Source organism: Burkholderia sp. AU45251 (assembly GCF_030482905.1).
GTDB classification, from domain to species: Bacteria; Pseudomonadota; Gammaproteobacteria; order Burkholderiales; family Burkholderiaceae; genus Burkholderia; species Burkholderia aenigmatica.
On the sequence record NZ_JAUJQH010000010.1, the window covers coordinates 112,863 to 169,062 of the forward strand.

The following is a 56,200-nucleotide window of genomic DNA, read 5'->3' on the forward strand; positions in this document are numbered from 1 at the left end:
GCTGCCGACGCTGATGCCGGCTCCGGCGTGATTACGCAGCAGCGCGGCAGCGTGGCGTTCATCGCGTGCGGCGACGCGCGGCCGTCATTCATCGGCCTCTTTCGCGATCTTCGGGTAGACGCGCACGAGCACGATGCGCGGCCCGTTCATCTTCTTCACGACGACGTCGAAGCGGTCGAACGACACGCGCTGCCCTTCGGTCGGCAGGTCGCTGAGCGCCTGGATCACGAGGCCGCCGACGGATTCCGCGCGGCCTTCGTCGATGTCGATGCCGAGCGCCTGCTCGAGCGACACGACGGGCAGGCTGCCCTTGCCCATCAGCGTGCCGTCGTCGAGGCGGCTCCAGTCGGCGTCGCCCTGGCGGAACTCGTCGTGGATCTGGCCGACCAGCGCGCCGAGCAGATTGTCGAGCGTCAGGAAGCCGATCGGCTTCTCGCCCTTGTTGCCGACCAGCGCAAAGTGCGGTGCGCCCTTGCGGAAGCGGCGGAACAGGTCAAGCGCCGGCGTGTCGGGCTTCACGTACTGCACGGGGCGCACGTAGTCGGACAGGTCTTCGAGTGCTGCGCCGGCATGACGCGCGAGCAGCAGGTCCTTCAGGTGGATCAGTCCGCTCACCTGTTCGCGCGATACATCCTCGAACAGCGGATAGCGGCTGAAACGGTGCCGCGCGACGATCTCCATGTTGTCGGGCAGCGGCAGGTCGCGGCGCAGGCCGATCATTTCATGGGCCGGCCGCATCAGGTCCGACACGGTCATCGACGAAAAATCGAGCGAATGCGCGAGCGTGTTCCACTCGTCGTTGCTGTACGTGCCGCGCGCCGGCTGGGCCGGATTGCCGGCCGTGCTGCGGCGGCTGCGCAGGATCAGCTTCAGTTCGTCGGTCGAGTAGTGCGCATCGCTGCCGTGGTCGGTGGACAGCCCCGCGAGCCGCAGCACCGCGTTGGCGCTGTTGTTGAGCACCCAGATCGCCGGATACATCGCCCAGTAGAACGCGTACAGCGGCAGCGCGACCCACAGGCCGACCTTTTCCGACTGGCGGATCGCCATCGATTTCGGCGCGAGCTCGCCGACGACGATGTGCAGGAACGAGATCAGCGAGAACGCGAACACGAGCGAGACCAGGTGCACGACGCGTTCGGACTGCACGCCGATCAGGTCGAGCAGCGGGCCGAGCAGTTGCGCGAAGGCCGGTTCGCCGACCCAGCCGAGGCCGAGCGACGCAAGCGTGATGCCGAGCTGGCACGCGGAAAGGTACGCGTCGAGCCGGCCGTGCACGATGCCGAGGATGCGGCCGCGCAGGCCGTGCTTGCGGGCCAGTGTCTTGACGCGCGTGGCGCGCAGTTTGACGAGGCCGAATTCGGCCGCGACGAAGAACCCGTTCAGGGCCACCAGGAACAACGCGCCGATGAGCGCGAAGATCTGTAACAAAGAAACACTCCGGTTATGACAGGCCCATCAGTATAGAGCCAGAAAGGAATTTGTAATGTACTGGGCGGCCGATTGCTTACACCGGCGCCTCACCGGGGACGGAGAACGTGATGGTGGCGGTCGCGCCATCGGCGAACGCGTCGTGCGAGAACGTGCCGCCGTGTGCGAGCGCGACCCGCTGGCAGAGCGCGAGCGTCCAGGCGATCCGCTTGGCGTCGCGCTCGCGCAGCATTTCGCGGCGAGCGAACGATTCGAACGCGTGCGGCTGCGCGGGATCGGCGAGCGCGCCGGCGTTCACGGTGCAGGTGGCGCGCGCGGTGAACTGCACGGCGTCGCGGGCGCACGCAAACGTCACGCGGCCGCCGGCGGCGCTGACTTCGACCGCGGCCGTCAGCATCGTCCAGAGCGCCTGCGCGATGCGTTCGCGGTCGGCGGTCAACGACGGTTCGCCGTCCGGCAGCGTCGCGTCGAGCGCGACCTGCCGTGCGTCGGCGAGCGCGACACGCACGAGCGCGATCGTGTCGTCGAGCAACGGGCGCAACGCGAACGGTTGCGGCCTGAGTGCGAGCGTGCGCGTTTCCGCGCGCGGCGCGTCGAGCACGTCGTCGATCAGCGCAACTTGCTGGTCGATGCCCGTGCGGATGCCTGCGAGCGCGCGCTGCAGGTTCGGATCGGCGTTGGCGAGCTGGCGCTCGAGCACGTACGCCCAGCTGTGCATGGCGTTCAGCGGGCTGCGCAGGTCGTGCGACGCGGTGGAGAGTGCCTGGTCGCGCAGGAACAGCGCCGCCTGGGTGGCGTAATGCGCTGCGCGTTCGCGCAGCAGGTCGGCGGCGGGATCGACGGAAGTGGACGTCACGGAGCTGGCCTGTCGGAAGCGGTTGGCGTGGAAGTCACGCGAACCGCCATTATAGGGACGGTGCGTGTCACGCCGGCAGCGCGTCCTCGTCCTTTTTCCGGGCGTCGCCGTTCGGCAGCAACTGGCACGCGAGCAAGCCGGCCAGCATCAGCGCGCAGCCGACGAGCGCGCGCAGCGTCAGCGTTTCGCCGAGCGCGGCCCAGCCGGCGATCGCCGCGAACACGCCCTCCATGCTGAAGATCACGGCCGCGTGCGCGGGCGCCGCGTGGCGTTGCGCGACGACCTGCAGCGTATAGCCGACGCCGACCGACAGCAGCCCGCCGTACAGCAGCGTCGGCAGCGCGCCGCGCAGCATCGCGCCGCTGACCGGCTCGACGGCGAGGCCGACCGCGAGGCACGCCACGCCGCACACGAGGAACTGCAGGAACGCGAGCACGAGCGGATTGTGGCGCTTCGCGAAATGGCCGACGGCCATCACGTGTGCGGCGATGATCACGGCGCCGGCGAGCTGGAACCAGTCGCCGTACAGCACCGAGAAGTGCTCGTCGATGCTGAGGAAATACAGGCCGATCGCCGCGAGCAGCGCGCCGAACCACGTGCCCGCGCCGATCCGGTGGCGTGCGAACACGCCCATCAGCGGCACGAGCACGACGTACAGCGAACTGATGAAGCCTGCGTTGGCGATGCGCGTGTACTGCAGGCCGATCTGCTGCAGCGAGATCGATACCGCGAGCAGCCCGCCGAGCGTGAGGCCCGGCAAGAGCAGCGCCGGCTCGCGGCGGATTGCCGCGAGCTGCGCGCGTGACGCCGCGTTCAGCATCAGCAGCGGCACCAGCACCAGCGCGCCGAGCAGGAAACGCAGCCCCGTGAACAGGAACGGCCCGATCACGTCGAGGCTCAGGCGTTGCGCGACAAAAGCCGAACCCCAGATCGCGGCGGCGGCGAGCATCAGCAGGTTGGCGCGGAGGTGCATGCGGGCTTCGGGCTTCATTGGAATTCTTCTGGAGATTGCGGGCGGCGAAACCAGCTAGTTTACGCCGAGATTGCAAGGCTGTCGGCAAACCTGCGCAATGCGGCGGCGGCGCGCGCATCGCGCACGCGTGAATACAGCACGACCTGCGACAGCGGCAGCGGCGGCAGCCCGAATTTCGCGCCGACGTCGACCAAGGTGCGTGGCGCGACCCGCCGCGCCAGCGGGCAGACGGCGAGGCCCGCGGCGGCGGCGGCCGTGACCGCCGCCACGCCGCCGCCCGTGAAGCGCTCGCGCCACGGCCGCCCCGCATGGTCGAGTGCGCGCAGCGCGGCGGCCCGCACGCCGCACGGGCCGGCCAGCACCGCGAGCGGCAGCGGTTCTCCCGCGCGCGGCACCCAGTCCGACGCGGCGAGCCAGGCCAGCGGTTCGGAAAACAGCAGCGTGCCGTCTTCGCGCGGCGGGTCTTCACCCGGCTCGTGCCGCACGATCACCGCATCGAACCGGCGTTCGTCGTATTGCGCGAGCAGGTTCGTCGACGTGCCGAGATGCATTTCCAGCGACAACCCCGGATCCTGCCGATGCAGGCTCGTGAGCACGGCCGGCAGGTCGGGCACCGCGACATGCTCGCTGACGCCGAGCGACAGCCGGTGCGTGCCGGCCGAGATTGCACCGAGCGCGTGGTCGTGCGCGTCGAGCAGCGCGCGGGCGGCCGGCAGGAAATTCTCGCCGTCGGCGGCCAGCTTGACGACGCGCGGCGTGCGCGCGAGCAGCGGCTTGCCGAGGTGCGCTTCCAGCCGCTTCAGCTTCAGGCTGACGGCCGACTGCGTGGTGCCGAGCGCATCGGCGGCGCGCGTGAAACTGGCGAGATCGGCGACCAGCACGAACGCGCGGACGGCATCGAGGTCGAGGACTTTCATTTCAGATGTAAATAGATGAAATATTCATCGATGACTGTTCATTATAGTTCGGCGAGCCTAACCTGACGCTGCGTTTCCGTTCTTCAACGTCAACTTCACCGACAGGAGCAGGACCATGCCATTCACCCGTATCGCAGTGCGCGAAGGCAAGCCGGCCGCCTACCGCGCGGCGCTCGTCGACGGCGTGCATCGCGCGCTGATGCACACGTTCAACGTGCCCGAGGACGACATCTTCATGGTCGTTACCGAGCATGCGGCCGAGAACTTCGTGTTCGGTCGCCACTACCTCGATATCGAACGCAGCGACGATCTCGTGATGGTCCAGATCACCGCGAACAACACGCGCACGCTCGAGCAGAAGCGGGCGCTGTACCGGGCGATCGCGGACAACCTCGCGCAGCAGCCCGGCGTGCGGCAGCAGGACGTATTCATCAGTCTTGTCGAGGTACTGAAGGAGGACTGGTCGTTCGGCAACGGCCTCGCGCAATACGCCGTTTGATCTGCGACAGCGCGACAGGGCCAGATCGCCGCCTGCGAGTTTTGGCGACGTGTACTATGGAAGCAGCTTCACGAGTGACGCCGGCGCGATCGATGCGCCGGCGATTCTTCATGTGCAGGAGCTTCCATGTCGCGTGTGCTGGAAATCGTGTTGTCGCTGTCGCTGGAAGGGTGGCCGGTCGAGGCTGGAAGTCGCGCTCGCGGCGCGCAGCGTGATTTCGGCGCCGAACTCGTGCGCGCGTGGCGGATCTGCCCTCAGGTCAGGATGCGCCGCGGCCATGAGCGCGTGACGATCGAGCCGTGCCAGATCGAGGAGGCCGAGCTGAGTCCCGGCGCGAGCTGGTGGACGTGGGTCGAGTCGAATGCGCATGGCAGGCGGGTCGTCGCGTCGCGCACGAAGGCGTTTGCGCCCGGTGTCACGGAGCGTGAACTGTTCGACGCGGAGCACGCGGGCATCGCCGTCTCGATGCCGTTACCCGTGCCCGAGGCGGCCGTCGCGGCCGAGGCCGGCGCAGTGGCGGGCGAAGTCGACGGCGCCGCGCCGGAGACGACCGGGCGCGCGGAGGAGGCCGGTACCCAGCCGGAATCGTCGGCGCTGCGCCTCGTCAGCGAACGGCGGCGCGGGCGGTGGGCCGACGACAGCGGTGTCGTGGTCGAGATGACGCTCGACGACGTCACGCTGCATCGCGGTAGCGAGCCGCCGCGCCGCTTCGTCGAGCTGCGTCTCACGGCGCCCGACTGGGAAACCCTGCCCGCGCGCACGGCCGCGCTGCATGCGCTGTTTGCCGCGGCGCGCGAACTGAGCGGCGCATGGCCCGCATTCGTGCAACTGACGAGCGTGATCGATCGCGCATGTGCGGCCGAGCCGGCCGCCGGCGGGCCCGTCAAGGCGCGGCTCGTCGATCTGACCGGCGTGCGCACGCAGCGCGCCGCGCTGTTCGCGCTGTCCGGCGACATCACCGCGCAATGGCTCGGCAACGAAGGCGGTGTGCTCGAGCATGACGATCCGGAATTCGTACACCAGATGCGTGTCGCGCTACGCCGCCTGCGCACGCTGATGCGCTTCTTCCCGCTCTTTGCCGACCGCCAGTGGCGCGACACGCTCGGCGTCGACCTGCGCTGGCTTGCGGCGCTGCTCGGCACGGTGCGCGACTGGGACGTGTTCGCGACCGAAAGCCTGCCCGCGCTGATCGCGGCCGACGGCGGCGACGGCGAGTGGAACGGCACGCTCGACGCGGCGCGTGCGCAGTGCGCGGCCGCGCGGGTCGAGTTGCGGCAGGCGCTGCATTCGGCCCGCTACGCGAGGCTGACGCTCGGCTGGCTCGAATGGCTGAGCTCGCTGGCGCTGCCGCCGGCCGAAGCCGGCGACGCACCTTCGCTGCGGCGCCACGCGACGAAGCGTGTGCGGCGGCTGTTCGGTCATCTGTACGCGTCGCCGTCGCTCACGTCGCTCGACACGGCCGCCCGTCATCAGGTGCGGATCGATGCGAAACGGCTGCGCTATGCGCTCGAATTCTTCGCGTCGCTGGCGTCGCGCCGCACCCGCACCGAGACGGTCAAGACGCTCACGCGCGTGCAGAGCGTGCTCGGCGAAGCGAACGACACGATGGTCGCGCTGCATCATCTCGAAAAACTCGCGGCGCCGCCGTACCAGCTCGGATTCGTGCGCGGCTACGGCGCGGCGCTCGAGCAGCGCGCGGCGCGCGATGCCGAGACGCTGCTGGCCAGCCTGCGGCCGCCGAAGCTCGACGGCAAGCCCGGTTGAGCGGCACGCGCTGACTATAATGGCCGCCCGATTCCCGCACCCATCCCGATGACCGACGCACCGCATTCTTCCCCGTCCGCCGAACCGCTCGAACTGGGCGGCGAGCTGTGGCTGCGCGCCGGCGAGCAGACGCTCGGCGGCGCCACGCGCATCGCGCTGCTTGCGGCGATCGGCGATACCGGTTCGATCACGCGCGCGGCGAAGGCCGTCGGCCTCAGCTACAAGGCTGCGTGGGATGCCGTCGACACGATGAACAATCTCGCCGGCGAACCGCTCGTCGCGCGTTCGACGGGCGGCAAGGGCGGCGGCGGTACGACGCTGACGCCGCGCGCGACATCGCTGATCGCCGCGTTTCGCACGATCGAGCGCGAGCACCGCCGTTTCATCGAGGCCGCGAGCGCGGCCGTGGCCGGGTTCGACGTCGACTGGGCGCTGATCGGCCGGATCGGGATGAAGACCAGCGCGCGCAACCAGTTGTTCGGCAAGGTCGCATCGATCGTGCGGGGCACCGTCAACGACGAGGTCACGCTCACGCTGCCCGGCGGACAGCCGATCGTTGCGGTGCTGACGCACGAGAGCGCCGACGCGCTCGGCCTGCAGATTGGCGCGGACGCCTGCGCGCTGGTGAAGGCGTCGTGGGTCGTGCTCGCGGTCGACGAGGGCGAGCCCGAACTCAAGGTGTCCGCGCGGAACCAGTTGCGCGGCCGCGTGGAAACCGTCGCGACGGGCGCGGTGAACAGCGAGGTGACGCTCGCGCTCGACGGCGGCGGGACGCTGACGGCCGTCGTGACCAACGACAGCGTCGATGCGCTGCAGCTCGACGCGGGCCGGCCGGCGATCGCGCTGTTCAAGGCGTCGAGCGTGATTCTCGCGGTGACGGGCTGACGCAGCAGGCCGGGCGGCGCGCTTCGACGATCGTGTGACGGGCGGGGCGAAGCCGGCATCGCACAGCGCCTGCACGGCACCGGCTTCGTTTCCGCTTTCAGCATATGCCGCTACGCGCGGCTTCTCTCAGGCTCAAACCTGCCTACCACGACCACAGCCTCGCGCGCTCACGCGACGCGCGTCGGCCACTCGGCGTGCGGCGGAGCCGCCTGCACGCGTCCTTCGCTCAATTGCACGACCTGGTCGCCGAACGCGGCGACGTCGTCGGGATCGTGCGAGATCAGCACCATCGGGATATCGAGCCGCGCCTGCAGCTCGGCGAGCTCGTGACGCATGCGCTGGCGCATCGCGCCGTCGAGCGCCGCGAACGGTTCGTCGAGCAGCAGGATCCGCGGCTGCGCGACCAGTGCGCGCGCCAGCGCGACGCGCTGTTTCTGCCCGCCCGACAGTTGCGACGGATACTGCCCCGCGAGCGTTTCGAGATCGAACGCCTGCAGCCAGTACGCGACTTCCGGCGGCATCGTTTTCGCGCGCGGGTTGCGCAGTCCCGACGTGAGCCCGAACGCGATGTTCTGGCGCACGTTCAGATGCGGGAACAGCGCGTAGTCCTGGAACAGGTACGCGACACGGCGTTCGCGGGTCGGCACGTCGATACGGCGCGCGGCGTCGAACAGCGGTTCGCCGTTCAGCACGATCGTGCCTTCGTCGGGGGACAGCAGGCCAGCGATCGCCTGCAGCGTCATGCTTTTGCCCGCGCCGGACGGCCCGAACAGCACGACACGCTGTGTCGTCGCCGTGAACGACATGTCGAGCGTAAAGCGGCGCTCGGCGTTCGCGTAGGTCTTGCGGATGTCGACGACGAGGCTCATGCGGGCCTCCGCCGAAGCCATTCGGCTGCCGAGCGAAGCTGGCGGTACGGACGAGACACGTATTTCATGTCAGTTGACTCCGCCGCGCACGCGACGGCACGAGCCAGCCGGTCGCGAGCAGCACGAGCACGCAGGTGATCGACGTCACCAGCACGAGAAAGTTGGCCGTGCTGTCGTCACCGGCCTGCACGGCCGCGTAGATCGCGACTGACAGCGTCTGCGTGCGGCCGGGCAGGTTGCCCGCGATCATCAGCGTCGCGCCGAACTCGCCAAGCGCGCGTGCGAACGCGAGCAGCGCGCCCGCGAGAATGCCGCGCGTGGCGAGCGGCAGCGTCACGCGGAAGAACACCGCCGCTTCGCCGAGCCCGAGCGTGCGTGCCGCGCGTTCGAGGTGCGGATCGACGCCTTCGAACGCGGCGCGCGCCGATTTCAGGATCAGCGGAAACGCGACGACCATCGACGCGATCACCGCGCCTTGCCACGTGAAGACGAGCTCGATGCCGAGCTGGTCGAGCCACGCGCCGAACACGCCGCGCCGGCCGAGCAGCACGAGCAGGTAATAGCCGAGTACCGTCGGCGGCAGCACGAGCGGCAGCGTCAGCACGGAATCGACGACGTCGCGCAGCGGCGAGCGCCAGCGCGCGAGCATGAACGCGGCCGCGACGCCGAGCACGATGTCGAGCGCGGTCGCCCAGCCGGCAACCTTCAACGACAGCAGCAGCGGTACCCAGGCGTCTTGCATCGCGCTACGCTCACTTGCCCGCGGGCTTGAAGCCGAACGTCGACAGCACGGCCTGGCCCTGCGGCGACGCGACGAAGTCGATGAACGACTGCGCCTGCACGGCGTGGCGGCTGTCCTTGACCACGGCGATCGAATAGGTGATGACCGTCTTCGTCGGCACCGTCAGCGCAACCTTCACGCGGCCCGGCATGATCGCGGCGTCGGTACCGAACACGAAGCCTGCGTCGACTTCGCCGCGCGCGACATAGTCGAGGCTCTGGCGCACGTTGGCGGCCAGCACGCCCTTCGCGCTGACGGCATCCCACACGCCGGCCGCACGCAGTGCGCCTTCCGTGTAGCGGCCGACCGGCACCGACGCCGGGTCGCCGTACGCGATGCGCTTCACGCCGGGTGCCGTCAGGTCGTTCAGCGACGTCGGCGCGGCGGCCTTGCTGTCCGCCGGCACGATCAGCACGAGCGAGTTCGCCGCGAAATCGCGACGCGTGCCGGGCACGATCACCTTTTCGTCGACGGCCCGATCCATCGCCTTCTGGTCGGCCGACGCGAACACGTCGGCCGGCGCGCCCTTCGCGATCTGCTGCATCAGCACGTCCGACGCGCCGAAGTTGAACAGCACCTTGGTATCCGGGTGCTGCTTCTCGTACGCATCGCCGACGGCCTTGAACGCGTTCGTCAGGCTGGCGGCGGCCGACACGACGAGTTCGTCGGCGGCGGAAGCGGGCGCGCTGAACGCGATACCGGCAGCGGCAAGCGTGGCGATCGGCAGCAGTCGAAGCAGGGTGCGGCGAAGCGGACGGACGGTTGAGCGCATGGCGAGTTCGTTTGTATGGGTGGAAACCGTAATCGTAATATAGGGTGGGTTATAACGCTCGACATACCGCACATGCGACGGTGCGCATGTAATGGTCAGACGTGAAAAGGGGCGAGCGTGACAGCCGGGCGGCCGGTCACGTACGGAGCGTTTGCGGCGACGATTGGGTGCGCTGCAGCGACGACGGCTGCGATGCCGGGCGGTAGTTCGGGTTGGCCTTCCAGCGCGCGCGGACGAACGGGCGCTCGTGGCCCGACAACTGCAGCGCCACCTTGGTGACCCAGCGATGCGACGGCACCGTGATGCCGTGCAGCGCCACGGTGACGAGCGCGAGGCTCGCGACGACCGCGGGCACCGACCAGCGGTGCGGCACTGCGCGCCACGAACCGGCGATGAACGCGAGCGCGGCGATCGCGCCGACGATGCAGCCGGTGATCGATTCGGACGGCGAATGCGCGTCAAGCGCGACGCGCGACACGCCGACCGCGACGCCGGCCGCGAGCCCGAGCGCGATGCCGGCGATCCGCAGCGGCGTGCGCGTGCGGATCAGCGCCAGGAAAATCGCGACCGGATAGACCGACGTCGACAGCATCGCATGGCCGCTGAACCCCGTGAAATCCCACTTGCGGATGCCGATCCCCCAGCCGAGGAACGCGATCTTCGTGAGCGCGACCACGCCGATCGCGGCCGCGAGCACGCCGAGCCACGCGGCCGCGCGCTGCCACGAGTAGCCGAGCGCGAGCCAGACGGCGATCGTGATCGCGAGCGGCAAGGTCAGGCCGGCGCCGCCGAACGCGGTGATCATGATCCACAGGTGAGACGACAGGTCGAACATCGGGAAGGGGACGAACGAAGGCGGGGAAGATGCTTAAATCAACGCGCGAGCCGGAAAGAACGACTACAACGGATACAAGCGGCGAAACCCCAGTATAGCGCCGCGTGCGCATGAGCCCCGTTTTTTGCGCGGCCGGGAACTATCCGCGTGCAGGAAAAATCCCAGAAACAATGTTATGGTGCATTGCACAAAGACGAACGATGCATCCGCTGTGGTGCCCCTATTTTTCCTGACTGCGAGCCCGATCGATGACCAAAAGTCTGACCAAGGTGTGGCTGGGCGGCATGAAACGCATGCTGTCTCCGGCCGCCAAGCGCGCGGCGCGCGATGCGCAGCGCATCACACGCGACGCACTCGAAGCGGCGGCCACTGCCGCCGTATCCGATCTGTCCCCGCCGCGTGAATCGCGCGTGCGGCCGCGCGCGGCCGCATGGGCGGCCGGCGAGTGGACGCGCGGCGAACATCCGATGGCGCCCGCGCTCGGGCGCCTCGTCCAGAATCTCGCGTACGGCCTCTACGTGCCGCCCGGCCGCCGGCGTGGCGCGATGCCGCTCGTCGTGATGCTGCACGGCTGCCAGCAGTCCGTCGACGAATTCGTGCAGGGCACGCGGATGAACCTGCTGGCCGACAAGCACGGCTTCGCGGTGCTGTATCCGGAGCAGTCGCTGCGCGCGCACGCGCACGGCTGCTGGCACTGGTATGAAGACACCGACCGCGCGGGGCGCGGCGAGGCGAACGCGGTCGCCTCGCTTGTCGACGCGCTCGTCGACGAACACGGTTTCGACGCGTCGCGCGTCTATGTCGCGGGGCTGTCGGCCGGCGCGGGCCTTGCGGCGCTGCTTGCACTGCATCATCCGGAGCGTTTTGCGGCGGTGGCGCTGCATTCGGGCCCGGCGCTCGGCGAGGCGAGTTCGGGCATCACGGCGATGGACGTGATGCGGCGCGGCGTGCGGCAGAACCCGGCCGCGGCCGTCGATGCGCTGGTCGATGCCGCCGCGTATCCGGGCATGCCCGCGCTGATCGTCCAGGGCGACGGCGACCATGTCGTCGCACCGAAGAATGCCGATCAACTCACGGTGCAGTTCATGCGCCTGAACGGGCTCGCCGATGCCCGCGGTGCACTGCGCGGCGGCGAGCGGGTCGAGACGCGCGAAGCGGGTGCGCAGATCACCGATGTCTGCCGCGACGGCGAGCCGGTCGTGCGGCTCTGCCATGTGAAAGGGCTCGATCACGCGTGGGCCGGCGGCGATGAAGCCGTGCCGTTTCATGCAGCGGTCGGTCCCGATGCGAGTGCAATGATCTGGGCCTTTTTCGAAGCGAATCGCCGCACTGTGGCGACCGAACGACGCATCGGTTGATCGACGCTGGTCAATGACTAGGGTTTTCCCTATAATTCGGGAAAACCCTAGTCAAAGAACCTTTGGATTGCGAGATCAACCATGTACCTGCTGAGCCACCTCTTCCTGATGCTGACCAAGAACGCTGAAACGGCCTCGAAAGAGCGCGCCGAGGCGTATCTGGCTGATGCGACCGACATCTACGATCTCGAATTCCGTATGCGCAAGATCGACCGCGAAGCGGCGATGAACCGCCCGTATTCGTTCGGTTCGCGCTAAGCAGCGCAGGGCGGGCAATCAGGTCCGCCGCTCCGGCGAGTCACGCAGCAGAAAAGGGCGCGTGCGGCTAATGCCGCTCGCGCCCTTTTTGTATTCCTGGTCTCGTATTGCGTCAGACGACCGTCAGGCGAACCGGCACGTTGTTACGCGTCGCGTTCGAATACGGGCACACGTGGTGCGCCTTTTCGACCAGCGCCTGCGCGTCGGCCTTGTCGAAACCCGGCAGCGACACGCGCAGTTCGACGTCGAGCCCGAAGCCGCCCGCGTCGTTCGGGCCGATGCCTACTTCCGCCGTGACCTGCGTGTCGGCCGGCAGTGCCTTCTTGTCCTGGCCGGCGACGAATTTCATCGCGCTCAGGAAACAGGCCGAGTAACCTGCGGCAAACAGTTGCTCCGGATTCGTGCCTTCCGCGCCCGTGCCGCCGAGTTCGCGCGGCGCGGCCAGCTTCACTTCCAGCTTGTTGTCAGCGGATACCGCGCGGCCGTCGCGGCCACCCGTGCTCGTGGCGCTGGTCTTGTACAGAATGTTCATCGTGCAGCTCCTGTCTGGAAAAGGGAGGAAAAGCGGCCCGGTCGAACGGGATGTCGCCGGCCACGAGGAAAATATAGAACACAAATCATTAGTGTGCAAATTAAATTTTGAAGAAAAAGCCCGGCGGTACCGGGCCGGTTCGCGGGGGCTTCGCCTGTCAGCGTTCGTTGGCGGCCGACAGCGCGTCGCGCAACTGCTGGAGATCGGCGCGCAGCCTGATCAGGAACTCGGGGGATTGCTGCATCGCGCAAAAGAGATCGTCGGGTACCGAGCGCGCGCGATCCTTCAGCGCACGGCCTTCCGGCGTCACCCGCACGTTCACGACGCGTTCGTCGGCCGCGCTGCGCACGCGCTCGACGTAGCCGAGCGCTTCCAGCCGCTTCAGCAGCGGCGTGACCGTGGCCGGATCGAGGTCCAGTCGCGCGGCGATGTCCTTCACGGCGATGTCGTCGCGCTCCCACAGTACGAGCATCGCGAGATATTGGGGATAGGTCAGCGACAGCTTGTCGAGCAGCGGCTTGTACGCCTTCGTCATCGCGTGCGAAGTCGAGTAGAGCGCGAAGCAGAGTTGCGCGTCGAGCGTCTGGGGCAGCGGGGGCAGGCGGTCCATGATTCGGGAGGCGCGGCGAACGCGCGAACAATTTGTACGCAAATTATTTTGCGCGCAAAAGATCGGGATGAACAGGGGGCAGCCGGCGAGGGGCGGTGGCCGACAGAGGCGGGGGAAGGGGGGGCGCGCCGGGAGACAACCCGGCGCGGAGAACGGCAGGCCGGCGACGCGCGCCGGCCGGAAAGACTTCAGCGGCCCGACGTGGTCGTCGTCGCGCCCGGCTCCTGTACGCCGAAGCAGCCGCGATAGGTCGCGTAGAACGAGCAGTACAGCATCGTGACGATGATGATCGTCACCGGCATCATGATCGTCAGCGCATAGGCGCCGGCGCCGAGCGCCTGCAGCAGCAGCGACAGCGCGAGCGACGTGCCGAGCGCGACGCCGAACCACAGCACGCCGTACACGACGAATGCGCCGCGATTGCGCCAGCAGCTGACGACGCTGAAGAACAGCGCCTTGGCGGGCGGGACGTCATGCCACGCGACCAGCACCGGCGCAAACCAGAACAGCATCGCGACCGGCAGGTACAGCAGCGTCGCGAAGAACAGCGCGCCGAGCGTGCCTTGCGCGGCGAGCGCCTCCGGCGTCGTGCTGGCTTCGTCCGCCGCGCCCATCATCACGTGGAACAGCGCGCCGCCGTCCACGAACGACGAAGCGGCGAACACGAGCACCATCGACGCGACGTAGATCACGCCGAGCACGAGCAGCCGCTGGGTCGCGACGGTGCCGTACGAGCGGAAGCCGTCGACGAGGATCGTCGGCATCACGGGCTTGCCGGCCACCGTGTCGCGGCACGCGGCCATGAAGCCGACCGCGACGCCGGGAATGAACACCAGCGGCAGCGCGGAGCCGATCACGGGCACCATCGATATCAGCGTGATCGCCAGCAGGTACGTGAAGAACAGCGTGATGAACGCGAGCGGGTTCCGGCGGAACAGCCAGACGCCTTGACGGAACCAGACATAGCCCGTTTTGGCGGGCACTTCGATCAGTTGCATGCGGTTTGGATCTCGGGAAGCGCGGGCGTATGCGCGATACGCTCGCGCAGGATGCGTTCGAAATGGCCGGGGTCGTGCGGCTTGAGCATCTCGGCCGCGCGCGGCAGGTGGAAGTCGTACAGGCGCGACACCCAGAAGCGGTACGCGCCCGCGCGCAGCATGTCGCTCCAGTGGCGGCGCTCCTCGGCCGTGAACGGTCGCACCGTCTGGTACGCGCGCAGCAGCGCGTCGGCGCGCGCGACGTCGAGCACGCCGGTCGCGAGGTCGACGCACCAGTCGTTGACCGTGACCGCGACGTCGAACAGCCACTTGTCACAGCCCGCGAAATAGAAGTCGAAGAAGCCGCCGAGCCGCACGTCGTGGCCGGTGCCGGGCGCCGCGTGCGCGAACAGCACGTTGTCGCGGAACAGGTCGCAGTGGCACGGCCCGGCCGGCAGCGCCGCGTAGTCGTCCGACGCGAAGAAGCTGGCCTGGTGCGCGAGTTCGCCTTCCAGCAGTGCGCGCTGCTCATCCGTGATGAACGGCACGATCGCCGGCACGTTCTCCTGCCACCACGGCAGGCTGCGCAGGTTCGGCTGGTGGCGCGGATAGTCGCGGCCGGCGAGGTGCAGGCGCGCGAGCATCTGCCCGACTTCGATGCAGTGTTCGACCCCCGGCGCGAGTTCGGCCGAGCCGTCGAGCTTCGTGACGATCGCGGCAGGCTTGCCGTGCAGCATGCCGAACAGCGCGCCGTCGTCGCGCGGGATCGGATCCGGCACCGGCACGCCGTGGCCGGCCAGATGGCGCATCAGGTCGAGGTAGAACGGCAGTTGTTCCGCCGTCAGCTTTTCGAAGATCGTGAGGACGTACTCGCCGCGCGTCGTCGTCAGGAAGAAATTGCTGTTTTCGATACCGGACGGAATGCCGCGGAACGCAAGCACGTCGCCCAGTTCGTAGTGGCGCATCCATTGCGCGAGATCGGAGTCGGAAACAGCAGTGAAAACGGCCATGCGGGATGCGTCAGGTCAGGGTGTCGGCACGCGGGCGGCGTACGTCGCGACAACAGGTGAAGGGGACGTGGCGCGCGGCGTTCGGTGCGGCGCGCCACGGAATCAGTAGCGCAGGTTCAGCGACGGCAGGCGCGTGATCGGGATGCCCGCGTCGTGCGGCTTCGGCGACGTGTCGGGCGTCGAGCTCATCTGGTAGCGCGTGCCGAAGTTCGACTTCACGTCGATCTCGACCGGTTTGCCGCGATCGCGGTACTCGGTGACTTCGGTGCCGTTCTTGCTCTTTTCGTGGAAGCTCGGCGTGCGGCGGATGTCGGCGAAGTCGACTTTCGACGTGACTTCGGCGCCCGGACGGTTGATTTTGCGGAGATCGGGCAGGCCGGCGGCCTCGTTGGCCTCGGCCCGTGCCTGCGCGTCGGCGTCGGGCGTGCCGCCGGCGGCGTAAGCGGCGCTGGCGGCGGCAAACGCGGCGGCAGCGACGACGAGAATGAGCGGCTTCATGATGAGTCTCCAGTGAACCCATCGATTTTAGCAAATACTGCGCCGCATCCGGCCCTCGCGTGCGTAGGGGCAGCCATAAGGGCGACCGGGTTCCGTGGTAATGTCGTCGGATCAGACGAGGTAATCAAAATGAAGAACGATTTGAGCCGCCGGCACCGAGTGCTGACGCCCGAGAGCCCGTCGGTCGAGGCTTTCGACGATCCGATCGCCGCCGTCGCGCGGCTGTCCGCCATTTACGACACGAACACCGGCTTCCTGCGCGACGCCTTCGCGCGCTATCGCCTCCACGAACCGATTACCGAGCACGTGCGCGCGTGCTACCCGTTCGTGCGGATCCGCACCGACGTCAACACGCATGTCGATTCGCGCCGCTCGTACGGTTTCGTCGCGGGCCCCGGCGTGTTCGAGACGACGGTCACGCGCCCCGATCTCTTCGCGAACTACTATCGCGAGCAACTGCGCCTGCTCGCGAAGAACCACCATGTGAAGATCGAGATCGGCGTGTCGTCGCAGCCGATTCCGATTCATTTTGCGTTTCCGGAAGGCATCCATCTCGAGGGCGAGCTCGACCGCGACCGCCTGCTCGCGATGCGCGACATCTTCGATACGCCCGACCTGTCGTATCTCGACGACCGCATCGTCAACGGCACGTTCGAGCCGGCGCCGGGCGAGCCGCATCCGCTTGCGCTGTTCACCGCCGCGCGCGTCGACTTCTCGCTGCACCGGCTGCGCCACTACACGGCGACGTCGCCCACGCATTTCCAGAACTACGTGCTCTACACGAACTACCAGTTCTACATCGACGAGTTTGTGAAGCTGGGCCGCACGGTGATGACGGAGAGCGACGATCCCGAGGTGCGTGCGTACCGGAGCCAGTACAGCTCGTTCGTCGAGCCGGGCGATGTCGTCACGTACAACGCGAACCTCGGCAGCGAGCCGGCCGAGGGCGCCGCGCCGCCGCGCCTGCCGCAGATGCCCGCGTATCACCTGAAGCGCGCGGACGGCAGCGGGATCACGATGGTTAACATCGGCGTCGGCCCGTCGAATGCGAAGACGATCACCGATCACATCGCGGTGCTGCGTCCGCATGCGTGGGTGATGCTCGGTCACTGCGCGGGGCTGCGCAACACGCAGCGTCTGGGCGACTACGTGCTCGCACATGGCTACGTGCGCGAGGATCACGTGCTCGACGCCGACCTGCCGCTGTGGGTGCCGATTCCGGCGTTGGCCGAAGTGCAGCTCGCGCTCGAACGCGGGGTGGCCGACGTCACGCAGCTTGATGGCGTCGAACTGAAGCGCGTGATGCGTACGGGTACGGTCGCGAGCGTCGACAACCGCAACTGGGAGCTGCGCGATCATCGCGAACCGGTGCAGCGCTTGTCGCAGAGCCGCGCGATCGCGCTCGACATGGAAAGCGCGACGATCGCCGCGAACGGTTTCCGCTTCCGCGTGCCGTACGGCACGCTGCTGTGTGTGTCGGACAAGCCGCTGCACGGCGAACTCAAGTTGCCGGGCATGGCCGACACGTTCTATCGCGGGCAGGTCGACCAGCATCTGCAGATCGGCGTGAAGGCGATGGAGATCCTGCGGACGAACGGGCTCGACAAGCTGCATAGTCGGAAGCTGCGCAGCTTCGCGGAAGTGGCGTTCCAGTAACAAGCCCTTGCGGTATAAGGTTCCCCGGACGATCCGGGGAGCCTTCGTGTCTAACATGAGTGCTGGTGTCTAACTTGCGCGCGTCAATGGAACTGGTTGGACGCGTTCTACTTCGCGTGATTTCGTGTAGTGCGCCGTCATGCTTTCGGTCGTGTGGCCGGCCAGTGATTGCGCTGCCGCGGCGCCCCGTTGCCGTTTCAGATCGGTCAGCGCCTTCGCACGTAGATCGTGGAAGTGCATGCCGATCAGGTATAGCGGATTCGGGGTGATTCCCCTTTCCCTGCAGTCCTTCTCGTAGGCCGTTCGTGCTCGCTCACAGGCGCGTTTCCACGCTGAGTACGCGCCGATATAGGTGAAGCGGCCACCGGCGTGCGTGCAGATCACTGGTCCGATGGCGGTGATCTTGCCGCCGCGCGCTCGATCCAATGTTTCTTTCAGGTCGGGTGTCATCTCGATCAACAGGCGCACGCCACTGCTGTTGACGGTCTTGCTCGGGTGAAACGAAATACCGTCATCGGACACGTTCTGCCAGTTGAGTGCGAGAAGGTCGCCGATACGCTGAGCGGTCTGGTACGCCAGATCGATCAGGCAGAGGATCGACCGTGCCGACGATGTCTTGTAGTCGGCATTGGCAAGGACAGCCGCCCGCACTGCCTCCAGCTCGTCATCCGTGATGTAGCGATCCCGCTTCTTTTCCCTGGCCGCGCCGATCTCTCGTGCGGGATTACGGTCGCAAAAGCCACGCCGAACAGCATGTGTGAAGAATAGCGACAGCAGTGCCTTGTGTTTGTTGCTGCTGCTTGGCTTCGGGTCGTAGCTGCTCGCCATCTGCTCGAGCATCGTGCGATCGATCGTGCGGCCGTCCGTCGTCGTGCCTTCCGTCGCGATACAGAAAAATTTCGTCTTCTTTGCGTCCTGTGCCATGTGCGAATCCGCTGAGAGGGGGCTGTGTTCAGGGATTCCAGTGTCGGTAGTTCGAACCGTCGTCGCAACGGAATATGGTTGTGTACGCAACGTATGCAGACGGAATAGGTTTGGCCCGCGCGCGCGCGTCGGTAGCCTTGTTGTATGTCTGCAATTCCCATCAATTCATCCGATGTCGACCCGCGCCGGCGGGCACGTGACCTGTACTGGCAGGGGTATCGCATCGCGCGTATCGCCGAGCTGCTCGGCGTGAAGCCGGCCACGCTCTATAGCTGGAAAAAGCGCGACGGATGGGATGACACCGAGCCTGTCGATCGCGTGAACATGACGATCGAAGCGCAGTTGATCAAACTGGTCACGAAGGAGGCGAAGGAGGGACGCGACTTCAAGGAGATCGACCTGCTGACGCGTCAGCTCGACCGGTTGCGCTCGCGCCCGGCGAACGACGCGAAGGTGAGTGAATCCGGGAGTGCGGGTGGCGCGCGCCGATCGCGCAGCTCGGACGAGCGCAACGCATTCAGCGAAGAGCAGGTTGAGAAGCTGAACGATGCGTTTCTCGAATCGATCTTCGACTATCAGCGCACCTGGTATCGCGCGGGCTTCAAAGAGCGGATCCGCAACATCCTCAAGAGCCGGCAGATCGGCGCGACCTGGTACTTCGCACGCGAGGCGCTGCTCGACGCGCTGAACACGGGGCGCAACCAGATCTTCCTGTCGGCCAGCAAGGCGCAGGCACACGTGTTCCGCCAGTACATCGTCCAGTTCGCGAAGGATGCGGTCGGCGTCGAGCTGCGCGGTGATCCGATGGTGCTGCCGAACGGCGCGACGCTGTACTTCCTGGGCACGAACGCGCGCACCGCGCAGAGCTATCACGGCAACCTGTATTTCGACGAATATTTCTGGGTGCCGCGCTTCCAGGACTTACGGAAGGTCGCGTCGGGCATGGCGATCCATTCGCAGTGGCGCCAGACGTATTTCTCGACGCCGTCGAGCCTCGCGCACGACGCGTATCCGTTTTGGTCCGGGAAACTCTTCAACCGCGGCCGGCCGAAGGATCAGCAGGTGTCGATCGACATCGCGAACGCGGCGCTCGCGGCGGGCCGTGCGTGCGGCGATGGTCAGTGGCGGCAGATCGTGACCGTCGAGGACGCTGTGCGCGGCGGCTGCAACCTGTTCGACCTCGAGCGGCTGAAGCTCGAATACAGCGCCGACGAATACGCGAACCTGCTGCTGTGCCAGTTCATCGACGATTCGCTGTCGGTGTTTCCGCTGTCGACGCTGCAGTCGTGCATGGTCGACACCTGGGAGGTGTGGGACGACTTCAAGCCGCTGTACCTGCGCCCGTTCGGCGACGAAGAGGTATGGATCGGCTACGACCCGTCGCACACGGGGGATAGCGCCGGCTGCGTGGTCCTGGCGCCGCCGAAGTATCCGGGCGGGAAATTCCGCGTGCTCGAGCGGTTCCAGTGGCACGCCCTGGACTTCGAGGCGCAGGCCGCGCAGATCGAAGCGCTGACCCAGCGCTACCGCGTCACCTACATCGGCATCGATACGACCGGGATCGGGCAGGGCGTCTATCAGCTCGTCACGAAATTTTTCCCGGCCGCGACGCCATTCCACTATTCGGTCGAGATCAAGACCGCGCTCGTGATGAAGGCGCAGAACGTGATCCGCAAGGGCCGGCTCGAGTTCGACTCGGGCTGGAAGGATCTCGCCGCGTCATTCATGGCGATCAAGAAAACCATCACTCCCAGCGGCCTGCAGGTCACGTACAAGGCGAGCCGCTCCGAAGAGGCGAGCCACGGTGACCTGGCCTGGACCTGCATGCACGCGCTCGCGAACGAACCGCTCGAGGGGGCGACGAGTGCCAATACCGGATTCATGGAGCTTTTCTGATGTCACGCAATTATCGACGCGGTGCCGGGCGCCGTAAGCACGGCCGCGCCGAGCAGGCTGCCGACTCGACGCCGGCGCCGGGGCCGCGCGCGGAGGTTTTCTCGTTCGGTGATCCGGTCGAGGTGATGGATCGGCGCGAGCTGCTCGAGTATGTTGAATGCATGCGGATGGGGAACTGGTACGAGCCGCCGCTGCCGCTCGATGGGCTCGCCCGCTCGTTCCGGGCTGCGCCGCATCACAGTTCCGCCATCTACGTGAAGCGCAATATCCTGGTGCAGTCGTACGTTGAACATCCGCTGCTGTCGCGCGCCGACTTCAGCCGGTTCGTGCTCGAGTACCTGGTCTTCGCGAACAGCTACCTCGAACTGCGCACGAACCGGCTCGGCACACCGCTGGCGCTGAAGTCATCGCTTGCGAAATACACACGGGTGGGCGTGGAACCGGATCAATACTGGTTCGTGACGAACGTACGCGAGCCGCACGCATTCCCGAAGGGCGCGGTCTATCACCTGTTCGAGCCCGACCTGAACCAAGAGATCTACGGGCTTCCCGAGTACCTGTCGGCGCTGAACTCGACCTGGCTGAACGAGAGCGCCACGCTGTTCCGCCGGCGCTACTACAAGAACGGGAGCCACGCCGGCTTCATCCTGTACATGACGGACGCGGCCGAGCGTCCGGAGGACGTCGACAACCTGCGCTCGGCCCTGAAGAACGCGAAGGGGCCGGGCAACTTCTGGAACCTGTTCATGTACGCGCCGAAGGGGAAGAAGGACGGCATCCAGCTCTTGCCGATCGGCGAGGTCGCGGCAAAGGACGAGTTCTGGAACATCAAGAAGGTGACGGTCGAGGATCAGCTCGCAGCGCACCGCGTGCCGCCGCAACTGATGGGGATCATCCCGTCGAATGCGGGCGGGTTCGGTGACGTCGAGAAGGCGGCCGGGGTGTTCAATGGGCTGGAGATCGATCCACTGAAGGCTCGGCTCCGGGAGGTAAACGACTGGCTCGGGATCGAGGTCGTGCGGTTCAGGGACTTCGCGCTGCCGAAGGGCTGACGCCCGAGCACACACCTGGCAAAGCAAAGCCGCCGGGCACTTCGGTGCCGGCGGCTTTTTTGCGTCTGGCGCCCCTGCACGGGCTCTGCGGAATAGAGCGCCTCAGAGCGGCTGCTGCGCCAACGGTCCCCGCATCGGGCCGAGCCAGCGGCAGGGCCGTAGCGGGCCGCCTGACGCGCCAGCGAGGCATTCCTGGGGCCGGACACGGCCCGGAGATTTGCCGATTTCGACCCGGCGCGCGCAGTTGTGACCCCGCCCCACCTGCCCGCAAAAACGAACGGTTTTTATGCACTCATGCGCCCGACGCTCGGGGCCATCTGGCGCGGGCCGCGCCGCGATCGGCGGCCCGACTCCTGTATGCACTTTTATGCGCCTTGGTTATGCGGCTTCGCCTCTGCCCTGGTCTGTTTCGTGTTTGTTACATGGGACAGAACTGCCCGATTGACTGACTTACACCAATACAATCGAGGGCAGGATTGTGATCTTATGTCGGTTGGCTGGATGTATCGGCCCGCTTGAACATCACACGATCATGAAAGCTTTGTAACAGTGCTGCCGGTTGGCGAGGTGCAACCAGAAACCATGAAAATCAAAAAATTTAGCTTTTCGGATCCTTATGAATCCGGGTGGAATCTTTCGCCGGTTGAGTTCAACGATCGAATGAACTTACTTGTAGGTGCGACTGGGTCAGGAAAAACTCGGCTGCTCAACATGTTGATGAATATCGGGAGTGCTGTCGTCCAGGGGAATCGATCGTTGACCGGAAAATGGGCAATGGAGTTCGAAACGGAAGGGCATCTCTTCCTATGGAAGTATGACGGTCATGCCAAGAAAAACGGCGAACCAATCCATATGTTTGAGTCGCTTTCAGAGATTGATAAAAACGATGGCGTTTCGACGATCTTTGAGAGAAATTCCGACGGATTCTTCTTCGAAGGGGCGCGCTTACCTAAGCTTGGGGCGAAAAATCTCGGGATTAATCTTTTAAAGGAGGAGGATGCGATAAAACCTGCTTATTCCGGATTTAGGCTTCTTATGCGAAGAAGTTTCAGTGGCAGGGAGTTGGATGATGCTTCTGCAATTTCGGCTTATCCGTATGCTCTGGCCAACAAGCTGAGCGAACAGAGGCGCAAGTCTCTGGGTGATGTTCATTTTTCGGCTTTGTCGTTGAATGGAAAACTGTACATTCTGAAAAAATTTTTCCCTCGTATATTTGAATCAATAGTTGCTCGATATCGTTCTGTATTCCCGGATGTTATAAATATTAATATTGGTGCGGCAGGAAGGCATTTGGGGGTGGCTATTGATGCTCCGCTAGTTTTAATTCAAGAGCGTAATGTGCAGTCGCCCACTCAGATTGGAGATATTTCGTCTGGGATGTTAAAGGTTTTGCTGATGCTCGCCGATATCGCCACTCTCCCTCGCGGATCGGTTTATCTGGTAGATGAGTACGAGAATTCGTTGGGTGTTAATGCCATTGATTTTTTTCCGGAAGTAATAATTGATAGTGATCATATTCAATTTATGCTGACGTCGCATCATCCGTTTTTGATAAATAGAATACCGGTGGATGATTGGCTTGTGTTCAGTCGAAAAGGATCTGATATACGCGTCACTTTCGGCGATGTTTTGAGCGAAAGATATGGGTCATCAAAGCAGCAGCGATTTGTTCAACTGCTGAATGATCCGCTTTATACGGGGAAGGGGGATTGATGAATTTCTATATTATTGTTGAGGGGGATGTTGAGAAGGAAGTGTACTCGAAGTGGATTCCATCGATTAGGCCGGGGTTAACATTGGTCGATCACCCTTCGAAATTGACGACAGACAATTTCGTGATTGTCAGCGGTGGCGGTTATCCTTTCTACATGCAAATTATCGAGTCTGCAATCGAGGACTTGAGGGGGGGTGATGGAATCAGGTTGGTGGTGAGTGTCGATTCGGAGGAAATGAAGCGCAATGAAAAATACGTCGAAATAGAAGGTCATATCCAGTCTATTTTGGATTTTGCGCTCGATTATCGGATCGTCGTTCAACATTGTTGTTTCGAAACGTGGGCATTGGGAAACAAGCGAGCCGGACCGCGACGGCCTGAAGATCCTGAATTAAAGATTCTGAAGCAGTTTTTTGATGTAATGACGAAGGACCCGGAGGATATGCCTGCACTCGAGGGATTGAATCGGGCGCAGTCTGCGTTGCGCTATTTGCGGAAAATGCTAAGTGATCGGGGGCATCGGGTGTCGTATTCGAAAAGTAATCCGACGGTGGTGGCTAGGGTTGACTACTTTGATGAGCTTAAGAAACGTCATATGGCTACGCAACATATCGATAGCATCAGTGCCTTTCTAGGAGCATTCGCCTGATACGTTTAGCGTGGTCCGAGTTACAGCGCGAAAGCATGCTGAGGTGCGAGGGTGGATGAAATGCTTGTCTAACTTGCGCTGGAAGATCGTCGGAGAGCTGTGCAGAATGCGGCTTGCAACTTCACCAAAATGTTAGAGGAAATCGTGCAACACTTTGATTTTCTGAATTTATGTATCCGCAAGCTGCGCAGCTTCGCGGAAGTGGCGTTCCAGTAAGTGCTATCACCGGCGGGCCCTGCGGGACGCCGTCGGGGTTTGCATCTTCCGTTTTCTCGCATTGGCCGGCGTGACGGTGCATGCGATTTCGAGGACTGGCAGCGTGCGGTCGCGTACCTGTCATGAGCGACGCGGCTTCGAAACTCCGGCTCTACCGGATTGCCGGCGCCGTGATCACCATTGCACCGGTTCGACCGTTCGGTCGAATGGGGCTTCGAGCAACGCGGTCTCGCAATCGTCGAGTCTCAGGTCGAGTGCCGCGAGCGCGTCGGTCAGGTGATGCGGCTTCGACAACCCGACGATCGGCGCGGTGATGCCTGGCCGTCTCAGCGCCCATGCCAGTGCGATCCGGGCAGGCGCCACCCCGCGCGCCTGCGCCACCTGCCTGACCGCATCGACGGTCGCCGCGACCGCGTCGCGCCCGTCGTACCAGGACACCATTTGCTGGTCGGTTGCGGCCCGCGTCGTCGCCGCATCGCGCGAGCCGGCCAGTAGCCCGCGGCCGAGCGGGGACCACGGCGTGTAGGCCATCCCTTCTTCGATGCAAAGCGGCAGCATGTCGCGCTCGTCGTCGCGGCAGATCAGGCTGTACTGGCTCTGCATCGAGACGAATCGGGCGAGTCCGTGATGCCGTTGAAACGCGAGCATCTTCATGAATTGCCATGCATGCATCGACGACGCGCCGAGGTAGCGGACCTTGCCGCTCCTCACGAGGGTATCGAGCGCATCGAGCGTTTCTTCGATCGGCGTGTCCGGATCGAACCGGTGGATCACGTAGAGATCGATGTAATCCGTCCCGAGGCGCTGCAGCGATGCATCGATGCTGGTGAGCAGATGCTTGCGCGACAGCCCGCGCGCATTCGGCCCGTCGCCGGTTGGAAAGAACGCCTTGGTTGCAATCACCACGTCGTCGCGCGTCGCGAAATCGCGCAGCGCACGTCCGAGAATGCGCTCGCTCTCGCCGCCCGAGTAGATGTCGGCGGTGTCGAAGAAATTCACCCCCGCATCGAGTGCCGTGCGGATGAAAGGGCGGGCCGCGTCCTCGGTCGCGACCCACGGGCGCCATGACGGATCGCCGTAGGTCATGCAGCCCAGGCACAGCTTCGATACCTTCAGCCCGGACCTTCCCAGTCTCACGTATTCCATCGGTTCTTCCTCCGTTCCGGCACCGGTCAGCGCATGCCGCCGATCGTGTAGCCGCCGTCGACCAGGAGCGATTCGCCCGTCACGAAGCGCGCTTCGTCGCTGCAAAGCCAGACGGCCGCGTCTGCCACGTCTTCGGGCGTGCCGATTCGCCGTGCGGGCGTGAATGCGGCGAACGGGCGGAACATGTCGTCGTCGCCGAAACGGCGCGCCATCGGCGTATCGATGATGCCGGGGTTCACGTTGTTGATCCGGATGCCGTGCGGGCCGCCTTCGAGCGCGACCGCGCGCACCAGCGCATCGAGCGCGCCCTTGCTGGCCGAATAGGTCGACGAGCCGGCAAGCGCGCCTTTCGCGAGCCACGACGACGTATTGACGATCGCACCGCCGCCGTGCGCGAGCATTGCTTCCATTTCGTACTTGATCGACAGCCACGTACCCTTGAGATTGGTGGCGATCACCTTGTCGAAGTCGGCTTCGGTCTGTTCCACGATCGGCGCGAACGTGCCTTCCGTACCCGCATTGTTGAATGCCGCATGCAAGGCGCCGTAGCGTCCGATCGTTGCGTCGACGAGCGCGCGCACGCCATCGGCGGAGGCGATGTCGATGGCTATCGCGAAGGCTTCGCCGCCGCGCTCGGTAATCGCGCGCACGGTTTCGTCGAGCGGCGCCGCGCGCCGCCCGGCCACGACGACTTGGGCGCCTTCACGCGCGAATGCGAGCGCGGCCGCCTGGCCGATGCCGGTGCCGCCGCCGGTGACGAGCGCGACGCGTCCGTCGAGCCGGGGTCGAGTCGTGGCGGAGGAGGGTGACGAGCTTCGTGAATCGGGCATGACGGGAGTGGCTCCATATAAAGGGACGCGAGCTGGCCGACGGGCCGGCGCATGGTCGACGTGCTTAGTCCTGGCGGTCGGGCACCGTCAGGGGCGTGCCGGGCGTGCCGGCGTAGAACACGATAAGTTCGGCGCGCTCGTCGCCCGTTTCGCCGCGATGGGCGCCGTCGACCATTTCCGGCACCACGTCGCCGGGGCCGAGCGCCAGCCGCTTGCCGTCGCTGCGGCGCACGGCGGTCAAGTGGCCCGACAGCACGTAGCCGATGTTGATCGACGGATGCGTATGCCACGGCAATACCGCGTGCGGTGGAATCGTGTAGCGTACGACCGTGATCTCCGGTTGTCCTGACGGATAGGCGCGATACCGCGAGCCGTCCCATGCATGCGTGGTTTGCAGCAGCACCGTCTCGGCCACGCGGTTGCCCGCGTCTGTTTCCTGTGCGGTCACGCGCGGCGAACCAGCGACGATCAATGCGGCCGCGACGACGGTTCGCGAGACGGCTGAAAATGAATGGGTGTTCATGGTGGCGGGCCGTTTGGCCCCGGGGGATCGAAGACATCACCATTGTGCGAAGCAGGGTGCCGTGCGAATAGCACCCGACCGGTTGAAACCGATTCAACCGGTTGGACAGGCGTTGCGATGCCATGGACGATTGCCCGGGCGTTCCGGGCTTGACGGGAGCTGCGAATGGATCGGTTGAAGGCGCTGACGGTATTCGTCCGTATCGCGGCCGCGGGCGGAATCAGTGCGGGTGCCCGCGAGCTGGGCATGACGCCGCAAGCGGCCAGCAAGCAGGTCGCTGCGCTCGAAGCGCTGCTGAACGTGCGGCTGCTTCAGCGCTCGACGCGCGGAATCGTGCTGACGCTCGAGGGCGAACGCCTGCTTGCACAGTGTCGCGGTGCTGTCGGGGAATTGGAGAGCGCGCTGCGCATGCTCGACGACGATCAGGCGCACGCGACCGGCACGATCCGTGTTGCGGCGCCGTATTCGCTGGCCCGGCGCTTTGTCGCGCCGCTGCTCGGCGAATTCTGCGACCGTCAGCCGGGCGTCACGGCCGAGCTGATCGTCAGCGATGACATGGCCGACATCGTCGAACAGCGGATCGACATCGCCGTGCGGACCGGCAATCTGCCCGATAGCGGGCTCGTTGCACGGCGCATCGCCGATCTGCAATTGATCGTCTGCGCGGCGCCCGCGTATCTGCGTCGCCACGGCGAGCCGCGGACGATCGATGCGCTGCGCGATCATCGTTGCACCGCGTTCCTGTATCCACGCACGGGCAAGCCGTTTCCGTGGGAATTCCTGGTCGACGGCCGTGTCGATGCACGACAGATCGACCCGTTCATCGCGACCAACGACATCGATGCGGAACTCGACACGGTGCTGAGCGGTGCCGCGATCGGCCAGTTCTTCGGCTATTCGGTCAGCGCGCACATTCGCGAGGGGCGTCTCGTGCCATTGCTGACCCGGCACATGACCTGCCGTTACGGCCTGCACCTGTGCATGCCGCAGCGCATGCACCTGCCGCGGAGGAGCCGCTTGCTGATGGATTTCCTCGCTGACCGGCTTGGCGCGCATCCGGATCTGGCACCGCTTTCGTTTGCGGACGCGCCGGCATGACGCGCGCCTGATCGCGGACGCGCCTCCGGCGGCTGCGCGTCGTTGCGCCGCGTTCGCGCTTTTTCAGGCGTCCCGGCAGGCAATGACAGCCGTCATGGCCACGATCGGCGCGTTCGTCGGGCCGTGCGACGTCACCACGTACAACGCGAACCCCGGCGGCCGGCCGGGCAAGGGCGCCGCGCGGTTGTACGCGCCGCAGATGCCCGCATTGCCTGACGCCGGGTTCGGGCGCCGGGAGGCGGCACGCGCTCGCCGAGCATCAGTCCGCGGGCTCGGCGCTGCGAGCGTGCGACAGGTCTTGATGCGTCTCGCGCATCGCGGCGAGCGCGGCTTCGAGCATCGCGATTGCATCCGTGCGCCGCTTGTTCGCCAGCCGCTGTTCCCCGAGTGCCCGCAGCGGCGCGCCGCCGAAGTAGGCCATGATGTCCGGCAGGCGGCGTACGACGCCGCGGCTGCCCCAGCAGCCGTCGTCGATTTCGGACGGAAACACCCACACGCGTGCCGCAATGGCGTCGACCGGCACGCCTTCCGCGCGAGCCACAGCGGCAGTCACGTCTGCAATCAACGCGGCACGCGCGGCGTCCGTGTACTGTCCTTCCGGCACGGTCGGCACGATCCGGTAAATGGGTGCTGGCGCGACAGCCCCGGCGCGATACACGGCCGCGGGCCGATGGACGAAGATCCATGTCACGTCGCGCACGCGCGGATTGTCGGGATCGAGTCCCTCGTGGCGGATCAGCGTGTCCGTCAGTTCTTCCATCAGTTGTGCTTCGGCATGCGGTGCGAGCGCACCTTCGGGAATGTATACGTCGATCATCGGCATGAGGGTGTCCTGATTCGGTGGAGAGGTCGCTCCGAGGCGGGGCGACGTGAACCCAGTGTACGAACCTCATGCTGACGCGCAGAGTGGCGAAACTGCCATTCGACGATGCCATTTCCGACATCGCATCCGATGCCTGTTGCGCGCGGTCAGGGCGTGAAGCGACGGCGATATTCGCCGGGGGAGATGCCGGTCTCGCGCTTGAACAATTGCCGAAAGCCGCTGATGTCCGCGTAGCCGACGCGCTCGCAAACCGTGTCGATCGCGAGCTTCGTTTCCGCGAGCAGCCGCTTCGCGACTTCGATCCTGAGCGTCTGCAGATACTTGAGCGGCGGCGCGCCCACGGCGTCCCTGAAGCGGCGATGAAGCGTGCGTTCGCTCATCGCGACGTGATCGCTCAGACGGGCGAGGCTGAAGGGTTCCCGCAGGTGCTTTTCCATCCAGCGTTGGGCGCGCGCGATGGTTGCATCGTCGTGCTCGCGATGACCCATGCTGTCGAGGTCGATGAACGAATCCTGCGAGACGCGGTTCATGTCGATCAGCATGAGCCTGGCGACCGACGCGGCAAGGCGCGGATTCGCCAGTTTGTCGATGACTCGCAGCGCGAGATTCTGGTACGAGGTGACGGCGCCGCCGCACAGTATGCCGTCCTGCTCGGTCAGGATGTCCGGCGCACGCAGCGCCACGTCCGGATAGCGGGCGCGGAAGCTCGATGCTTTCGACCAGTGCGTCGTGGCAAGGCGACCGTCGAGCAAGCCGGCCTCCGCGAGCAGGAATGTGCCGGTGCAGTACGTCGCGATCAGCGTGCCGCGCGCGTGTTGCCGGCGCAGCGCGCCGAACAGTGGCGCGAGTGAGGCGGGCCCATCGAGCAGCCGCTCGAGATCCGCGACGAACGGGCTGGTCAGCCAGATCGCGTCGGCAGGACTGCCGCCGTCGATCGCGCCATCGACCGGGATGATCTGGCCGGAGGTCCCGCGCACCGGCCGTCCGTCGATCGATTCGACGCGCCAGCGAAACGGTGCGCGCGTGCGGCCCTGCGATGTCGTCGCTGCGAGATGGTTGGCCGCCGTGAACATGTCGGTCGGCGCGGCGACGCCGGATGCAAGGGCCTGGTCGATAACCCAGATTCGAATGAGCGGCATGAGTGGCGGAATTGGCCTCGGACACCGGTGATACTACCACCCGGTGCCCAGCGATTCCGCCGGTCGTCAGGCCGTCGATTCATGCGGCCGGCGCTCGACAATCAAAAGGCCACCCGGCGCCGAAGCGCACGGGTGGCCTTGCGTGCGTCGAGCAGTCGCGCTGGGTGCTCAGCACTCACCCTTCTTCGCGTGTCCCGGCGGGCAGTGATAGCCGCGATCGTCGTGACCGTGATGACGCTCGTGGTCGTCCCACTCGCGACGTTCCCAGTAGCGGTGGCCGTCCCAGTAGCGGTCGCCATGCCAGCCGACGATCACGGCGGGCGCCGGGGCGACCACGACGGGCGCAGGTGCGACGATGACCGGTGCGGGCGTGCCGATGTTGACGTCGACGTTGACGGCGTGGGCGAGGCCGGATAGCGAAAGGCCGAGGCCGGCGAAGGCAAGGGCGATCAGCGAGCGTTGCATGTTTTTTTCCGTGATGTCGTTGTAAGAGGCCGGCGCGACGCGATGGAAGCGAGGGGGACCGTTCCACCGGGGGGAACGCCGCACCGACACATGCAGTGTGCTGGTGCGCGACGGAAAAGGCGAGGCGGGTTTGTTACGGCGGATTGGCGGCCGGCAGGCGCGGGGTACGGGCGCCGGGGCGCGTCATTTGACAATGGCGGCCCGCACGTGCGGATGATGTGGCGCGCGTCGCACGGCACCGGCTGCGCGGATTTGACATTCGGCGGCGCGAGGGCACCAAGCGCGATTAATGGCGCGTTACAAAGTGACACGCGGCAGGTGGCGAGATCGCCATGCCTGCCGCGCGGGGAGCAGTACGCCGGCCCGTTGGGCCGGCGGGCGTCACGGATGAGTTACAGATAGAACATCCGGTCTTCTTCGGGGCGCGGCGGATGGCCTTCATCGTCCGAACCTTCTTCCTCGCCGCTGTCCTCGTAGAACGCGAGCACCGCGTCGAGCACCTGGTCGGGATCGTCGATCACCTGCATCAGATTCATGTCTTCCGGATTGATGAGGCCCATCGGAATCAGCTGATCGCGGAACCATTGCAGCAGCCCCTTCCAGAACTCGCTGCCGACGAGGATGATCGGCACGAGGCGCGACTTCTTCGTCTGGATCAGCGTGAGCACTTCGGACAGCTCGTCGAGCGTGCCGAAGCCGCCCGGCATCACGATCACCGCATCCGAATTCTTCACGAACGTGACCTTGCGCGTGAAGAAGTGGCGGAAGCGCAGCGAGATGTCCTGGTAGTGGTTGCCGGCCTGCTCGTGCGGCAGCTCGATATTCAGGCCGACCGACGGCGCCTTGCCGGCGTGCGCACCCTTGTTCGCGGCTTCCATGATGCCGGGGCCGCCGCCGGAGATCACGGCGAAGCCGGCGTCGGACAGCTTGCGCGCGATCTGCGCGGCGAGCTTGTAGTGCGGCGTATCGGGCTTGAGGCGGGCAGAACCGTAGATGCTGACAGCCGGGCGGATCTCCGACAGGTACTCGGTCGCCTCGATAAACTCTGCCATAATCGTGAACATCTGCCACGATGCGCGCGCCTTCTTGGCCGTCGCGCGTTCTTGATCTGCGAGCGAACGCAGACTCGGAATCACTTTTCTCTTGTTCATAATGCCTGAAGAACGAAATCTGGAAGGTAAGACCCTGCTATTGGTTGACGGTTCGAGCTATCTGTATCGGGCTTACCATGCGATGCCTGATTTGCGTGGCCCTGGCGGGGAGCCGACCGGAGCGCTCTACGGAATCATCAACATGCTGCGCCGTATGCGCAAGGAAGTCAGTGCAGAGTATAGCGCTTGCGTGTTCGATGCAAAGGGCAAGACGTTCCGTGACGACCTTTATGCCGACTATAAGGCAAACCGTCCGTCGATGCCGCCTGACCTCGCATTGCAGGTCGAACCGATCCACGGCGCGGTGCGCGCGCTCGGCTGGCCGCTGCTGATGGTCGAAGGCGTCGAGGCCGACGACGTGATCGGCACGCTCGCCCGCGAAGCCGAGCGGCACGGGATGAACGTGATCGTGTCGACCGGCGACAAGGATCTCGCGCAGCTCGTCACCGACCACGTCACGCTCGTCAACACGATGACCAACGAGACGCTCGACCGCGACGGCGTGATCGCGAAGTTCGGCGTGCCGCCCGAGCGCATCATCGACTACCTCGCACTGATCGGTGACACCGTCGACAACGTGCCGGGCGTCGAGAAGTGCGGGCCGAAGACGGCCGTGAAATGGCTGGCGCAGTACGACAGCCTCGACGGCGTGATCGAGCATGCGGGCGACATCAAGGGCGTGGTCGGCGACAACCTGCGCCGCGCACTCGACTTCCTGCCGCTCGGCCGCACGCTCGTGACCGTCGAGACGGCCTGCAATCTCACGCCGCATCTCGAATCGATCGAAGCATCGTTGAAGACCGACGGCGAAGCGCGCGACCTGATGCGCGACATCTTCGCGCGCTACGGCTTCAAGACCTGGCTGCGCGAAGTCGACAGCGCGCCGGCGGAAGGTGGCGGCGCCGATGCGCCGGAAGGCGAGCCGGCGCCGGTGGTGGCGGCCGACATCGTCCGCGAATACGACACGATCCAGACCTGGGCGCAATTCGACGCGTGGTTCGCGAAGATCGACGCGGCCGCGCTGACCGCGTTCGACACCGAGACGACCTCGCTCGACCCGATGCTCGCGCGGCTCGTCGGCCTGTCGTTCTCGGTCGAGCCGGGCAAGGCGGCCTACCTGCCGGTCGGGCACCGCGGCCCCGACATGCCCGAACAGCTTCCGCTCGACGAAGTGCTCGCGCGTCTGAAGCCGTGGCTCGAATCGGCCGATCGGAAGAAGGTCGGCCAGCACCTGAAATACGACGCGCAGGTGCTCGCGAACTACGACATCGCATTGAACGGCATCGAGCACGACACGCTGCTCGAATCGTACGTGGTCGAATCGCACCGCACGCACGACATGGACAGCCTCGCGCTGCGTCATCTGGGCGTCAAGACGATCAAGTATGAAGACGTGGCCGGCAAGGGCGCGAAGCAGATCGGTTTCGACGAAGTCGCGCTCACGCAGGCCGCCGAATATGCGGCCGAGGATGCGGACATCACGCTGCAGCTGCATCACGCGCTGTATCCGCAGGTGGCGCGCGAACCGGGTCTCGAGCGCGTGTATCGCGAGATCGAGATGCCCGTGTCGCTCGTGCTGCGCAAGATGGAGCGCACGGGCGTACTGATCGACGATGCGCGCCTGCAGGCGCAGAGCACCGAAATCGCGACGCGCCTGATCGAGCTCGAAGCGCAGGCGTACGAACTGGCGGGCGGCGAATTCAATCTCGGCTCACCGAAGCAGATCGGGCAGATCTTCTTCGAAAAGCTGCAGTTGCCGGTCGTGAAAAAGACGCCGAGCGGCGCGCCGTCGACCGACGAAGAAGTGCTGCAGAAGCTGGCCGAGGACTACCCGCTGCCGAAGCTGCTGCTCGAGCATCGCGGGCTGTCGAAGCTGAAGTCGACCTATACCGACAAGCTGCCGCGCATGGTGAACCCGTCGACGGGCCGCGTGCACACGAATTACGCGCAGGCTGTCGCGGTCACGGGCCGCCTGGCGTCGAACGATCCGAATCTTCAGAACATTCCGGTGCGCACGGCCGAAGGCCGGCGGATCCGCGAGGCGTTCATCGCGTCGCCGGGCCACCGGATCGTGTCGGCCGATTATTCGCAGATCGAACTGCGGATCATGGCGCACATCTCGGGCGACGCGTCGCTGCTGCGCGCGTTCTCGCAGGGCGAGGACATCCACCGCGCAACGGCCGCCGAGGTGTTCGGGGTGACGCCGCTGGAGGTCAATTCCGACCAGCGCCGGATCGCGAAAGTGATCAACTTCGGGCTCATCTACGGGATGAGCGCGTTCGGGCTCGCGTCGAACCTCGGTATCACGCGCGATGCGGCGAAGCTCTATATCGACCGCTATTTCGCCCGTTATCCGGGCGTTGCGCAGTACATGGAAGACACGCGCTCGGTTGCGAAGGAGAAGGGCTACGTCGAAACCGTTTTCGGTCGCCGCCTGTGGCTGCCCGAGATCAACGGCGGCAACGGCCCGCGCCGCCAGGCGGCCGAGCGCGCGGCGATCAATGCGCCGATGCAGGGCACCGCGGCCGACCTGATCAAGCTGTCGATGATCGCGGTGGACGACTGGCTCACCCGCGACAAGCTTGCCTCGCGGATGATCATGCAGGTGCACGATGAGCTGGTGCTCGAGGTACCCGACGGCGAACTGTCGCTGGTACGCGAGAAACTGCCGGAAATGATGTGTGGCGTGGCGAAGCTGAAGGTGCCGCTCGTTGCCGAAGTGGGTGCCGGCGCGAACTGGGAAGAGGCACACTGACGCACCGCCGCGCGGTTCCCGATTCCTGCGGCATATTGTTGCAGGGATGCTGAATATCGAGATGGTTTGCTTGTGGTCAACGCGCAAGCTCCCGGACAATGCATGTCATTGACGCGGGGGCGGCGCGCCCCGCGTTCCGGGGGCGGACGCATCGAAGTGCTTCGAACTGCACATCGATGATGTCCGAACCGGTTAATCCACCGGGTGGCGCGAATGCATCGCGTTCGCACTGTCCGGCGGCAGCAGTTTCGAATCGCAAAGGGGGAACAGATGCATCGGATCATCATCGTAGGCGGAGGCGCGGGCGGCCTGGAACTGGCGACGCGGCTCGGCGACCGTTACGGCGCGCGCGGCAATCGTTCCGCGCGTGCGCTTGTCACGCTCGTCGACCGCAATCCGACCCACATCTGGAAACCGCTGCTGCACGAGGTCGCGGCCGGCAGCATGGATCCGTTCACGCAGGAGCTCGAATATGCGGCGCAGGCGCGCTGGCATGGCTTCGAGTTCCAGCAGGGCGGGCTGACCGGGCTCGACCGCGCGGCGAAGCGCATCACGCTCTCGCCGGTCAACGACAGCGACGGCGAGGAGCTGTTGCCGGCGCGCGAGCTGGAATACGACACGCTCGTGATCGCGATCGGCAGCACGACTCACTTCTTCGGTGTGCAGGGTGCATCGGAAAACGCGATCGCGCTCGATACCGTTGGCGAGGCCGAGCGCTTCCGCAAGCGGCTGATCGCCGCGTGCATGCGCGCCGAGCACCAGGCGCCGGCGCCGACCGCGCCGGGTGAGGCGGCCGAGCCGCGCATCCAGGTCGCGATCGTCGGCGGCGGCGCGACCGGCGTCGAGCTGTCTGCCGAACTGCGCAACACCGCGCAGGTGTTGTCGGCCTACGGGCTGCACAAGCTCGACCCGCGGCACGACGTCGGCATCGTGCTGATCGAATCGGGGCCGCGGATCCTCCCGGCGTTGCCGGAGCGCGTGTCGTCGGCGACGGCCGAACTGCTCGAAAAGATCGGCGTGCGGCTGATGCTCGCCGAGCGCGTGACCGAGGTGGCGCCCGGGGCCGTCCATATGGCGAGCGGCAAGACGGTGCGCGCCGACCTGACGGTCTGGGCCGCCGGCATCAAGGCGCCGTCCGTGCTCGCCAATCTCGATGGTCTCCAGGTCAACAAGCTCGGCCAGCTCGACGTGCGCCGTACGCTGCAGACCTTCACCGACGACAACGTGTTCGCGCTCGGCGATTGCGCGGCATGCGCGTGGCCCGGCAACGAGCGCAATGTGCCGCCGCGTGCACAGGCCGCGCACCAGCAGGCCAACTTCCTGCTGAAGGCAATCGGCTGCCGGCTCGACGGGCGCCCGCTGCCGGAATTCACGTATCGCGACCTCGGCTCGCTCGTGTCGCTCGGCCATTTCAGCGCGGTCGGCAACCTGATGGGCGGGCTGATCGGCGGCAACATGCTGATCGAAGGGCTGTTCGCACGCTTCATGTACATGTCGCTGTACCGGATGCACATCGCCGCGCTGCACGGCTATCCGAGGATGATGCTCGACACGGTCGCGCACTGGCTGCGGCGCACGACGCTGCCGCGCGTCAAGCTGCACTGAGCGCGCGTTCGCGCGGGGAGCGGGCGGGGACTGCGCACGTCGTGCGTGGTCTCCGCCCGTTGTCTTTTTGCGGGCGGCAGCGCTTGCGTGCGTTCGACGAGCCTGATCGACCGCGTGTTTTTCGTTTCAATTCGCAAGTATCCGTGCGCCCAACGGCGATCGACATGCGGCTTGCTACATCGCGATTCGACGAGCCGCCAGCGGGTTTTCGGGCGACGATCGACGTGTCGAATCGACGCGTCGTAATTGAGTCTTACATATCTGACAGTTGACGCGACAACGGATTATTGGGCATCGTGTCCGGGTTTCCGTTTGCGGCGATGTGCCAATCGCCGCGACATCCGCGCCGCCCGCCGGCGCGATGCCCCGTCATGCCGTGTCCGTGATCGTGACGGCGGCGCCCAATCGAGGAGTGCAATTCATGTTGAAACCCGAAGTCGACAGCCTGGTTCCCCACGTTCCGTTCTCGCGCCGCAAGTTCATGCAGGCCGCGCTGGGCGGGGCCTTCGCGGCGGCTGTACTGCCCGTGTCGGCGCAGACGGTCACGACCGACAGCGAAGGGCTGGACGTCGACACCGTCGAGATCCGCTCGGGCGACTCGAGCGTGCCCGCGTATCGCGCGCAGCCGAAGGACAAGACGAACCTGCCGGTCGTCGTCGTGATTCACGAGATCTTCGGCGTGCACGCGCACATTGCCGATGTCTGCCGCCGCTTCGCGAAGCTCGGTTATCTCGCGATCGCGCCCGACCTGTTTGCGCGGCAGGGCAATGCGGCGAAGTACCCGACGATCAAGGAACTCGACGAGCACATCATCAGCAAGGTGCCGGACCGGCAAGTTTCCGAGGATCTCGATGCGACCGTCGCGTGGGCCGGCAAGAACGGCGGCGACCTGTCGCGTCTCGGCGTGGTCGGGTTCTGCTGGGGTGGCCGTCAGAGCTGGCTGTATGCGGAGCACAACCCGCATGTGCGGGCGGCCGTTGCATGGTACGGGTTCGTCGAAGGCAAGACCGACGAGATGACGCCGTTCAACCCGGTCGATCATGCATCGCTGCTGAAGGTGCCGGTGCTCGGGTTGTATGGCGAGAAGGACACGAACATCACGCAGGCGTCGCTCGCGGACATGCGCAAGGCGATCCAGGCGAGCGATTCGAAGCTCGCGCGCGAATCGGAGATCGTCGTGTATCCGGATGCCGGCCATGCGTTCTTTGCCGATTACCGGCCGAGCTATGTGAAGGCCGATGCGGAGGAGAGCTGGAAGCGCGCGATCGCGTGGCTCCGCAAGTACGGCGTGATGTAAACGGCAAGCGGCGGCACATGCCGCCGCTTCGTTGCGCCTGCGTCGTGCGGGTGCTTACGGTGTCGGGCCGGTTGCGATCGGTCGCGACGGGTCGGCGCTCCATTCGCTCCACGAGCCCGGATACAGCGACGCGCCGTGCAGGCCCGCAACCTCCAGCGCAAGCGCGTTGTGACATGCGGTGACACCGGAGCCGCATTGCAGGATCACGCGGTTCGGTTCGGTGCCCGCCAGCACGGCGGAAAATGCCTCGCGCAGTTCATGGCCGGTCTTGAAGCGGCCGTCGGCGGTCAGGTTGTCCTTGAAGAAGCGGTTGCGCGCGCCGGGGATGTGGCCGCCCACACGATCGATCGTTTCATTTTCGCCGCGGTAGCGATCGGGTGCGCGTGCATCGATCACGACGCGCGTGGGTGCGTTCACGTTGGCGAGCACGGCGGCCGCATCGACCGTCGATTCGAGCGGCGCGGCCGCGCGGAAATCGCCGGCGGCCGGATGCGGCACGTCGGTTGCCAGCGGCTGGCCGGCTGCTTCCCAGGCCTGCAGGCCGCCATCGAGCACGGCGACCGAATCGTGGCCGAGCCAGCGCAGCAGCCACCACAGGCGCGCCGCATAGGCGCCGCCTTGCGCGTCGTACGCGACGACCTGCTGGCCCTGCTTGAGGCCGCGGCTCGCGAGCAGCGTGGCGAGTGCGTCGCGGGTCGGCAGTGGATGGCGACCGTTGGTGCCCGTCTTGCGGCCCGACAGATCGCGGTCGAGATGGAGGTATTGGGCGCCGGGGAGATGGCCGGCTGCATACGCGGCTTCGCCGGCGGCGGGATCGACGAGATCGAAGCGGCAGTCGAACAGCGCAACGCTGCCGGGCGCCGCCGCCAGGCGCTCGGCGAGATTGGCGGCGGAGATGAGCGTGGTGTAGTGGGTATGTGGCATGACGGCTCCCTGGAGTGCGAATGGCCTGACATTCCAAGTCTAAACAAAAAAAGACGGGCCGAAGCCCGTCTTTTCGTCTGCCGGATGCCGGGCGGCGTCAAAGCGCCGCACCTGCCGTCAGATATCGCCGAGGTGGCGGCGCAGGAACTCGTGAAAGTGCTGCATGCCGTCTTCCATCGGGCTCTGGTACGGGCCGACCTGCGACTCGCCGCGTGCCATCAGCGCACGGCGGCCCGCGTCCATCCGCATCGCGATCTCGTCGTCCTCGACGGCCGTTTCCATATAGGCGGCGCGTTCGGCCTCGACGAATTCGCGTTCGAACAGCGCGATTTCCTCGGGGTAATAGAACTCGACGATGTTGGTCGTCTTCTGCGGGCCCTGCGGAATCAGCCACGACACGACGAGCACGTGCGGATACCACTCGATCATCAGGCCCGGGTAGTAGACCATCCAGATCGCGCCGAACTCCGGCGGCACGCCGTTACGGAACTTCAGCACCTGCTCGTGCCATTTCTGGTAAGTCGCGCTGCCCGGTTTCGCGAGGGCGTTGTGCACGCCGACCGTCTGCACGCTGTACCAGTCGCCGAACTCCCACTTGAGGTCGTCGCACGACACGAAGCTGCCGAGGCCCGGATGGAACGGGACGACGTGGTAATCCTCGAGGTAGACCTCGATGAACGTCTTCCAGTTGTAATCGCACTCGTGCACTTCGACGTGATCGAAGTGGTACTCGGAGAAGTCGAAGTGATGCTTCGTGCCGAGGTTGGCGAGGTCGCGCGCGACATGCCGCCCTTCGGCCTCGAACAGCAACCCCTGCCAGTTCTGCAGCGGGCTCTTGCCGAGGTTCAGGCAGGGCTTGTCGGGGAAGTGCGGCGCGCCGAGCAGCTCGCCTTCCAGATCGTACGTCCAGCGGTGCAGTGGACACACGATGTTCTGCGTGTGGCCGCGCCCGTTGAGCATGATCGCCTGCCGGTGGCGGCAGACATTCGACAGCAGTTCGATCTGATTCGCCTGGTTGCGAACCAGCACGCGGCCTTCCTTCTCGGACGGCAACGCAAAATAATCCCCCGCCTCGGGCACCATCAACTCGTGCCCGACGTAACGAGGTCCTTTCTTGAAGAGGGTTTCGATCTCGCGCTCGAGTAGCGCCTCATCGAAGTATGCAGTGACTGGAAGCTGGCTGTGAGCCGACTTCAACTGAAGCGCATCGCTCAGATTGGACATTCCCACTCCCGGTGTTAGCGTGAAAGCAGTGAACAACCCAACCATCGAAAAATCGATTTAGGGAAACGGGGAATTATACCCGGTTCGCCTCGCAAGGCTAGGATTAAGTGCCTGATTTGTGTCAATTTTTTGTCGGGCGACAATCGGAGGGCGCACAATGTGTGTCGAAGATGGGGCCGGAATATGTACCCGGGTGCCCACGACGGCAGGTCGGAAAATTCTCTTTTGCCGTAGAATGTCCGACTTGTTTTGAAATTTGACACCCTCGTCCATGGCGAAAACCGCATCCCCAGGCGCCACGCCGCCCGGCAATGGCACCGAACCGTTGCCGGACAATTATGAGATGGCGCTCGCGGAACTCGAGACGCTGGTTGCCCGGATGGAAGGCGGCGCGTTGAGCCTCGAGGATTCACTGGCGGCGTATCGCCGCGGTGCGACCCTCGTTGCGTTTTGCCAACAGCAGCTTGAGAAAGTGGAGCAGCAGGTTCGCGTGCTCGACGGCGCGACGCTGAAGCCGCTTTCGTCCGGAACGGCCGCCACGGACGGCGAAGACGACGATCTATGACATTCGAACAATGGATGCGGTCCGTGCTTGACCGCGTCGAGGACGCACTCGGCCACTATCTGCCCGCTGAAACCGCGATGCCGGCGACACTTCACGAGGCGATGCGTTATGCGGTCCTCGGCGGCGGCAAACGCGTTCGCCCGCTGCTGTGCCATGCAGCAGGCGAACTGACCGGCGCGACGGAAGCGGCGCGTAATGCGGCGGCAGCGGCACTGGAGATGATCCACGTCTACTCGCTCGTGCACGACGACATGCCGTGCATGGACGACGACGCGCTGCGTCGCGGCAAGCCCACCGTGCACGTGCAGTACGACGAGCCGACGGCACTGCTGGTCGGCGACGCGCTGCAGTCGCAGGCGTTCGTTGCGCTGACCGATGCCGCGGCGCTGTCGCCGGTGCAGCAGGCCGCGCTCGTGCGCGAACTGGCGCTGGCGAGCGGCTCGATCGGCATGGCCGGCGGGCAGGCGATCGACCTGGCGAGCGTCGGCCTCAAGCTGACGCGCGACCAGCTCGAGACGATGCACCGGATGAAGACGGGCGCATTGTTGCGCGCGGCCGTGCGGATGGGCGCGCTGGCCGGCGAGACGCCGTCCGCGGAAACGATGGCGGCGCTCGATGTGTACGCGGGGGCTGTGGGTCTGGCCTTCCAGGTCGTCGACGACATTCTCGACGTCACGACCGATTCGGCGACGCTCGGCAAGACGGCCGGCAAGGACGCGGCGAACGACAAGCCGACCTATGTATCGATCCTCGGCCTCGAGGCGTCGCGTGAGCTCGCAGCGCAACTGCGCGCCGAAGCGCACGACGCGCTGAAACCGTTCGGCGCACGCGCACAGCGTCTCGCCGAACTTGCCGACCTGGTGGTGAACCGGGTCAGCTGACGCGAAAGCCCGCCGCCGCGCACACGCTACGGTGCGTGCAACAGAATGCGGGCGCGTTTGATTTCCTACAATGGAACGACGATGTACGACTTGCTGAAAACCATCGACGACCCGGCGGATTTGCGCCGCCTCGATCGTCGCCAACTTCAACCGCTCGCGGATGAACTGCGCGCGTTCGTGCTCGACAGTGTGTCGAAGACGGGCGGCCATTTGTCGTCCAACCTCGGGACGGTCGAGCTGACGATCGCGTTGCACTACGTGTTCAACACGCCGAACGATCGCATCGTCTGGGATGTGGGCCACCAGACCTATCCGCACAAGATCCTGACGGGCCGCCGCGACCAGATGCATTCGCTGCGCCAGCAGGACGGCATCTCGGGCTTCCCGCGCCGCAGCGAATCCGAATACGACACGTTCGGCACCGCGCACTCGAGCACGTCGATCTCGGCCGCACTCGGCATGGCGATCGGCAGCCAGTTGAACGGTGACGACCGCTTCTCGATCGCCGTGATCGGCGACGGTGCGATGACGGCCGGCATGGCGTTCGAGGCGATGAACAATGCAGGCGTGTCGGAAGATGCGAAGCTGCTCGTGATCCTGAACGACAACGACATGTCGATTTCGCCGCCGGTCGGCGCGCTGAATCGCCATCTCGCCCGCCTGATGTCGGGCCGCTTCTATGCGGCTGCGCGCGCGGGCGTCGAGCGCGTGTTGAGCGTTGCGCCGCCGGTGCTCGAACTCGCGCGCAAGCTCGAGGAGCACGCGAAGGGCATGGTCGTGCCGGCCACGCTGTTCGAGGAGTTCGGCTTCAACTACATCGGCCCGATCGACGGTCACGATCTCGATTCGCTGATCCCGACGCTGCAGAACATCCGCGAACTGCGCGGCCCGCAGTTCCTGCACGTGGTCACGAAGAAAGGCCAGGGCTACAAGCTCGCCGAAGCGGATCCCGTGCTGTACCACGGTCCCGGCAAGTTCAACCCGGCCGAAGGCATCAAGCCGTCGACCGCACCCGCGAAGAAGACGTACACGCAGGTGTTCGGCGAGTGGCTGTGCGATGAAGCCGAGCGCGATACGCGCGTCGTCGGCATCACGCCCGCGATGCGCGAAGGTTCGGGCATGGTCGAGTTCGAGAAGCGTTTCAAGGATCGCTACTACGACGTCGGCATCGCCGAGCAGCACGCGGTGACGTTCGCGGGCGGCATGGCAACCGAAGGCCTCAAGCCCGTCGTCGCGATCTACTCGACGTTCCTGCAGCGTGCTTACGATCAACTGATCCACGACGTCGCGCTGCAGAACCTCCCGGTCGTGTTTGCAATCGACCGTGCAGGCCTCGTCGGCGCGGACGGCGCGACGCACGCGGGCGCGTACGATCTCGCGTTCATGCGCTGCATCCCGAACATGACGATCATGGCTGCGTCCGACGAGAACGAATGCCGCCAGATGCTGCACACGGCGCTGCAGCAGCCGAACCCGACCGCGGTGCGCTATCCGCGCGGCGCGGGCACGGGCGTGGCGACGGTGAAGGAATTCACCGAAATCCCGCTCGGCAAGGGTGAAGTGCGTCGCCAGACGTCGCAGCCGGAAGGCAAGCGCGTCGCAATCCTCGCGTTCGGCACGATGGTCGCACCGTCGCTCGCCGCAGCCGAGGAACTCGATGCAACCGTCGCGAACATGCGCTTCGTGAAGCCGGTCGATGCGGCGCTCGTGCGTGAACTCGCCGAGACGCACGACTACCTCGTCACGGTCGAGGAAGGTTGCGTGATGGGTGGCGCGGGCTCGGCCTGCGTGGAAGCCCTGATGGAGAGTGGGGTTATCCGACCCGTACTACAATTGGGCCTCCCTGACCTGTTCATCGATCACGGCGACCCCGCGAAGCTGCTGTCGCAATGCGGCCTCGACGGCGCGGGTATCGCGAAATCGATTCGCGAACGCTTTCTGAATCCGGCGGCCGACGTCGCCGGTCAGGCGAAGCGCGTCGCATAAGCTGGCGCCGCCCGCGGGCGGCGTCGGTGCGACTGGCGCAACCGGTCTTCATTGATGCGGAAAACATGGGCCTGCGGGCCCATGTTGCTTTTCCGGCTGCCGCATGATGCGGCGTGCGCGTCGTCGAACGCGCGGCTTACAAGGATTGAACAAGATGAACCAGATGAATCCCGCCTTCGTGATGCCCGACGTGCAGAGCACGGTGGATACCCGTCAGATTCCGATTCAGCGCGTGGGCGTGAAGGCGGTCCGGCACCCGTTGACGGTGTGTACCGAAAGCGGCGACGTGCAGCCGACCGTCGGTGTCTGGAACCTCGACGTCCGCCTGCCGGCCGACCAGAAGGGCACGCACATGTCGCGTTTCGTCGCGCTGCTCGAAGAGAACCGCGCACCGCTGACGGTCGAGCGTTTTCGCACGATGCTCGCGTCGATGCTCGAGAAGCTGGAAGCCGAGGCCGGCCGCATCGAGGTCACGTTCCCGTACTTCGTGAACAAGACGGCGCCGGTGTCGGGCGTGCAGAGCCTGCTCGACTATGAAGTGACGCTCGCGGGCGAAAGCCGCAACGGCGACACGCGTCTGTTCCTGAAGGTGCTGGTGCCGGTGACGAGCCTGTGCCCGTGCTCGAAGAAGATCTCGCAGTACGGCGCGCACAACCAGCGCTCGCACGTGACGATCGACGCGGAGCTCGCAGCCGACCTGCCGGTCGAGGCGCTGATCCGCATCGCTGAGGAAGAGGCATCGTGCGAGCTGTGGGGCCTGCTGAAGCGTCCGGACGAGAAGTTCGTCACCGAGCGTGCGTACGAGAATCCGAAGTTCGTCGAGGATCTCGTGCGCGACGTCGCGCAGCGTCTCGATGCGGACGAGCGCGTGGCGGCTTACGTGCTCGAAGCCGAGAACTTCGAGTCGATCCACAATCACAGCGCGTATGCGCTGATCGAACGCGACAAGCGGCAGGCAGCATAACGCCGCGGCGTTTTGTCACGCCGATGAACAAGGCCGCTCGAATGAGCGGCCTTTTTGTTTGCCGGTGCGACCTTGCGTCGCACGGTGCGGCTCAGCGTGCGAGCGACGCGAGATCCCAGCGCGGCTTCACCGTGAATGCGTAGTCGGCATTCGCCTGCTCGGGCCAGCGGCCGAGCCGCAATGCGCCCGCGAGTGCGATCATCGCGCCGTTGTCGGTGCAGAGTGCAAGATCGGGGTAGTGCACGTCGAAACCGTGCTTGGCCGCGGCGGCCGACAGCGCGGCGCGCAACTGGCGGTTCGCGCCGACGCCGCCCGCGACCACGAGGCGCTTGAGCTTGGTCTTCTTCAGCGCGGCGAGCGACTTGGCGACGAGCACGTCGACGGCCGCGTCGACGAAGCCGCGTGCAAGGTCGGCCTTCGCGCGTTCGAGCGCTTCGCCTTCCAGCTTCGCCGCTTCGAACTTCTTCATCTGCGTGAGCACGGCCGTCTTCAGGCCGCTGAAGCTGAAGTCGAGGTCGCCCGAATGCAGCATCGGACGCGGCAGCACGACCGCGCCCGGCGTGCCGGTTTCGGCGAGCTTCGATACTTCCGGGCCGCCCGGGTAGCCGAGGCCGATCAGCTTCGCCGTCTTGTCGAATGCTTCGCCGGCCGCATCGTCGAGCGTCTCACCGAGCGTCTCGTACACGCCGACGTCGGTCACGCGCATCAGTTGCGTGTGACCGCCGGACACCAGCAGCGCGACGAACGGGAACGGCGGCGGCTCGTCGACGAGCAGCGGCGACAGCAGGTGGCCTTCGAGGTGATGGATGCCGACGGTCGGCTTGTTCCAGGCGAGCGCGAGCGCATTCGCGATGCTCGCGCCGACCAGCAGCGCGCCGGCGAGACCGGGGCCCTGCGTGAACGCGATCGCGTCGATGTCGTCGCGGCGCGTGCCGCTTTGCGCCATCACTTCCTCGAGCAGCGGCAGTGCGCGGCGGATGTGGTCGCGCGACGCGAGCTCGGGCACGACGCCGCCGTACTCGCGGTGCATGGCGATCTGCGAGTGGAGCGCGTGCGCGAGCAGGCCGCGCTGCGTGTCGTAGAGCGCGAGGCCGGTTTCGTCACAGGAGCTTTCGATGCCGAGAACGAGCATGGGTGCGGGCAGGGCGCGCCGTATCGGACGCGCCGCAGGAAGGTCAACGTAACCGGAAATTATAGCAGGCGAGGGCCTGCCCCCGCTGGCGGCGGCCCGGGCTCGATGCCGGGCAGGTACAATCCGCGCCATGGAAACTTATGATATCGCCGTGATCGGCGCGGGCGCGGCAGGGATGATGAGCGCCGCGGTTGCCGGGCAGCTCGGCCGCCGCGTCGTGCTGATCGATCACGCGCCGCGGCTCGCCGAGAAGATCCGCATCTCGGGCGGCGGCCGCTGCAACTTCACGAACCTGTACGCCGGCCCCGACAACTATCTGTCGTCGAATCCGCATTTCGCGCGCTCGGCCCTGGCGCGCTATACGCCGCGCGATTTCCTCGGGCTGCTCAAGCGTCATCATGTGACCTGGCACGAAAAGCACAAGGGCCAGCTCTTTTGCGATCACGGCAGCGACGCGGTCATCGACGTGCTGAAGCACGAGTGCGATGCGGGCGGCATTGCGTGGCGCCGGCCGGTCGTCGTCGACGCGGTGCGCCACGCGCCGGCCGACGGCTTCATGCTCGACACGCAGCAGGCGGGGACGATCGGTGCGCGCGCACTGATCGTCGCGACCGGCGGCCTGTCGATCCCGAAGATCGGCGCGACCGACTTCGGCTACCGGCTGGCCAAGCAGTTCGGCCACAAGCTCATCGATACGCGTCCCGCGCTCGTGCCGTTGACGTTCGCGCAGCAGGACTGGGAGCCGTTCGCGGCGTTGTCCGGCGTATCGCTCGAAGTGCGCGTTTCGACCGGCGACAAGAAGCGCGGCGGCGAATTCGTCGAGGATCTGCTGCTGACCCATCGCGGCCTGTCCGGGCCTGGGATCCTGCAGATCTCGAGTTACTGGCAGCCTGGCGACCCGATTCGCGTCGATCTGTTGCCGCAGCGCGACACGGTCGCCGACCTGCTCGACGCGAAGCGCACGTCGAAGCGCCAGATCGGTTCGCTGCTCGCGGACTGGGTGCCGTCGCGCCTCGCGCATGCGTGGCTCGACACGCATCGCGTCGCGGCCGACGCGCGGCTCGCGGACCTGCCGGACAAGACGCTGCGCCAGATCGGCGACGCGCTGTCCGGCTGGACGCTGACGCCAAACGGCACCGAGGGCTACAAGAAGGCCGAAGTGACGAAGGGCGGGGTCGATACGCGCGATCTGTCGTCCGCGACGATGATGAGCACGCGCGTGCCCGGGTTGTTCTTCGTCGGCGAGGCGGTGGACGTGACGGGCTGGCTCGGCGGCTACAACTTTCAGTGGGCGTGGGCGTCCGGCACGGCGGCCGGGCAGGCCGCGGCGGAGTATTCGCGCGGCGCCTGACGGGGCCGGGCTGGCGCCGTTTTGACGGGACCAGGCCCCGTGCCTTTAGGCAATCGCTCTGCTATACTCGGTAGTCTTTCCTTGCAAACCTTTATTCGTGTCGGATCATGACGATCATTCGCGTTAAAGAGAACGAGCCGTTCGAAGTTGCAATGCGTCGCTTCAAGCGCACGATCGAGAAGAACGGTCTGCTGACCGAGCTTCGAGCGCGCGAGTTTTACGAGAAGCCGACCGCGGAGCGCAAACGCAAGAAGGCTGCTGCAGTGAAGCGTCATTACAAGCGTATCCGCAGCCAGACGCTGCCGAAGAAGCTGTACTGAACGATTGGGCGCCGCGCGGTTCGCTGAGCGGCGCACCGGCGACTCCGTGTGATCGTGGAAGATCGAGCATGATCGTGCGACCGATCAGGCGAGCCGCCGATGCCGGATTCGAGCAACCCGCTTGAGACACTGTCCCAAGCGGGTTTTTGTGTTGACGTCCGTTCGCGGGCGTCGAATTCACGTTTCCTTCCCGGGTGAAAGATGAGTTTGAAAGAGCAGATCAGCGAAGACATGAAGGCCGCGATGCGCGCGAAGGAAAGCGAGCGCCTGGCAACGATTCGCCTGCTGATGGCCGCGATCAAGCAGCGCGAAGTCGACGATCAGATCACCCTCGACGACGCGGGCATCACGGCCGTGATCGACAAGATGATCAAGCAGCGCAAGGATTCGATCAGCCAGTTCCAGGCAGCCGCCCGTGACGACCTCGTCGCGAAGGAGCAGGCTGAACTGGTCGTGCTGAGCGGCTATATGCCGGAGCAGTTGTCGGAAGCCGAAGTGGCTGCCGAAGTCCAGGCTGCAGTCGCGCAGACGGGCGCTGCCGGCCCGCAGGACATGGGCAAGGTGATGGGCGTGCTGAAGGGCAAGCTCGCCGGCCGTGCCGACATGACGGCGATTTCCGCGCTGGTCAAGGCCGCGCTGACGAAGTAACCCCTGTTTCCCCGGCGCGCGCAGTGCGTGGGCCGGGGTGTCGTATTGTCTTTTTTTCGCTCGATCCCACGGTGATTCCGCATTCGTTCCTGCAGGACTTGCTGAACCGCGTCGATATCGTCGACGTGGTGGGTCGGTACGTGCAGCTCAAGAAGGGCGGCGCCAACTTCATGGGGCTGTGCCCGTTCCACAACGAGAAGAGCCCGTCGTTTACCGTCAGTCCGACCAAGCAGTTCTATCACTGCTTCGGTTGTGGCGCGCACGGCACGGCGATCGGCTTCCTGATGGAGCACGCGGGGCTTACGTTCCCCGAAGCCGTGCAGGAACTCGCGCAGTCCGTCGGGCTGACCGTGCCGCACGAGCCGTCGATGCGTGGCGGCGGTGGGGGCGGAGGCGGTGGCGGCGACTATCCGGCACCGGTGTCGAAATCGGTCGCGACCGCGTTGTCCGATGCGATGACCGCCGCGTGCGACTACTACCGCAAGCAGTTGCGCGGCGCGACCGTCGCGATCCAGTACCTGAAGAACCGGGGCCTGACCGGCGAGATCGCCGCGCGCTTCGGGCTCGGCTATGCGCCGGACGGCTGGCAGAACCTCGAAGCCGCGTTCCCGGACTATCGCGACGAGTCGCTCGTCGAGTCGGGGCTCGTGATCGTCAGCGAGAAGACCGATGCGCAGGGCGTCGCGCGCCGCTACGACCGGTTCCGCGAGCGGATCATGTTCCCGATCCGCAACGTGAAGGGCCAGGTGATCGGCTTCGGCGGCCGCGTGCTCGGCAGCGGCGAGCCGAAGTACCTGAACTCGCCCGAAACCCCGCTGTTCAACAAGGGCAGCGAGCTGTACGGCCTGTTCGAGGCGCGGCTCGCGATTCGCGAGCGCAAGTACGTGCTGGTCGTCGAAGGCTACATGGACGTCGTCGCGCTCGCGCAGCTCGGGTTCCCGAATGCGGTCGCGACGCTCGGCACCGCGTGCACGCCGATTCACGTGCAGAAGCTGCTGCGCCAGACCGATACGGTCATTTTCAGTTTCGACGGCGATTCGGCCGGGCGGCGGGCGGCCCGGCGTGCGCTCGAGGCCTGCCTGCCGCATGCGGGCGACAACCGCACGATTCGGTTCCTTTTTCTGCCGGCCGAGCACGATCCGGACAGCTATGTACGCGAGTTCGGCGAGGCGGCGTTCTCCGAGCAGGTCGAGCGCGCGATGCCGCTGTCACAATTTCTGCTGAACGAAGCAATTTCCGGCAAGGCGCTCGACCAGCCGGAAGGCCGCGCGAAGGCGCTGTTCGACGCGAAGCCGCTGTTGCAGGCGCTGCCCGCGAACGCGTTGCGCGCGCAGATCATGCACATGTTCGCCGATCGCCTCGACATCCCGTTCGAAGAGGTCGCGGGGCTGTCCGACGTCGATACGCGGATCGCGGCACCGCCGCGCCAGGCGCCCCCGCGCAGCGAGCGGCGCCGCGTGACGGACAGCGAAAAGCGTGCGTTGCGCACGCTGGTGATGCATCCGCGCATCGCGACGCAGCTCGACGACGAGCAACTCGCGACCCTGCGCGCGTTGCCGCGCATCGGCGAACTGTTCGCGGAAGTTGTCGATCACGCGCGCGCGCTGGGCGACGGCGCGGAGTTCCGGCTGCTGTCGGATGTCCTGCGGACGTCCTCGAATGGAGCGACTTACGAGGAAATCTTCCGCGAAATTCTGGACTATGATGAAAACGTCCGCGACTTGCTGTTACAGAATCCGGAAGACGAGACGGTGCCCGAGCGGCAGCGTGAACAGGAACGGATCGCGGGGGAGGAACTGCAGGCGGCGGTACTCAAGATGCGTTACGACGCCTGCTGCGACCGGCTTGACAGGCTGGCGCGGCAATCCACCTTCACACCCGAGGAATTGGCCGAATTGACGGAATTGAACCAGCAGCGAACCGACATGAAGCGTCGGCTCGGGCTGTAGGCGGCCGGAGAGCTTAGAGAGGGCTCCCCAGCGTGCTATAATATAAGGTTTCCAGCGGTTTGTTTTCTAAGCAGAGGCGAGAATCGCGATGGCAAAGACGACAGGCGGAAAGAAAGCAGCAGGCAAGGGCTCGACGGAGCCGACCAAGAAGGTCACAGCGGCCAAGTCTGCTTCTTCCACCAGGACAACGTCTTCAGCCACGTCAGCCCCAGCAGGAAAGAAAACCGCGGCCGGCACTGCTCAAGCTGCGCCGGCGCAGGCAGCCAGAACACGGGCTGCCGCCAGACCCGACTCCGGGCCGGCCAAGCCGGCGGCGAAGCGGGCAAGTGCGAAAAGCGCAAGGGACACGACTGCCGCCGCGGACGAAACGGCAGTACGTACTACTCATGCACCCACGGTTCAACCGGCTGTCGTCCAGCAGCCGCGAGTCGATATAGCCGGTACGGCGAACTCCATGACCAAAAAGCTGAACGAAGTATCCGTCGATGACAACGCAAGTCAGAGCGACGAGCAGCCCGCAGCCGTGGCTGCTCCGGGCAAGTCCAAGGTGCGCGATCGTCGTGCCAAGGAAAAGGCGCTGCTGAAGGAAGCGTTCGCGACGAGCACGCCGGGTACGGCCGAGGAGCTCGAAGAGCGCCGCGTGAAACTGCGCGCGCTGATCAAGCTCGGCAAGGAGCGCGGCTTCCTGACGTACGCCGAAATCAACGACCACCTGCCGGACAACTTCACCGAGACCGAAGCCCTCGAAGGCATCATCGGTACGTTCAACGACATGGGCGTGGCGGTCTACGAGCAGGCGCCGGACGCGGAAACGCTGCTCCTGAACGACAACGCGCCCGCCGCGTCGTCGGACGATGAAGTCGAAGAGGAAGCGGAAGTTGCGCTGTCCACCGTCGATTCGGAATTCGGCCGCACGACTGATCCGGTCCGGATGTACATGCGTGAAATGGGCACGGTCGAGCTGCTCACGCGCGAAGGCGAAATCGAGATCGCGAAGCGGATCGAGGACGGCCTGCGCCACATGGTGATGGCCATCTCCGCATGCCCGACGACGATCGCCGACATCCTCGCGATGGCCGAACGCGTCGCGAACGAAGAGATCCGCGTCGACGAGCTCGTCGACGGCCTGCTCGATCCGAATGCTTCGGACTCCGCCGATACCGACGGCTTCTCCGCGAAGGAAGCGGAAGCCATCGAGAACGAGGACGAGGAAGCCGAAGAGGAAGAGGAAGAAGAGGAAGAGGAGGAAGATGACGGTGCTGCACAGGCATCGGCCAACGCCGCCCAGCTCGAAGCCCTCAAGCGCGCCTCGCTCGACAAGTTCTCGCAGATCAGCGAGTGGTTCGACAAGATGCGCCGCGCGTTCGAAAAGGAAGGCTACAAGTCGAAGGCCTACCTGAAGGCGCAGGAAACGATCCAGACCGAACTGATGACGATCCGCTTCACCGCGCGTACCGTCGAACGCCTGTGCGACACGCTGCGTGCGCAGGTGGACGAAGTGCGTCAGGTCGAACGTCAGATCCTGCACATCGTCGTCGACAAGTGCGGCATGCCGCGTTCGGAATTCATCGCGCGCTTCCCCGGCAGCGAGACGGATCTCGACTGGTCCGAGAAGGTCACGGCCGAAGGTCACTCGTACAGCGCGGTGCTGTCGCGTAACGTTCCGGCGATCCGCGAACAGCAGCAGCGTCTACTCGATCTGCAGGCGCGCGTCGTCTTGCCGCTGAAGGATCTGAAGGAAACCAACCGCCAGATGGCGGCCGGCGAGCTGAAGGCGCGTCAGGCGAAGCGCGAAATGACCGAGGCGAACCTGCGTCTCGTGATCTCGATCGCGAAGAAGTACACGAACCGCGGCCTGCAGTTCCTCGACCTGATCCAGGAAGGCAACATCGGCCTGATGAAGGCGGTGGACAAGTTCGAATACCGTCGCGGCTACAAGTTCTCGACCTATGCGACGTGGTGGATCCGTCAGGCCATCACGCGTTCGATCGCGGACCAGGCGCGTACGATCCGTATTCCGGTTCACATGATCGAAACGATCAACAAGATGAACCGCATCTCGCGGCAGATCCTGCAGGAAACCGGTCTCGAGCCGGATCCGGCAACGCTCGCCGAGAAGATGGAAATGCCGGAAGACAAGATCCGCAAGATCATGAAGATCGCGAAGGAGCCGATCTCGATGGAAACGCCGATCGGTGACGACGACGATTCCCATCTCGGCGACTTCATCGAGGACAACAACACGGTCGCGCCGGCGGATGCCGCGCTGCATGCAAGCATGCGCGACGTCGTGAAGGACGTGCTCGATTCGCTGACGCCGCGCGAGGCGAAGGTGCTGCGGATGCGTTTCGGTATCGAGATGAGCACCGATCACACGCTCGAGGAAGTCGGCAAGCAGTTCGACGTCACGCGTGAGCGGATCCGTCAGATCGAGGCCAAGGCGCTGCGCAAGCTGCGTCACCCGAGCCGTTCCGACAAGCTGAAGTCGTTCCTCGAAGGGAACTGATTTCCAGCGTCTCTCCTGCGAACGCCGCCGGTATCTGCATGATGCCGGTGGCGTTTCTCCCCTTTGTTGTTACAATGCCGGCCCGGCTTCTTTGTCGGGGCAGCGTGTGACACGCTTTGCTTCTCATCAGGGCTTGTAGCTCAGCGGTTAGAGCAGTCGACTCATAATCGATTGGTCGCGGGTTCGAACCCCGCCGGGCCCACCAGATTTCATGCGCGCGATTGCGCGGCATGCCGAAAACCCGCGATGGCTTCATGCGTCGCGGGTTTTTCTTTGCGTGGACGCGTGACGCGCGTCCGGATCGGGAAATTACCGAGAAAGTGCCGCGCCGCTGTCAATCCAAGTATGCTGTAGCGCGGCCGTTTCACACGCAACACCGGTTGCGGCCGAAGGAAAACCAGACAGCCCCGCGATCCATCCGGCGGCAAGAATAAACAGACTTCGGCGGGAGTGGGACGGCAATCATGACCATGCTGCGTTCGTGGGGTGCGATTCTCTCGTTGCTGGCGCTCGTTGCATGCGCGAGCCTGCCGCCGCAGGCCGATCGCGTACAGACGCACGCGTACACCGATACCGACAACACGCGGCTGGGCGTTGCGTTCCAGCGGCAGGCCAGTACGCACCCGGGGCAGGACGCGTTCCATCTGTTGATCGATCCGGTCGACGCGCTGGATGCGCGCGTGTTGCTTGCCGATCGCGCGGACCGCTCGCTCGACCTTCAGTACTACATCTGGCACGACGACCTGACCGGGCACGAACTGGCCGACGCGATCATTCGCGCGGCCGATCGCGGCGTGCGCGTCCGTGCGCTGCTCGACGATCTCGGCACGAACGCGGACGACCGCAAGCTGCTCGAGATCAGTTCGCATCCGAACATCGAAATCCGGCTGTTCAATCCGGTCGCCACGCGCCGGTTCAAGAAGATCGGCACGGTGTTCGAGTTCTCGCGCGTCAACCGGCGCATGCACAACAAGGCGATGATCGCGGACAACCAGGCGGCGATCATCGGCGGCCGCAATATCGGCGACGAGTATTTCGGCGCTTCGTCGATGCTGGAATTCGGCGATCTCGATGTCGTCGTCCACGGCCCGGTCGTGAAAAACATCTCGACCGAATTCGACACGTTCTGGAATTCCCCGTACGCGTATCCGATCGGTGCGCTGGTCGGACACGATGCGGCGCCGGGCGGGCTGGACCGCGAGCGTGAACGATTGCGCGACTACCTGAGGACCATGGAGGACAACCCGTACGTACTCGAGGCGAGGCAACGGCTCGACCAGATTGTTCACGGGGCGGGCACGGAACTGTCGTGGGGCCACGCGACGGTGCTGTACGACGATCCGTCGAAGATCGCGCACGCGCCGAAGGACAGCGACGGGCACCTGATGCCGCAGTTGCGGGCGCTCGCATTGCAGCCTGAACATGACCTGCTGATCGTGTCTCCGTATTTCGTGCCGGGCAAGGAGGTCGTCGAGCGGCTGCGCGCGCTTACGGCGCGCGGCGTGCGTGTCACGGTGCTGACCAACTCGCTCGCGTCGACCGACGTGGCGGCCGTGCATGCGGGCTACCGGCAATACCGCAGCGATCTCGTGGCGGCCGGCGTGCGGCTTTACGAACGGCGGCCGTCGGGCGACAAGAGCATTTCGAAGAAGGTGATCATCGGGTCGTCGCGCGCGTCGCTGCATGCCAAGACCTACGTGTTCGACCACAAGAGCATTTTCATCGGGTCGATGAATCTCGATCCGCGCTCGCTGAACCTCAATACGGAAATCGGCGTGTACTGCGAGAGTCCGGCGATTGCGTCGCAAGTGGCAAACGATCTGGAAGGACGGCTCGATCGAATTGCGTGGCGGGTCGAGCCGAGGACCGATCCGGCGGGCAAAGGGCAGCTCAAGTGGATTCAGACCGATTCGGACGGGAAGGTCACGGAGCTCGATCACGAACCGGAAGTGTCGGCCGCGCGGCGGATGGAAATCTGGTTTCTCGGGCTGCTTCCGATCGAATCGCAACTGTGAGCGGCGATGCCGTACACGCTGCTCAGCAGCGCGTGCGGCCGAACTGCTCGATGACGGCCGCGAGCTGCGTCGTCGCGGTCTCGATCGTCGCGTCGTTCAGGCCGGCGTATCCCAGCACGAAGCCGTTGTACGGCCGGCCGTCGCCGACCCGATAGCTGCTCAGCGGCTGAAGCAGCAGGCCATGCGCAGCTGCGGCGCGGGCGACGTCGGTATCGTGCAGCGGCATCGCGAGATCCGCCGACAGATGCATGCCACCCGGACTTTCGCGAACGCTCAGCGCGGTGCCGAGGTGGCGGGCGAGTGCCGCTTCGAGGCTGCTTCGTCGCTCGGCGTACAGCATCCGCATCTTGCGCAGGTGCCGCGCAAAGAGGCCCGTGTCGATGAATTCGGCCATCGCCAGTTGGTCGGCCGAGTGGCCGCGATGGACGAGTTCGCGCAGCGTTCGGGTGAAGCGTTCGACCAACACCGGCGGAACCACCATGAAACCGAGCCGCAGGGCGGGAAACATCGTCTTGCTGAAGGTGCCGAGATAGCAGACCGGTGCGTCGGCATGCAGGCCCTGGATCGCCGGCAGCGGCTGGCCGCCGTGGCGGAACTCGCTGTCGTAGTCGTCCTCGATGATCCACGCGCCGCACGTACGTGCGTGCTCGACGAGCGCGGTACGCCGCCGGGGGCTCATCAGCGCACCAAGCGGGTATTGATGCGATGGCGTCGTATAGATCAGCCGCGGCGGCCGGGTGCGCCACTGTTCGTCGGTGGGCGCCATCCCTTCGTGGTCGACCTCGATCGGCACGAGCTCCAGGCCGGTCGACCGGAATGCGGTTCGGGCGCCGTTGTAGCAGGGGTTCTCGAGCCAGCCGAATTCACCGGGATTCGCCAGCATGCGCGCGCATAGTTCGAGGCTGCTTTGCGTGCCGTCGGTGATGAATACCTGGCCTGTGTCGCAGCGTACGCCTCGCGAGACCCGGATATAGGCGGCCACGGCGCGCCGCAATTCGGGCAGCCCTTCGACCGGGCCATAGGCGAGCTGCGCAGGCTTGATGACTTTCCATGCGCGCTCGATGCAACGACGCCATGGGGTAACGGGGAATTCATCGAGCGACGGAAGGCCGGGCACGAACGGCAGCATGCGTTCGGGTTCGGGATCGGCGTTCTCCAGCCCATGCACGCGCTCGGACAATTGAACCGGGGCCGGGCCGCTGTCGAGCCCGGCGCTCGAACGGCCGCATCCGTCCCAAAGCGTGATGGTGCCGTTGCGCGTCGCCGCCACGAAGCCTTCTTCGGCAAGGCGCTCGTACGCATAGACTGCCGAATTGCGCGCGATGCCCAGCTCCGCCGCGAGCACGCGCGTCGACACGAGCCGTGTGCCGGACGGAATGTGTCCGTCCAGCAGCAGGTTGCGCAGGCTCCGGTAGAGGGCTTCCTGTTGGCTGTGTCGGGTCGTGCCGTCCTGTCTGGAAAGCGATGAGATGAGCAGCGCGAGATCCATGGGCTGGTTCTAGAATTTTTCGTTGAGCTGGTTCTTTTGAAGATTCGACGCGCATCGTATCGTTCACGTTCTCGCGGTGCCGGCCGGCGTGCGGGTCATTCCGGCGATCGTCCACGATAGCGGCACGCGCGTATTTTGATCGATTTGGCAAGCGACTGTCGATGGGCCGATCGACGGGTCGGCGCAGCCGTGGAAGCCGCACGCATCCGATTCGATCAACTTCGGAGTGCAAAACTATTCAGAGTGGATGCCCGCGTCGTGTCGGAACGCGGGCCGCTCGATGCGTGCAAGCGCGCGCGAACAGGAACACGAAACATGAAAGACCAGACCGTCATCTCTCCCACCTCCCGCACCACCATTCGCCGCCTGCCGGAACTGGCGAACCGCGATCGCATGATGCTTCATCGCATCGTGGACGAGGCCTACGTCTGCCATGTCGCGTTCGGTACAGGCGACGACACGCACTGCATCCCGACCGCGCACTGGAGACGGGGCGATGACCTCTATATTCACGGGTCCAACGGCAGCCGGATGATCAAGGCGCTGTCGGCGGGTGCGCAGGTGTCCATCGCGATTACGTTGCTGGACGGTCTCGTGTTGGCCAGGTCGGCCTTCAACCATTCGATGAATTATCGATCCGCGGTGATCTACGGACGGTTCGAGGTGGTGGAGGGCAGTGCGGACAAGCTGATGGCGCTGGATGCGTTGATGGACAAGATCGCGCCCGGTCGCCGGCATGACGCGCGGCCCGGAAATGAGAAGGAACTCAATGCGACCAGCGTGCTGCGGATTGCGCTTGAGGAAGCCGCCGTGAAAGTCAGCGATTCAATGCCGTCCGACAAGGACGAAGATCTCGCGCTCGCTGTCTGGACGGGGATCCTGCCGCTGAAAACGACACGCGGCGCACCGGTTCATGCCGACGGCGCCATGCCGGTGCCGGACTACGTCCGCAACTGGACCGAGTGAGTTGCGCGACAAGGCCGTGCGATTTTGCTGGAAGCGGCAGCGCGCGGTGCTTTGAGCCGTGCCGCTTTTGCATGGCAGCGAGACACGACCTTCGCGGGCCGACAGCGCGAAGGTCGCGCTGTCGTGACGGGGTGCGTTTCACTCGGTGCGGTGCTCATGCGCGTCGTGCGGCGGATGCGACTCCGCAGCGTGTGGATGCGGTGCAGGCGCGTGCTCGGGGGCCGGTTGCCGCGGCGGCTGTGCCGCGTGTTCCTGAGGGTGCGCTTCGTTGTGCGGCGGCGCCTCCTTGTGCAGTTGCTGCTGGGCCTCGTTACGTTGTTGCGTTGCTTCGCGTTCCTGTTGCTCCGCTGCGTTGTGTTGCTGCATTTCCGCGCGTTGCTGTTGCTCCGCTGCGTTGTGTTGCTGCATTTCCGCGCGTTGCTGCTGTGCCGCGTTGTGCTGTTGCAGTTCCTCGCGTTGCTGCAGTGCTTCGTTCCGCTGTTGTTGCTGCAATTGCTGTTGTTGCGCGGTTGCGCGATT

The 56,200-nt window shown here is 65.3% G+C and carries 52 protein-coding genes and 1 tRNA gene (2 of these 53 only partly in view); 26 read left to right on the top strand and 27 right to left on the bottom strand.

Features of this window, described 5'->3' with window-relative positions; translation table 11 throughout:
- The 5 genes from QZM67_RS20735 to QZM67_RS20755 all read right to left on the bottom strand — a co-directional run.
- A protein-coding gene (locus QZM67_RS20735) for a thiamine phosphate synthase (RefSeq protein ID WP_301806447.1) crosses the window boundary here: on the bottom strand, positions 1-62 show its beginning. Its footprint begins 523 nt before the window's first position; only the first 62 of its 585 coding nucleotides appear in the window; it begins with the start codon at positions 60-62; its stop codon lies off the left edge, out of view.
- Between the two features lie 22 nt (positions 63-84).
- Complete coding sequence (locus QZM67_RS20740) at positions 85-1,428, bottom strand: hemolysin family protein (protein WP_175025075.1); 1,344 nt, start codon at positions 1,426-1,428, stop codon at positions 85-87.
- 76 nt (positions 1,429-1,504) lie between these two features.
- Positions 1,505-2,284, bottom strand: coding sequence for a sensor histidine kinase KdpD (locus QZM67_RS20745; RefSeq protein WP_301806234.1), 780 nt, complete (start codon positions 2,282-2,284; stop codon positions 1,505-1,507).
- Between the two features lie 67 nt (positions 2,285-2,351).
- Complete coding sequence (locus tag QZM67_RS20750) at positions 2,352-3,275, bottom strand: DMT family transporter (RefSeq protein WP_301806236.1); 924 nt, start codon at positions 3,273-3,275, stop codon at positions 2,352-2,354.
- Positions 3,276-3,316: 41 nt separating this feature from the next.
- The gene (locus QZM67_RS20755) at positions 3,317-4,174 is read right to left on the bottom strand and encodes a LysR family transcriptional regulator (RefSeq protein ID WP_301806239.1); all 858 of its coding nucleotides are present in this window, start codon (positions 4,172-4,174) and stop codon (positions 3,317-3,319) included.
- 115 nt (positions 4,175-4,289) lie between these two features.
- Between QZM67_RS20755 and QZM67_RS20760 the strand changes: the two genes are divergently transcribed.
- From QZM67_RS20760 to QZM67_RS20770, 3 genes are all read left to right on the top strand, one after another.
- Entirely contained in the window at positions 4,290-4,673 is a 384-nt protein-coding gene (locus QZM67_RS20760) for a tautomerase family protein (protein WP_043177833.1), read from the top strand.
- 126 nt (positions 4,674-4,799) lie between these two features.
- Positions 4,800-6,437, top strand: a complete 1,638-nt coding sequence (locus QZM67_RS20765; protein WP_301806241.1) for a CHAD domain-containing protein — start codon at positions 4,800-4,802, stop codon at positions 6,435-6,437.
- 48 nt (positions 6,438-6,485) lie between these two features.
- Positions 6,486-7,322 carry a TOBE domain-containing protein gene (locus tag QZM67_RS20770; protein ID WP_043177829.1) on the top strand — a complete coding sequence of 279 codons (837 nt, stop codon included), beginning with the start codon at positions 6,486-6,488 and terminating at the stop codon, positions 7,320-7,322.
- 167 nt (positions 7,323-7,489) lie between these two features.
- On the opposite strand, the gene QZM67_RS20775 is transcribed toward QZM67_RS20770, so the two are convergent.
- From QZM67_RS20775 to QZM67_RS20790, 4 genes are all read right to left on the bottom strand, one after another.
- Positions 7,490-8,191 carry a sulfate/molybdate ABC transporter ATP-binding protein gene (locus QZM67_RS20775; protein ID WP_301806245.1) on the bottom strand — a complete coding sequence of 234 codons (702 nt, stop codon included), beginning with the start codon at positions 8,189-8,191 and terminating at the stop codon, positions 7,490-7,492.
- A 64-nt stretch (positions 8,192-8,255) separates the two neighbouring features.
- Positions 8,256-8,933 (bottom strand): molybdate ABC transporter permease subunit, encoded by a 678-nt coding sequence (gene modB / locus QZM67_RS20780; RefSeq protein WP_043177823.1) that lies wholly within the window; start codon positions 8,931-8,933, stop codon positions 8,256-8,258.
- 10 nt (positions 8,934-8,943) lie between these two features.
- Positions 8,944-9,744 carry a molybdate ABC transporter substrate-binding protein gene (gene modA, locus QZM67_RS20785; protein ID WP_301806250.1) on the bottom strand — a complete coding sequence of 267 codons (801 nt, stop codon included), beginning with the start codon at positions 9,742-9,744 and terminating at the stop codon, positions 8,944-8,946.
- Positions 9,745-9,880: 136 nt separating this feature from the next.
- Positions 9,881-10,579 (bottom strand): phosphatase PAP2 family protein, encoded by a 699-nt coding sequence (locus QZM67_RS20790; RefSeq protein ID WP_089453426.1) that lies wholly within the window; start codon positions 10,577-10,579, stop codon positions 9,881-9,883.
- A gap of 248 nt (positions 10,580-10,827) precedes the next feature.
- Here QZM67_RS20790 and QZM67_RS20795 point away from each other — a divergent pair, with 248 nt between their 5' ends.
- Together QZM67_RS20795 and QZM67_RS20800 are read left to right on the top strand one after the other, a co-directional pair.
- On the top strand, positions 10,828-11,937 hold the full coding sequence (locus QZM67_RS20795; RefSeq protein WP_175022961.1) for a PHB depolymerase family esterase: 1,110 nt from the start codon (positions 10,828-10,830) through the stop codon (positions 11,935-11,937).
- A gap of 81 nt (positions 11,938-12,018) precedes the next feature.
- Complete coding sequence (locus QZM67_RS20800) at positions 12,019-12,195, top strand: DUF3563 family protein (RefSeq protein WP_080741415.1); 177 nt, start codon at positions 12,019-12,021, stop codon at positions 12,193-12,195.
- 112 nt (positions 12,196-12,307) lie between these two features.
- Here the strand turns inward: QZM67_RS20800 and QZM67_RS20805 are convergent, their stop codons facing one another.
- The 5 genes from QZM67_RS20805 to QZM67_RS20825 form a co-directional block, all read right to left on the bottom strand.
- A complete protein-coding gene (locus tag QZM67_RS20805; protein ID WP_011355825.1) occupies positions 12,308-12,727 on the bottom strand; it encodes an organic hydroperoxide resistance protein in 420 nt (139 codons plus the stop codon).
- A 157-nt stretch (positions 12,728-12,884) separates the two neighbouring features.
- Positions 12,885-13,337, bottom strand: coding sequence for a MarR family winged helix-turn-helix transcriptional regulator (locus tag QZM67_RS20810; RefSeq protein ID WP_301806256.1), 453 nt, complete (start codon positions 13,335-13,337; stop codon positions 12,885-12,887).
- A 188-nt stretch (positions 13,338-13,525) separates the two neighbouring features.
- Positions 13,526-14,335, bottom strand: coding sequence for a BPSS1780 family membrane protein (locus tag QZM67_RS20815; protein WP_122949154.1), 810 nt, complete (start codon positions 14,333-14,335; stop codon positions 13,526-13,528).
- On the bottom strand, positions 14,326-15,324 hold the full coding sequence (locus QZM67_RS20820) for a homoserine kinase (protein WP_089453423.1): 999 nt from the start codon (positions 15,322-15,324) through the stop codon (positions 14,326-14,328). The genes QZM67_RS20815 and QZM67_RS20820 overlap by 10 nt, the downstream gene beginning before the upstream one ends.
- 102 nt (positions 15,325-15,426) lie before the next feature.
- Positions 15,427-15,822 (bottom strand): hypothetical protein, encoded by a 396-nt coding sequence (locus tag QZM67_RS20825; protein WP_021160838.1) that lies wholly within the window; start codon positions 15,820-15,822, stop codon positions 15,427-15,429.
- 129 nt (positions 15,823-15,951) lie between these two features.
- Between QZM67_RS20825 and QZM67_RS20830 the strand changes: the two genes are divergently transcribed.
- Positions 15,952-17,478 (top strand): AMP nucleosidase, encoded by a 1,527-nt coding sequence (locus QZM67_RS20830; protein WP_301806261.1) that lies wholly within the window; start codon positions 15,952-15,954, stop codon positions 17,476-17,478.
- Positions 17,479-17,547: 69 nt separating this feature from the next.
- Here the strand turns inward: QZM67_RS20830 and QZM67_RS20835 are convergent, their stop codons facing one another.
- A complete protein-coding gene (locus QZM67_RS20835) occupies positions 17,548-18,402 on the bottom strand; it encodes a tyrosine-type recombinase/integrase (protein WP_301806263.1) in 855 nt (284 codons plus the stop codon).
- Positions 18,403-18,546: 144 nt separating this feature from the next.
- Between QZM67_RS20835 and QZM67_RS20840 the strand changes: the two genes are divergently transcribed.
- The 4 genes from QZM67_RS20840 (at position 18,547) to QZM67_RS20855 (ending at position 23,713) form a co-directional block, all read left to right on the top strand.
- Entirely contained in the window at positions 18,547-20,298 is a 1,752-nt protein-coding gene (locus QZM67_RS20840) for a terminase ATPase subunit family protein (RefSeq protein ID WP_301806265.1), read from the top strand.
- The gene (locus QZM67_RS20845) at positions 20,298-21,350 is read left to right on the top strand and encodes a phage portal protein (RefSeq protein WP_301806268.1); all 1,053 of its coding nucleotides are present in this window, start codon (positions 20,298-20,300) and stop codon (positions 21,348-21,350) included. Before QZM67_RS20840 ends, QZM67_RS20845 begins: the two co-directional genes overlap by 1 nt.
- A 582-nt stretch (positions 21,351-21,932) precedes the next feature.
- Positions 21,933-23,063 carry an ATP-binding protein gene (locus QZM67_RS20850; protein WP_301806271.1) on the top strand — a complete coding sequence of 377 codons (1,131 nt, stop codon included), beginning with the start codon at positions 21,933-21,935 and terminating at the stop codon, positions 23,061-23,063.
- Positions 23,063-23,713 carry a hypothetical protein gene (locus QZM67_RS20855; protein WP_301806274.1) on the top strand — a complete coding sequence of 217 codons (651 nt, stop codon included), beginning with the start codon at positions 23,063-23,065 and terminating at the stop codon, positions 23,711-23,713. Before QZM67_RS20850 ends, QZM67_RS20855 begins: the two co-directional genes overlap by 1 nt.
- A gap of 390 nt (positions 23,714-24,103) precedes the next feature.
- Here QZM67_RS20855 and QZM67_RS20860 read toward each other — a convergent pair whose 3' ends face one another.
- From QZM67_RS20860 to QZM67_RS20870, 3 genes are all read right to left on the bottom strand, one after another.
- Positions 24,104-25,075, bottom strand: coding sequence for an aldo/keto reductase (locus QZM67_RS20860; protein WP_301806278.1), 972 nt, complete (start codon positions 25,073-25,075; stop codon positions 24,104-24,106).
- Between the two features lie 26 nt (positions 25,076-25,101).
- Entirely contained in the window at positions 25,102-25,905 is an 804-nt protein-coding gene (locus QZM67_RS20865) for an SDR family NAD(P)-dependent oxidoreductase (RefSeq protein WP_175022965.1), read from the bottom strand.
- 64 nt (positions 25,906-25,969) lie between these two features.
- The gene (locus tag QZM67_RS20870; protein WP_175022968.1) at positions 25,970-26,428 is read right to left on the bottom strand and encodes a cupin domain-containing protein; all 459 of its coding nucleotides are present in this window, start codon (positions 26,426-26,428) and stop codon (positions 25,970-25,972) included.
- A gap of 165 nt (positions 26,429-26,593) precedes the next feature.
- Here QZM67_RS20870 and QZM67_RS20875 point away from each other — a divergent pair, with 165 nt between their 5' ends.
- Positions 26,594-27,526 carry a LysR family transcriptional regulator gene (locus QZM67_RS20875; RefSeq protein ID WP_301806282.1) on the top strand — a complete coding sequence of 311 codons (933 nt, stop codon included), beginning with the start codon at positions 26,594-26,596 and terminating at the stop codon, positions 27,524-27,526.
- Positions 27,527-27,785: 259 nt separating this feature from the next.
- Here QZM67_RS20875 and QZM67_RS20880 read toward each other — a convergent pair whose 3' ends face one another.
- From QZM67_RS20880 to QZM67_RS20895, 4 genes are all read right to left on the bottom strand, one after another.
- Positions 27,786-28,349: a Tautomerase enzyme gene (locus QZM67_RS20880; protein WP_301806284.1), complete on the bottom strand. Its 564-nt coding sequence runs from the start codon at positions 28,347-28,349 to the stop codon at positions 27,786-27,788.
- Between the two features lie 146 nt (positions 28,350-28,495).
- Complete coding sequence (locus tag QZM67_RS20885) at positions 28,496-29,488, bottom strand: GlxA family transcriptional regulator (protein ID WP_301806287.1); 993 nt, start codon at positions 29,486-29,488, stop codon at positions 28,496-28,498.
- Positions 29,489-29,656: 168 nt separating this feature from the next.
- Complete coding sequence (locus QZM67_RS20890) at positions 29,657-29,953, bottom strand: hypothetical protein (RefSeq protein WP_043177787.1); 297 nt, start codon at positions 29,951-29,953, stop codon at positions 29,657-29,659.
- A 392-nt stretch (positions 29,954-30,345) separates the two neighbouring features.
- Complete coding sequence (locus QZM67_RS20895; RefSeq protein ID WP_301806289.1) at positions 30,346-31,104, bottom strand: TIGR00730 family Rossman fold protein; 759 nt, start codon at positions 31,102-31,104, stop codon at positions 30,346-30,348.
- 1 nt (position 31,105) lies between these two features.
- Here QZM67_RS20895 and polA point away from each other — a divergent pair, with 1 nt between their 5' ends.
- From polA to QZM67_RS20910, 3 genes are all read left to right on the top strand, one after another.
- Entirely contained in the window at positions 31,106-33,859 is a 2,754-nt protein-coding gene (polA, locus tag QZM67_RS20900; RefSeq protein ID WP_301806290.1) for a DNA polymerase I, read from the top strand.
- Between the two features lie 270 nt (positions 33,860-34,129).
- Positions 34,130-35,464, top strand: a complete 1,335-nt coding sequence (locus QZM67_RS20905; RefSeq protein WP_301806291.1) for an NAD(P)/FAD-dependent oxidoreductase — start codon at positions 34,130-34,132, stop codon at positions 35,462-35,464.
- A 421-nt stretch (positions 35,465-35,885) separates the two neighbouring features.
- On the top strand, positions 35,886-36,761 hold the full coding sequence (locus QZM67_RS20910) for a dienelactone hydrolase family protein (protein WP_089453416.1): 876 nt from the start codon (positions 35,886-35,888) through the stop codon (positions 36,759-36,761).
- Positions 36,762-36,815: 54 nt separating this feature from the next.
- On the opposite strand, the gene QZM67_RS20915 is transcribed toward QZM67_RS20910, so the two are convergent.
- Positions 36,816-37,685 (bottom strand): sulfurtransferase, encoded by an 870-nt coding sequence (locus tag QZM67_RS20915; protein ID WP_301806293.1) that lies wholly within the window; start codon positions 37,683-37,685, stop codon positions 36,816-36,818.
- Between the two features lie 117 nt (positions 37,686-37,802).
- Complete coding sequence (locus tag QZM67_RS20920) at positions 37,803-38,909, bottom strand: aromatic ring-hydroxylating dioxygenase subunit alpha (RefSeq protein WP_301806295.1); 1,107 nt, start codon at positions 38,907-38,909, stop codon at positions 37,803-37,805.
- Positions 38,910-39,180: 271 nt separating this feature from the next.
- Between QZM67_RS20920 and QZM67_RS20925 the strand changes: the two genes are divergently transcribed.
- The 4 genes from QZM67_RS20925 to folE2 all read left to right on the top strand — a co-directional run bounded on the left by QZM67_RS20925 (position 39,181) and on the right by folE2 (position 43,305).
- Positions 39,181-39,474: an exodeoxyribonuclease VII small subunit gene (locus QZM67_RS20925; RefSeq protein WP_006479428.1), complete on the top strand. Its 294-nt coding sequence runs from the start codon at positions 39,181-39,183 to the stop codon at positions 39,472-39,474.
- Positions 39,471-40,355 carry a polyprenyl synthetase family protein gene (locus QZM67_RS20930; protein WP_301806297.1) on the top strand — a complete coding sequence of 295 codons (885 nt, stop codon included), beginning with the start codon at positions 39,471-39,473 and terminating at the stop codon, positions 40,353-40,355. The genes QZM67_RS20925 and QZM67_RS20930 overlap by 4 nt, the downstream gene beginning before the upstream one ends.
- An 81-nt stretch (positions 40,356-40,436) precedes the next feature.
- Positions 40,437-42,341 (top strand): 1-deoxy-D-xylulose-5-phosphate synthase, encoded by a 1,905-nt coding sequence (gene dxs / locus QZM67_RS20935; RefSeq protein WP_175022990.1) that lies wholly within the window; start codon positions 40,437-40,439, stop codon positions 42,339-42,341.
- A gap of 154 nt (positions 42,342-42,495) precedes the next feature.
- Positions 42,496-43,305 carry a GTP cyclohydrolase FolE2 gene (gene folE2 / locus QZM67_RS20940; protein ID WP_175022992.1) on the top strand — a complete coding sequence of 270 codons (810 nt, stop codon included), beginning with the start codon at positions 42,496-42,498 and terminating at the stop codon, positions 43,303-43,305.
- 91 nt (positions 43,306-43,396) lie between these two features.
- Here folE2 and tsaD read toward each other — a convergent pair whose 3' ends face one another.
- Entirely contained in the window at positions 43,397-44,437 is a 1,041-nt protein-coding gene (gene tsaD / locus QZM67_RS20945) for a tRNA (adenosine(37)-N6)-threonylcarbamoyltransferase complex transferase subunit TsaD (protein ID WP_175840370.1), read from the bottom strand.
- A gap of 130 nt (positions 44,438-44,567) precedes the next feature.
- Between tsaD and QZM67_RS20950 the strand changes: the two genes are divergently transcribed.
- The 7 genes from QZM67_RS20950 to QZM67_RS20980 all read left to right on the top strand — a co-directional run bounded on the left by QZM67_RS20950 (position 44,568) and on the right by QZM67_RS20980 (position 53,226).
- The gene (locus QZM67_RS20950) at positions 44,568-45,788 is read left to right on the top strand and encodes an NAD(P)/FAD-dependent oxidoreductase (protein ID WP_301806304.1); all 1,221 of its coding nucleotides are present in this window, start codon (positions 44,568-44,570) and stop codon (positions 45,786-45,788) included.
- Positions 45,789-45,895: 107 nt separating this feature from the next.
- The gene (gene rpsU, locus QZM67_RS20955; protein WP_006479415.1) at positions 45,896-46,108 is read left to right on the top strand and encodes a 30S ribosomal protein S21; all 213 of its coding nucleotides are present in this window, start codon (positions 45,896-45,898) and stop codon (positions 46,106-46,108) included.
- A 201-nt stretch (positions 46,109-46,309) separates the two neighbouring features.
- Complete coding sequence (locus QZM67_RS20960) at positions 46,310-46,756, top strand: GatB/YqeY domain-containing protein (RefSeq protein WP_043177763.1); 447 nt, start codon at positions 46,310-46,312, stop codon at positions 46,754-46,756.
- Between the two features lie 71 nt (positions 46,757-46,827).
- A complete protein-coding gene (gene dnaG / locus QZM67_RS20965; protein ID WP_089453413.1) occupies positions 46,828-48,705 on the top strand; it encodes a DNA primase in 1,878 nt (625 codons plus the stop codon).
- A gap of 88 nt (positions 48,706-48,793) precedes the next feature.
- Positions 48,794-51,211 carry an RNA polymerase sigma factor RpoD gene (rpoD, locus tag QZM67_RS20970; RefSeq protein WP_175022994.1) on the top strand — a complete coding sequence of 806 codons (2,418 nt, stop codon included), beginning with the start codon at positions 48,794-48,796 and terminating at the stop codon, positions 51,209-51,211.
- Between the two features lie 129 nt (positions 51,212-51,340).
- Positions 51,341-51,416 (top strand) — tRNA-Ile (locus QZM67_RS20975).
- 259 nt (positions 51,417-51,675) lie between these two features.
- Positions 51,676-53,226: a phospholipase D family protein gene (locus QZM67_RS20980; RefSeq protein ID WP_043177752.1), complete on the top strand. Its 1,551-nt coding sequence runs from the start codon at positions 51,676-51,678 to the stop codon at positions 53,224-53,226.
- Positions 53,227-53,248: 22 nt separating this feature from the next.
- Here the strand turns inward: QZM67_RS20980 and QZM67_RS20985 are convergent, their stop codons facing one another.
- Positions 53,249-54,715, bottom strand: coding sequence for a PLP-dependent aminotransferase family protein (locus QZM67_RS20985; protein ID WP_301806307.1), 1,467 nt, complete (start codon positions 54,713-54,715; stop codon positions 53,249-53,251).
- 315 nt (positions 54,716-55,030) lie between these two features.
- On the opposite strand from QZM67_RS20985, the gene QZM67_RS20990 reads away from it, so the two are divergent.
- Positions 55,031-55,681: a pyridoxamine 5'-phosphate oxidase family protein gene (locus QZM67_RS20990; protein ID WP_301806310.1), complete on the top strand. Its 651-nt coding sequence runs from the start codon at positions 55,031-55,033 to the stop codon at positions 55,679-55,681.
- 138 nt (positions 55,682-55,819) lie between these two features.
- Here the strand turns inward: QZM67_RS20990 and QZM67_RS20995 are convergent, their stop codons facing one another.
- On the bottom strand, positions 55,820-56,200 hold the final stretch of the coding sequence (locus tag QZM67_RS20995) for a DUF3300 domain-containing protein (RefSeq protein WP_301806311.1). It continues 1,320 nt past the right edge of the window; the window shows 381 of its 1,701 coding nt (coding positions 1,321-1,701); its start codon lies beyond the right edge, outside the window — the gene reads right to left on this strand; the stop codon is at positions 55,820-55,822.

Excerpts from the sequence above, each read along its gene's own strand:
- QZM67_RS20770 (WP_043177829.1), top strand. The coding sequence starts at position 6,486 with ATGACCGACGCACCGCATTCTTCCCCGTCCGCCGAACCGCTCGAACTG.
- QZM67_RS20845 (WP_301806268.1), top strand. The coding sequence starts at position 20,298 with ATGTCACGCAATTATCGACGCGGTGCCGGGCGCCGTAAGCACGGCCGC.
- QZM67_RS20810 (WP_301806256.1), bottom strand. The coding sequence starts at position 13,337 with ATGGACCGCCTGCCCCCGCTGCCCCAGACGCTCGACGCGCAACTCTGC.
- polA (WP_301806290.1), top strand. The coding sequence starts at position 31,106 with ATGCCTGAAGAACGAAATCTGGAAGGTAAGACCCTGCTATTGGTTGAC.
- QZM67_RS20830 (WP_301806261.1), top strand. The coding sequence starts at position 15,952 with ATGAAGAACGATTTGAGCCGCCGGCACCGAGTGCTGACGCCCGAGAGC.
- QZM67_RS20775 (WP_301806245.1), bottom strand. The coding sequence starts at position 8,191 with ATGAGCCTCGTCGTCGACATCCGCAAGACCTACGCGAACGCCGAGCGC.
- QZM67_RS20760 (WP_043177833.1), top strand. The coding sequence starts at position 4,290 with ATGCCATTCACCCGTATCGCAGTGCGCGAAGGCAAGCCGGCCGCCTAC.
- QZM67_RS20755 (WP_301806239.1), bottom strand. The coding sequence starts at position 4,174 with ATGAAAGTCCTCGACCTCGATGCCGTCCGCGCGTTCGTGCTGGTCGCC.
- QZM67_RS20895 (WP_301806289.1), bottom strand. The coding sequence starts at position 31,104 with ATGAACAAGAGAAAAGTGATTCCGAGTCTGCGTTCGCTCGCAGATCAA.
- QZM67_RS20865 (WP_175022965.1), bottom strand. The coding sequence starts at position 25,905 with ATGCCCGATTCACGAAGCTCGTCACCCTCCTCCGCCACGACTCGACCC.
- QZM67_RS20985 (WP_301806307.1), bottom strand. The coding sequence starts at position 54,715 with ATGGATCTCGCGCTGCTCATCTCATCGCTTTCCAGACAGGACGGCACG.
- QZM67_RS20840 (WP_301806265.1), top strand. The coding sequence starts at position 18,547 with ATGTCTGCAATTCCCATCAATTCATCCGATGTCGACCCGCGCCGGCGG.
- QZM67_RS20765 (WP_301806241.1), top strand. The coding sequence starts at position 4,800 with ATGTCGCGTGTGCTGGAAATCGTGTTGTCGCTGTCGCTGGAAGGGTGG.
- QZM67_RS20790 (WP_089453426.1), bottom strand. The coding sequence starts at position 10,579 with ATGTTCGACCTGTCGTCTCACCTGTGGATCATGATCACCGCGTTCGGC.
- QZM67_RS20905 (WP_301806291.1), top strand. The coding sequence starts at position 34,130 with ATGCATCGGATCATCATCGTAGGCGGAGGCGCGGGCGGCCTGGAACTG.
- QZM67_RS20835 (WP_301806263.1), bottom strand. The coding sequence starts at position 18,402 with ATGGCACAGGACGCAAAGAAGACGAAATTTTTCTGTATCGCGACGGAA.
- QZM67_RS20860 (WP_301806278.1), bottom strand. The coding sequence starts at position 25,075 with ATGGAATACGTGAGACTGGGAAGGTCCGGGCTGAAGGTATCGAAGCTG.
- QZM67_RS20850 (WP_301806271.1), top strand. The coding sequence starts at position 21,933 with ATGAAAATCAAAAAATTTAGCTTTTCGGATCCTTATGAATCCGGGTGG.
- QZM67_RS20825 (WP_021160838.1), bottom strand. The coding sequence starts at position 15,822 with ATGAAGCCGCTCATTCTCGTCGTCGCTGCCGCCGCGTTTGCCGCCGCC.
- QZM67_RS20800 (WP_080741415.1), top strand. The coding sequence starts at position 12,019 with ATGTACCTGCTGAGCCACCTCTTCCTGATGCTGACCAAGAACGCTGAA.
- QZM67_RS20980 (WP_043177752.1), top strand. The coding sequence starts at position 51,676 with ATGACCATGCTGCGTTCGTGGGGTGCGATTCTCTCGTTGCTGGCGCTC.
- QZM67_RS20925 (WP_006479428.1), top strand. The coding sequence starts at position 39,181 with ATGGCGAAAACCGCATCCCCAGGCGCCACGCCGCCCGGCAATGGCACC.
- QZM67_RS20870 (WP_175022968.1), bottom strand. The coding sequence starts at position 26,428 with ATGAACACCCATTCATTTTCAGCCGTCTCGCGAACCGTCGTCGCGGCC.
- modA (WP_301806250.1), bottom strand. The coding sequence starts at position 9,744 with ATGCGCTCAACCGTCCGTCCGCTTCGCCGCACCCTGCTTCGACTGCTG.
- modB (WP_043177823.1), bottom strand. The coding sequence starts at position 8,933 with ATGCAAGACGCCTGGGTACCGCTGCTGCTGTCGTTGAAGGTTGCCGGC.
- QZM67_RS20875 (WP_301806282.1), top strand. The coding sequence starts at position 26,594 with ATGGATCGGTTGAAGGCGCTGACGGTATTCGTCCGTATCGCGGCCGCG.
- QZM67_RS20855 (WP_301806274.1), top strand. The coding sequence starts at position 23,063 with ATGAATTTCTATATTATTGTTGAGGGGGATGTTGAGAAGGAAGTGTAC.
- QZM67_RS20960 (WP_043177763.1), top strand. The coding sequence starts at position 46,310 with ATGAGTTTGAAAGAGCAGATCAGCGAAGACATGAAGGCCGCGATGCGC.
- QZM67_RS20815 (WP_122949154.1), bottom strand. The coding sequence starts at position 14,335 with ATGCAACTGATCGAAGTGCCCGCCAAAACGGGCTATGTCTGGTTCCGT.
- dxs (WP_175022990.1), top strand. The coding sequence starts at position 40,437 with ATGTACGACTTGCTGAAAACCATCGACGACCCGGCGGATTTGCGCCGC.
- QZM67_RS20885 (WP_301806287.1), bottom strand. The coding sequence starts at position 29,488 with ATGCCGCTCATTCGAATCTGGGTTATCGACCAGGCCCTTGCATCCGGC.
- QZM67_RS20820 (WP_089453423.1), bottom strand. The coding sequence starts at position 15,324 with ATGGCCGTTTTCACTGCTGTTTCCGACTCCGATCTCGCGCAATGGATG.
- QZM67_RS20915 (WP_301806293.1), bottom strand. The coding sequence starts at position 37,685 with ATGCCACATACCCACTACACCACGCTCATCTCCGCCGCCAATCTCGCC.
- rpoD (WP_175022994.1), top strand. The coding sequence starts at position 48,794 with ATGGCAAAGACGACAGGCGGAAAGAAAGCAGCAGGCAAGGGCTCGACG.
- tsaD (WP_175840370.1), bottom strand. The coding sequence starts at position 44,437 with ATGCTCGTTCTCGGCATCGAAAGCTCCTGTGACGAAACCGGCCTCGCG.
- QZM67_RS20890 (WP_043177787.1), bottom strand. The coding sequence starts at position 29,953 with ATGCAACGCTCGCTGATCGCCCTTGCCTTCGCCGGCCTCGGCCTTTCG.
- QZM67_RS20910 (WP_089453416.1), top strand. The coding sequence starts at position 35,886 with ATGTTGAAACCCGAAGTCGACAGCCTGGTTCCCCACGTTCCGTTCTCG.
- QZM67_RS20805 (WP_011355825.1), bottom strand. The coding sequence starts at position 12,727 with ATGAACATTCTGTACAAGACCAGCGCCACGAGCACGGGTGGCCGCGAC.
- QZM67_RS20880 (WP_301806284.1), bottom strand. The coding sequence starts at position 28,349 with ATGCCGATGATCGACGTATACATTCCCGAAGGTGCGCTCGCACCGCAT.
- rpsU (WP_006479415.1), top strand. The coding sequence starts at position 45,896 with ATGACGATCATTCGCGTTAAAGAGAACGAGCCGTTCGAAGTTGCAATG.
- QZM67_RS20795 (WP_175022961.1), top strand. The coding sequence starts at position 10,828 with ATGACCAAAAGTCTGACCAAGGTGTGGCTGGGCGGCATGAAACGCATG.
- QZM67_RS20950 (WP_301806304.1), top strand. The coding sequence starts at position 44,568 with ATGGAAACTTATGATATCGCCGTGATCGGCGCGGGCGCGGCAGGGATG.
- QZM67_RS20750 (WP_301806236.1), bottom strand. The coding sequence starts at position 3,275 with ATGAAGCCCGAAGCCCGCATGCACCTCCGCGCCAACCTGCTGATGCTC.
- QZM67_RS20930 (WP_301806297.1), top strand. The coding sequence starts at position 39,471 with ATGACATTCGAACAATGGATGCGGTCCGTGCTTGACCGCGTCGAGGAC.
- QZM67_RS20990 (WP_301806310.1), top strand. The coding sequence starts at position 55,031 with ATGAAAGACCAGACCGTCATCTCTCCCACCTCCCGCACCACCATTCGC.
- folE2 (WP_175022992.1), top strand. The coding sequence starts at position 42,496 with ATGAACCAGATGAATCCCGCCTTCGTGATGCCCGACGTGCAGAGCACG.
- QZM67_RS20920 (WP_301806295.1), bottom strand. The coding sequence starts at position 38,909 with ATGTCCAATCTGAGCGATGCGCTTCAGTTGAAGTCGGCTCACAGCCAG.